This is a genomic window from Providencia sp. PROV268 (assembly GCF_028477805.1).
GTDB lineage: Bacteria > Pseudomonadota > Gammaproteobacteria > Enterobacterales > Enterobacteriaceae > Providencia > Providencia stuartii.
The window spans coordinates 288,358-344,889 of sequence record NZ_JAMPLW010000006.1 but is presented as its reverse complement, the minus strand read 5'-3'; the positions used below and the strand labels follow the sequence as shown (position 1 = coordinate 344,889).

Annotated in this window: 51 protein-coding genes and 4 pseudogenes (1 of these 55 only partly in view); 21 read left to right on the top strand and 34 right to left on the bottom strand. The window is 39.4% G+C overall.

What is annotated here, in order from left to right; translation table 11 throughout:
- Window positions 1-72: 72 nt before the first annotated feature.
- The 13 genes and pseudogenes from PR699_RS06730 to PR699_RS06665 form a co-directional block, all read right to left on the bottom strand.
- Window positions 73-375: a hypothetical protein gene (locus PR699_RS06730; protein WP_014656625.1), complete on the bottom strand. Its 303-nt coding sequence runs from the start codon at window positions 373-375 to the stop codon at window positions 73-75.
- A gap of 550 nt (window positions 376-925) precedes the next feature.
- A pseudogene (locus PR699_RS19675) lies at window positions 926-1,246 on the bottom strand (RHS repeat domain-containing protein); the annotation flags it as partial.
- 30 nt (window positions 1,247-1,276) lie between these two features.
- Window positions 1,277-1,441 carry a hypothetical protein gene (locus PR699_RS06715; RefSeq protein ID WP_225829627.1) on the bottom strand — a complete coding sequence of 55 codons (165 nt, stop codon included), beginning with the start codon at window positions 1,439-1,441 and terminating at the stop codon, window positions 1,277-1,279.
- A gap of 456 nt (window positions 1,442-1,897) precedes the next feature.
- Window positions 1,898-2,494: a hypothetical protein gene (locus tag PR699_RS06710; protein WP_014656623.1), complete on the bottom strand. Its 597-nt coding sequence runs from the start codon at window positions 2,492-2,494 to the stop codon at window positions 1,898-1,900.
- 12 nt (window positions 2,495-2,506) lie between these two features.
- Window positions 2,507-2,791 (bottom strand): type IV secretion protein Rhs, encoded by a 285-nt coding sequence (locus tag PR699_RS06705; protein WP_151207812.1) that lies wholly within the window; start codon window positions 2,789-2,791, stop codon window positions 2,507-2,509.
- A gap of 191 nt (window positions 2,792-2,982) precedes the next feature.
- On the bottom strand, window positions 2,983-3,573 hold the full coding sequence (locus PR699_RS06700; RefSeq protein WP_014656621.1) for a DUF1629 domain-containing protein: 591 nt from the start codon (window positions 3,571-3,573) through the stop codon (window positions 2,983-2,985).
- Window positions 3,574-3,585: 12 nt separating this feature from the next.
- Window positions 3,586-4,308, bottom strand: a complete 723-nt coding sequence (locus PR699_RS06695; RefSeq protein ID WP_237713175.1) for an RHS repeat-associated core domain-containing protein — start codon at window positions 4,306-4,308, stop codon at window positions 3,586-3,588.
- A gap of 234 nt (window positions 4,309-4,542) precedes the next feature.
- Window positions 4,543-4,809, bottom strand: a complete 267-nt coding sequence (locus tag PR699_RS06690; protein ID WP_014656619.1) for a hypothetical protein — start codon at window positions 4,807-4,809, stop codon at window positions 4,543-4,545.
- Window positions 4,810-5,868: 1,059 nt separating this feature from the next.
- Window positions 5,869-6,318 (bottom strand): RHS repeat-associated core domain-containing protein, encoded by a 450-nt coding sequence (locus PR699_RS06685; protein ID WP_014656617.1) that lies wholly within the window; start codon window positions 6,316-6,318, stop codon window positions 5,869-5,871.
- Window positions 6,319-6,574: 256 nt separating this feature from the next.
- Window positions 6,575-6,868, bottom strand: a complete 294-nt coding sequence (locus PR699_RS06680) for a hypothetical protein (protein ID WP_004917071.1) — start codon at window positions 6,866-6,868, stop codon at window positions 6,575-6,577.
- A complete protein-coding gene (locus PR699_RS06675; RefSeq protein WP_272572895.1) occupies window positions 6,859-11,109 on the bottom strand; it encodes an RHS repeat-associated core domain-containing protein in 4,251 nt (1,416 codons plus the stop codon). Before PR699_RS06675 ends, PR699_RS06680 begins: the two co-directional genes overlap by 10 nt.
- 5 nt (window positions 11,110-11,114) lie before the next feature.
- A complete protein-coding gene (locus PR699_RS06670) occupies window positions 11,115-11,546 on the bottom strand; it encodes a DcrB-related protein (protein WP_014656615.1) in 432 nt (143 codons plus the stop codon).
- A gap of 346 nt (window positions 11,547-11,892) precedes the next feature.
- Window positions 11,893-13,545, bottom strand: a complete 1,653-nt coding sequence (locus PR699_RS06665; RefSeq protein WP_014656614.1) for an alpha-keto acid decarboxylase family protein — start codon at window positions 13,543-13,545, stop codon at window positions 11,893-11,895.
- 290 nt (window positions 13,546-13,835) lie between these two features.
- Here PR699_RS06665 and PR699_RS06660 point away from each other — a divergent pair, with 290 nt between their 5' ends.
- Window positions 13,836-14,105 carry a DUF1471 domain-containing protein gene (locus PR699_RS06660; protein WP_004922790.1) on the top strand — a complete coding sequence of 90 codons (270 nt, stop codon included), beginning with the start codon at window positions 13,836-13,838 and terminating at the stop codon, window positions 14,103-14,105.
- Between the two features lie 162 nt (window positions 14,106-14,267).
- On the opposite strand, the gene PR699_RS06655 is transcribed toward PR699_RS06660, so the two are convergent.
- The 4 genes from PR699_RS06655 to gltS all read right to left on the bottom strand — a co-directional run bounded on the left by PR699_RS06655 (window position 14,268) and on the right by gltS (window position 18,267).
- Window positions 14,268-14,618 (bottom strand): RidA family protein, encoded by a 351-nt coding sequence (locus PR699_RS06655; protein ID WP_004922788.1) that lies wholly within the window; start codon window positions 14,616-14,618, stop codon window positions 14,268-14,270.
- A 9-nt stretch (window positions 14,619-14,627) separates the two neighbouring features.
- Window positions 14,628-15,869, bottom strand: a complete 1,242-nt coding sequence (locus PR699_RS06650) for a D-amino acid dehydrogenase (RefSeq protein WP_014656612.1) — start codon at window positions 15,867-15,869, stop codon at window positions 14,628-14,630.
- 56 nt (window positions 15,870-15,925) lie between these two features.
- Complete coding sequence (locus PR699_RS06645) at window positions 15,926-16,831, bottom strand: LysR family transcriptional regulator (RefSeq protein ID WP_004922785.1); 906 nt, start codon at window positions 16,829-16,831, stop codon at window positions 15,926-15,928.
- Window positions 16,832-17,061: 230 nt separating this feature from the next.
- Complete coding sequence (gene gltS / locus PR699_RS06640) at window positions 17,062-18,267, bottom strand: sodium/glutamate symporter (protein ID WP_000599533.1); 1,206 nt, start codon at window positions 18,265-18,267, stop codon at window positions 17,062-17,064.
- A 443-nt stretch (window positions 18,268-18,710) separates the two neighbouring features.
- Here gltS and PR699_RS06635 point away from each other — a divergent pair, with 443 nt between their 5' ends.
- Genes PR699_RS06635 through PR699_RS06625 form a run of 3 tightly spaced genes read left to right on the top strand, consistent with a single transcriptional unit; the run spans window position 18,711 to window position 20,104 of the window.
- Window positions 18,711-19,031, top strand: a complete 321-nt coding sequence (locus PR699_RS06635; RefSeq protein ID WP_000562370.1) for an antibiotic biosynthesis monooxygenase — start codon at window positions 18,711-18,713, stop codon at window positions 19,029-19,031.
- Complete coding sequence (locus PR699_RS06630; RefSeq protein WP_000460651.1) at window positions 19,024-19,410, top strand: hypothetical protein; 387 nt, start codon at window positions 19,024-19,026, stop codon at window positions 19,408-19,410. Before PR699_RS06635 ends, PR699_RS06630 begins: the two co-directional genes overlap by 8 nt.
- A gap of 7 nt (window positions 19,411-19,417) precedes the next feature.
- A complete protein-coding gene (locus PR699_RS06625) occupies window positions 19,418-20,104 on the top strand; it encodes a helix-turn-helix transcriptional regulator (RefSeq protein WP_001284954.1) in 687 nt (228 codons plus the stop codon).
- Here the strand turns inward: PR699_RS06625 and tetR(B) are convergent.
- Window positions 20,082-20,705, bottom strand: coding sequence for a tetracycline resistance transcriptional repressor TetR(B) (tetR(B), locus tag PR699_RS06620; protein ID WP_000088605.1), 624 nt, complete (start codon window positions 20,703-20,705; stop codon window positions 20,082-20,084). The genes PR699_RS06625 and tetR(B) overlap by 23 nt on opposite strands.
- A gap of 81 nt (window positions 20,706-20,786) precedes the next feature.
- Between tetR(B) and tet(B) the strand changes: the two genes are divergently transcribed.
- Window positions 20,787-21,992, top strand: coding sequence for a tetracycline efflux MFS transporter Tet(B) (gene tet(B), locus PR699_RS06615; protein WP_001089072.1), 1,206 nt, complete (start codon window positions 20,787-20,789; stop codon window positions 21,990-21,992).
- Window positions 21,993-22,104: 112 nt separating this feature from the next.
- On the opposite strand, the gene tetC is transcribed toward tet(B), so the two are convergent.
- Window positions 22,105-22,698 (bottom strand): tetracyline resistance-associated transcriptional repressor TetC, encoded by a 594-nt coding sequence (gene tetC, locus PR699_RS06610; RefSeq protein WP_000428546.1) that lies wholly within the window; start codon window positions 22,696-22,698, stop codon window positions 22,105-22,107.
- 87 nt (window positions 22,699-22,785) lie between these two features.
- On the opposite strand from tetC, the gene PR699_RS06605 reads away from it, so the two are divergent.
- The 4 genes and pseudogenes from PR699_RS06605 to PR699_RS06590 all read left to right on the top strand — a co-directional run bounded on the left by PR699_RS06605 (window position 22,786) and on the right by PR699_RS06590 (window position 26,021).
- Entirely contained in the window at window positions 22,786-23,718 is a 933-nt protein-coding gene (locus PR699_RS06605) for a helix-turn-helix domain-containing protein (protein ID WP_014656611.1), read from the top strand.
- An 83-nt stretch (window positions 23,719-23,801) separates the two neighbouring features.
- Window positions 23,802-24,206: a RidA family protein gene (locus tag PR699_RS06600; protein WP_004922750.1), complete on the top strand. Its 405-nt coding sequence runs from the start codon at window positions 23,802-23,804 to the stop codon at window positions 24,204-24,206.
- Window positions 24,207-24,641: 435 nt separating this feature from the next.
- Window positions 24,642-25,753, top strand: a pseudogene (locus tag PR699_RS06595) (lactonase family protein).
- Between the two features lie 64 nt (window positions 25,754-25,817).
- Window positions 25,818-26,021 (top strand): hypothetical protein, encoded by a 204-nt coding sequence (locus PR699_RS06590; protein ID WP_014656609.1) that lies wholly within the window; start codon window positions 25,818-25,820, stop codon window positions 26,019-26,021.
- A 37-nt stretch (window positions 26,022-26,058) separates the two neighbouring features.
- Here the strand turns inward: PR699_RS06590 and PR699_RS06585 are convergent, their stop codons facing one another.
- Window positions 26,059-27,402, bottom strand: a complete 1,344-nt coding sequence (locus PR699_RS06585) for an NCS2 family permease (protein WP_014656608.1) — start codon at window positions 27,400-27,402, stop codon at window positions 26,059-26,061.
- A gap of 24 nt (window positions 27,403-27,426) precedes the next feature.
- A complete protein-coding gene (locus PR699_RS06580) occupies window positions 27,427-29,217 on the bottom strand; it encodes an adenine deaminase (RefSeq protein WP_004922737.1) in 1,791 nt (596 codons plus the stop codon).
- 195 nt (window positions 29,218-29,412) lie between these two features.
- Here PR699_RS06580 and PR699_RS06575 point away from each other — a divergent pair, with 195 nt between their 5' ends.
- A complete protein-coding gene (locus PR699_RS06575; RefSeq protein WP_004922734.1) occupies window positions 29,413-30,327 on the top strand; it encodes a LysR family transcriptional regulator in 915 nt (304 codons plus the stop codon).
- Between the two features lie 12 nt (window positions 30,328-30,339).
- Here the strand turns inward: PR699_RS06575 and PR699_RS06570 are convergent, their stop codons facing one another.
- On the bottom strand, window positions 30,340-30,846 hold the full coding sequence (locus PR699_RS06570; RefSeq protein WP_014656607.1) for a DUF2165 family protein: 507 nt from the start codon (window positions 30,844-30,846) through the stop codon (window positions 30,340-30,342).
- A gap of 279 nt (window positions 30,847-31,125) precedes the next feature.
- Here PR699_RS06570 and PR699_RS06565 point away from each other — a divergent pair, with 279 nt between their 5' ends.
- The 4 genes and pseudogenes from PR699_RS06565 to PR699_RS06550 all read left to right on the top strand — a co-directional run.
- A complete protein-coding gene (locus tag PR699_RS06565; protein WP_014656606.1) occupies window positions 31,126-32,019 on the top strand; it encodes a hypothetical protein in 894 nt (297 codons plus the stop codon).
- Between the two features lie 199 nt (window positions 32,020-32,218).
- Entirely contained in the window at window positions 32,219-32,956 is a 738-nt protein-coding gene (locus PR699_RS06560; protein ID WP_004922730.1) for a vWA domain-containing protein, read from the top strand.
- Between the two features lie 480 nt (window positions 32,957-33,436).
- A complete protein-coding gene (locus PR699_RS06555; RefSeq protein WP_004922728.1) occupies window positions 33,437-33,616 on the top strand; it encodes a hypothetical protein in 180 nt (59 codons plus the stop codon).
- 120 nt (window positions 33,617-33,736) lie between these two features.
- Window positions 33,737-33,871 (top strand): annotated as a pseudogene (locus PR699_RS06550) (IS256 family transposase); the annotation flags it as partial.
- Window positions 33,872-33,923: 52 nt separating this feature from the next.
- On the opposite strand, the gene PR699_RS06545 reads toward PR699_RS06550, so the two are convergent.
- The 7 genes from PR699_RS06545 to PR699_RS06515 all read right to left on the bottom strand — a co-directional run bounded on the left by PR699_RS06545 (window position 33,924) and on the right by PR699_RS06515 (window position 41,763).
- A complete protein-coding gene (locus tag PR699_RS06545) occupies window positions 33,924-34,625 on the bottom strand; it encodes a tetratricopeptide repeat protein (protein WP_060560814.1) in 702 nt (233 codons plus the stop codon).
- Between the two features lie 334 nt (window positions 34,626-34,959).
- Entirely contained in the window at window positions 34,960-37,359 is a 2,400-nt protein-coding gene (locus tag PR699_RS06540) for a beta-N-acetylhexosaminidase (protein WP_014656604.1), read from the bottom strand.
- A 264-nt stretch (window positions 37,360-37,623) separates the two neighbouring features.
- Window positions 37,624-38,895, bottom strand: a complete 1,272-nt coding sequence (efeB, locus tag PR699_RS06535; RefSeq protein WP_014656603.1) for an iron uptake transporter deferrochelatase/peroxidase subunit — start codon at window positions 38,893-38,895, stop codon at window positions 37,624-37,626.
- An 11-nt stretch (window positions 38,896-38,906) separates the two neighbouring features.
- The gene (locus PR699_RS06530) at window positions 38,907-39,806 is read right to left on the bottom strand and encodes an EfeM/EfeO family lipoprotein (protein WP_272577827.1); all 900 of its coding nucleotides are present in this window, start codon (window positions 39,804-39,806) and stop codon (window positions 38,907-38,909) included.
- A complete protein-coding gene (locus PR699_RS06525; protein WP_004922715.1) occupies window positions 39,799-40,632 on the bottom strand; it encodes an FTR1 family protein in 834 nt (277 codons plus the stop codon). The genes PR699_RS06530 and PR699_RS06525 overlap by 8 nt, the downstream gene beginning before the upstream one ends.
- A gap of 11 nt (window positions 40,633-40,643) precedes the next feature.
- A complete protein-coding gene (locus tag PR699_RS06520) occupies window positions 40,644-40,979 on the bottom strand; it encodes a cupredoxin domain-containing protein (protein ID WP_014656601.1) in 336 nt (111 codons plus the stop codon).
- 226 nt (window positions 40,980-41,205) lie between these two features.
- The gene (locus tag PR699_RS06515) at window positions 41,206-41,763 is read right to left on the bottom strand and encodes an iron transporter (protein WP_014656600.1); all 558 of its coding nucleotides are present in this window, start codon (window positions 41,761-41,763) and stop codon (window positions 41,206-41,208) included.
- Window positions 41,764-42,027: 264 nt separating this feature from the next.
- On the opposite strand from PR699_RS06515, the gene PR699_RS06510 reads away from it, so the two are divergent.
- Complete coding sequence (locus tag PR699_RS06510; RefSeq protein WP_004922707.1) at window positions 42,028-42,957, top strand: hypothetical protein; 930 nt, start codon at window positions 42,028-42,030, stop codon at window positions 42,955-42,957.
- Window positions 42,958-43,059: 102 nt separating this feature from the next.
- On the opposite strand, the gene PR699_RS06505 is transcribed toward PR699_RS06510, so the two are convergent.
- Window positions 43,060-43,746 carry a hypothetical protein gene (locus PR699_RS06505; RefSeq protein ID WP_148271188.1) on the bottom strand — a complete coding sequence of 229 codons (687 nt, stop codon included), beginning with the start codon at window positions 43,744-43,746 and terminating at the stop codon, window positions 43,060-43,062.
- Window positions 43,747-44,288: 542 nt separating this feature from the next.
- Here PR699_RS06505 and rimO point away from each other — a divergent pair.
- Together rimO and PR699_RS06495 are read left to right on the top strand one after the other, a co-directional pair.
- Window positions 44,289-45,623, top strand: a complete 1,335-nt coding sequence (gene rimO / locus PR699_RS06500) for a 30S ribosomal protein S12 methylthiotransferase RimO (protein WP_004922699.1) — start codon at window positions 44,289-44,291, stop codon at window positions 45,621-45,623.
- Window positions 45,624-46,341: 718 nt separating this feature from the next.
- Window positions 46,342-46,482: pseudogene (locus PR699_RS06495) on the top strand (helix-turn-helix domain-containing protein); the annotation flags it as partial.
- Window positions 46,483-46,670: 188 nt separating this feature from the next.
- On the opposite strand, the gene dhaM reads toward PR699_RS06495, so the two are convergent.
- Together dhaM and PR699_RS06485 are read right to left on the bottom strand one after the other, a co-directional pair.
- Complete coding sequence (gene dhaM, locus PR699_RS06490) at window positions 46,671-48,104, bottom strand: dihydroxyacetone kinase phosphoryl donor subunit DhaM (protein ID WP_014656596.1); 1,434 nt, start codon at window positions 48,102-48,104, stop codon at window positions 46,671-46,673.
- Between the two features lie 701 nt (window positions 48,105-48,805).
- Window positions 48,806-49,435, bottom strand: coding sequence for a response regulator transcription factor (locus tag PR699_RS06485; RefSeq protein WP_014656595.1), 630 nt, complete (start codon window positions 49,433-49,435; stop codon window positions 48,806-48,808).
- Window positions 49,436-49,923: 488 nt separating this feature from the next.
- On the opposite strand from PR699_RS06485, the gene PR699_RS06480 reads away from it, so the two are divergent.
- Entirely contained in the window at window positions 49,924-50,919 is a 996-nt protein-coding gene (locus PR699_RS06480) for a LacI family DNA-binding transcriptional regulator (RefSeq protein WP_004922679.1), read from the top strand.
- 39 nt (window positions 50,920-50,958) lie between these two features.
- Here PR699_RS06480 and PR699_RS06475 read toward each other — a convergent pair whose 3' ends face one another.
- Entirely contained in the window at window positions 50,959-52,413 is a 1,455-nt protein-coding gene (locus PR699_RS06475) for a glycoside hydrolase family 32 protein (protein ID WP_040132356.1), read from the bottom strand.
- Window positions 52,414-52,644: 231 nt separating this feature from the next.
- Here PR699_RS06475 and PR699_RS06470 point away from each other — a divergent pair, with 231 nt between their 5' ends.
- The 3 genes from PR699_RS06470 to purT all read left to right on the top strand — a co-directional run bounded on the left by PR699_RS06470 (window position 52,645) and on the right by purT (window position 55,916).
- The gene (locus tag PR699_RS06470; protein WP_014656593.1) at window positions 52,645-53,589 is read left to right on the top strand and encodes an aminoimidazole riboside kinase; all 945 of its coding nucleotides are present in this window, start codon (window positions 52,645-52,647) and stop codon (window positions 53,587-53,589) included.
- Window positions 53,590-53,701: 112 nt separating this feature from the next.
- Window positions 53,702-54,619, top strand: coding sequence for an EamA family transporter RarD (rarD, locus tag PR699_RS06465; protein WP_004922670.1), 918 nt, complete (start codon window positions 53,702-53,704; stop codon window positions 54,617-54,619).
- A gap of 118 nt (window positions 54,620-54,737) precedes the next feature.
- Entirely contained in the window at window positions 54,738-55,916 is a 1,179-nt protein-coding gene (gene purT / locus PR699_RS06460) for a formate-dependent phosphoribosylglycinamide formyltransferase (RefSeq protein WP_004922667.1), read from the top strand.
- A gap of 45 nt (window positions 55,917-55,961) precedes the next feature.
- Here the strand turns inward: purT and PR699_RS06455 are convergent, their stop codons facing one another.
- Window positions 55,962-56,532 carry the final stretch of a GMC family oxidoreductase gene (locus PR699_RS06455; RefSeq protein ID WP_004922664.1) on the bottom strand. Its footprint extends 1,037 nt past the window's final position, so only the last 571 of its 1,608 coding nucleotides appear in the window; the start codon falls outside the window, past its right edge — the gene reads right to left on this strand; the stop codon is at window positions 55,962-55,964.

Sequence of the window (56,532 nt, the reverse complement as noted above, 5' to 3'; positions counted from 1 at the left end):
AATCAGCACGTGTATCAGTATAGTTAAGCTAGAAGATTGAAATATCTTCTAGCTTAACTACGATAAAGTTCTTTACTGGTCAAGCTTTAGTAGGGTTAGATCATTCACTATATGACGTAATTCATCATATCTAAACTCTTCATAGAAGATATTTTTAGGATAATCTATTAAATCCTTCAATGATTCACTAGTATCAACAAATCTCCATAAAATGGCACCAATTTCATCGGTTAATTTGTATGAATATATATTAAAATAATCTGACCAAGTTCCTAAATTCACATTAAAATTTTCGGCTAACTCATACTCTTCACCATTAAAGTCTAAGATATCTGCTTCTAATAGTTCATAAGTAGAACAATAATTATCAAGCAAATATCTTTGATTTAAGTGTTTTTTGTTTAAAATTTCATTGAGCCCACCGATTAAGTAGCCATCAAAAAAAATTGTATCGTCTAAGCTTCCAAAAAATAAGTCATTAATCCAAAACTTTGCTCGGCCAATAAATTTCTCCTTATTTTCAAAAAAATATTCGACTGCAAGAGTATTTTTTTTCCTATAAGTCTTGTCTTCATTTGCACGGTTTTATACCTTCCATATTTTTTGCATACTTAGGGACATTTCTTGGATCTATAGCTCTAGGTTTGCCTCTAATATCAACACCATCCGTTGAACCATTCCAATGGAATGGTCCTGAGCCATCAGCAGCACTACTTTGGAATCTATGCCAAACAGCTTTTTTACCTTCCCCAATTTTGACCTAACTCGTTTTTGAGTCATTAGGGTCTAACTGACTAAGTTTAAAGAGCTCTTCAGCGTTAGGTGGTATTATGCTTTTGGAGCTATTGAATGGCACTTGTCTACCTGGTAAATACCCGGGTTCATGATGTCCGGGATTTTTATAAATTAAAGCCTCCGTCAATCCTCAAGGATTCACCCACATTAGCGGGTTAGGTGCATACTGATACAGATTTATCCCACCCAATAACCCAATTGGGTCGGACATGATAAAACGGCCTATCTGTGGGTCATAGAATCTGAAGGTATTAAAATGTAATCCTGTTTCAGTGTCAAAATACTGTCCAGCATAGCGTAAGTTCTGCTCAAAGGACTCCATCTTGCGATCTGGGTCGGAGTAGAAACTTAATGGGCTATTGCGAACAAAGCCAAAGCGTTCATATTTCCCTGACCATACCGTATTGCCTTGTTCGTTGGTGACATCAAGTGGGGCACTGCTAATGTCGCAGTGATGCCAGTAATAGTGGTATCCACTGGATTACTTCACAATAACGGCGAGTGGGGTATAGCTGCCGTGTTCTTCGCAGTAATAGGTTTGGCATTTACCGGTATTGATATTCTGCTCTTGCAGTAACCGTAGTCCTTGCCAGACAAAATGGGTTTCGTGGCGTGTTGGTTTGCCGTGAGCCCGTGATTCAACCACTTTATGAATATGACGACTCAGTGCATTGTTATTTCAAGAAGGCTATGCCTGTAAGGCAAATATTGAAAAGCAGGGTTGCCCCTGCTGATCGTTATGAAAAATATGAAGGTAGAGCGCCTCCTGTAAGTCTAGGTAACCCCTAATAATTCTTTAACCTGATAATCAGAATGTGGGCTTAATGGTGGGTATTTGGTTAAATACATCAAAGAAGACGGGGCACCCCCAACTTATGATGAGATCGGAAAAGCGTTGGGTTATTCAAAAGGTCTGGTCGCACACCGTGTGAGGTTGTTGGCAAAGCGGGATAAAAGCGTGGTTTTTCCCACTTTGTGTTATCAGCCGAAAATCAATAAATTGATTTTCGTAATTTATTTTCAAAACCTATTAGACTTGCCGCCAAACATAATATGTTTGTTAGCAGTCTGAGATGGCAGGTAAAACTGCCTTCTATACTTGTTATTTAGCAATATAAAAATTAAATGCGGTAGCTGTTAAGTAGCGACCATCTGTACCATCATAAATTTTTGCAGCATCAGGCCAAGCAAAATACCGAGTTTCAGGTTTGTCACGATACAATTCACCCGTTTCCCTGTTAATAGCATAAACCTTTTTGGCTCCTTTTTTGAAGATTTTCCAAACTCCTTTAACGAATGCCTCTGTTTCAGGGTCTTCTGCTGGTTTATAAGAAGCTGATATTGTCCCATTTCTCAAGCATCCTGCTGCAAAATCAGCTTCCTTTGAGTGAATAAATTGAACTAATCCTTTACCGACGAAACTACCCGAAAAACCAGCGTTGTTTGGGCGTGGAAATACATAGTTATTTTTATAATCACTTATACTAGTTATATCACTATTGATGATTGTAACGTTTGAATTTATTGCACCATAACATAAGGAAATCGAATTTCTTACAGGGGGATCAAGAGTATCCCAAACATAATTGTCAATGAATTTAATTTCTTTAAAATAATCACCCAAGGCTTTTGAAAAGTTATCTTCATCTACTTTACTCATAAAAACTTCAATACCAGGCAGTTTAACTTTAGCTGTCATATAGAATCCTTTTTAGCGTTGTGTGACTGTGCCAGCAAGCATGTTGTCAACATTCAATGCTCCCGGCTGTAAAGTGTTACCTTTAGGCACGGTAATAACAACAGCGTTTGGATTTTGTTGGGTGATTCGAACGGCATTATCCCATTCATACTGCGTCATACCATTGACTTTGCCTTTGTCTACAGTCTGAATGTAAACCGTGCGACCTTTAGCATCAGTAAATGTCATGTCGGTGTAAGATCCTCCCTTACGACCTGTTTCAGCTGGGTTTAGTGGTGGTAAATAGGTTTCCCGCAACTCAACGTTAGTACCTGCTTGTCTGCCACCTTCTATATGTCTAACTATTCCTGCATTATTTTAATCAATTGATCCGGAATATCATCCATATGTGTCTGATATAATCTTATTTATCTTTATAGGATTGTGACGCAATTCATTTAGTAGTGGTTATCATCCGCTGTATCATGATTAAATTGGAAAACAAATATTTAACTAGTTTCACAGGAACTTCTATTTTTAGGGGTCAAATCAATTGATTTGCAAAATTCAATATTTTTTAACCCTGCATTAATGATAGCTATTTTTAGCTTATCACTCACAACTATTGTATTGGGAGTTTCTTCACTTCTTACAATATTGAAAGAATATGGTATTTCATCTAACAGTACTGTATATAAAAATGCATATTGGGGATTATGGGGGGCAAAATTAGTTAATGTAAATTCACTTTTTTCCATATCAAAACAATTTATCTTTGTTAACACATTGATAGCACTGTAGCTATGTAGTACGTAATTTCCAAAAAAAATGTTTGTATCAAAAAACTCAACCTCGGTTGGTGCTATTTTTTCTAGAACTTCTCGAAGTTCTGAACTAACTAATTCAATGCCTGTGGTAAATAAAATATGGTTTTTCTTTATTTTATTCAAGCTAGCTTTATTTTTTGCCTTATAATTAATCTGAAAACAGTTTCCTTTTAAACTAATTCCTTCACGGAATAGAGTGTAGTCCACAGAGGTATTATGGCAATATTCAAGTAAGTTAAATGTATTTGTAATACTAGAAATTATATAACTCATTTTATCTTCCTACTAACAGGCATTGTTAAGTTTTATTTGTTTGGTTCTTGGGCGATTACCTACATCATCTGACAGAGCTTGAATCTGCATCCTTTTTATCTCTGGGCTTGCATTATTAGCATGTATCTTATCAAGCTCATTGCTAATATAACTATCATAAGCTTTATTATGCCCCCCTCGATGTACCGTCCTTTCTGGATTTTGCTCAATCGCAGTTTTAGACGATGGTAATTGAGTAATATTTTGACTATTATTAATATCATAGCCTGAACTTATAATCGCTGGATGATTTGCCATCGATTGTGGAATGTTATGGTGTTTCTGAAAACCAGGCATGACAGGCATTTCTTTATAATCACCAGAAGCAGCTAACCCCCAAGGGTCAATCCATACCAATGGATTCGGCGCATACTGATACAGATTCATCCCACCCAGCAACCCAATCGGGTCAGGCATGATAAAACGGCCTATCTGTGGGTCGTAGAATCTAAAGGTATTAAAATGCAATCCGGTTTCATTGTCAAAATATTGTCCAGCATAGCGTAAGTTCTGCTCAAAGGACTCCATCTTGCGATCTGGGTCGGAGTAGAAACTCAATGGGCTACTGCGAACAAAGCCAAAGCGTTCATATTTCCCTGACCACACCGTATTGCCTTGTTCGTTGGTGACATCAAGTGGGGCACTGTTAATATCGCAGTGATGCCAGTAATAGTGGTATCCACTGGGTTGCTTCACGATAACGGCGAGGGGGGTATAGCTGCCGTGTTCTTCGTAGCAATAGGTTTGGTGTTTACTGGTATTGATATCCTGCTCTTGCAGTAACCGTAGTCCTTGCTAGACAAAATGGGTTTCGTGTCGTGTTGGTTTGCCGTGAGCCTGTGATCCAACCACCTTATGAATAAGGCGACCGAGTGCATCATCATGTCCATTCACAGTGCGTTATTAGGAACTAGTAATTAATACGATAGATTATAGAACTTCAACTGTACCAACTAGTTTAGGCCCTTCATAAATATTTATTATAAATCCGGAATTGAGTAAAAAACTAGGTGCATCTTCCATTAAAAAATAGGCTTCACCTAAACCTATTCTTTGGTAGGAATCGACCTGTTCATTACTTTTAATATTTAGCACTACTGACCAAGATGATATATCACCACTTTTACCTCTCATTGGTTCAGTGATTACATAATATTTTAAATTCAGGGGGAGTGATTTTTTTCCACCTTGTTGCACTGGTGTCCAGTGAATCTTGACATTTTTTTTGAAGTTTCCATTTTCCCCTCTATTTTAGCAAGTTGGTTGATGTATGTATTTACTCCATTTAGGTTTAATTTTTGCCTCATTGAGGACTGTATTTTCTATAAATCTAGCTTTTCATATTCCATCCAATCGAGGGGTTTTATAAGCAGCATCAGTTATATTATCAGGTACATTGAATTGAATGACACGGAAATCACCACCATGCCCCGTTTTTTCACCTCACATTACCGTTGTGTTACCTTGTTCGTTGGTGAGGTCGAGTGGGGCACTGTTACTATCACAATGATAAGTAAAATGATGGTATTACCAATATTATAATGATTTATAAAAACTGACTCTTTCATCATTTAAGGGGAAAAAACCTTCTTCTAGTTCATAGGTTTTTGTAACCCAATAATATTCTTCATCTTTCATAGCATCAAAATCAATCTCATTATAAAATAAATTGATTCGTTCAGGATCAAATTCTTTATCAACTGAATAGTTAGTTACGACTTGATTTAAAAACACATTATAAAAAGATACAAATAGTTTAATATTACTATTACAAAATAATATTTTTACATTTTCATTTGGGGAGTATGCATAAAATATTTTCCCGTCAATTTCTTTAAAACAAAAATAACCACTTAAGTCCTCACCAAATATAATGTAATTTTTATTTGAATGTGTTAAAAAATAAGTTGGTTTGTAAAATTTAAAGTTATAATTTGTATTAAGAAGGAAGTAAATCTACTTTATCCTCTAAATCTTTTATTTTTTTTTGATAATGAATGATATTTTTAATATCAATCAACTTAGATTCTAATGTTTCTGTAAGATATGGCATATTTCACCTAACATGTTTTTTTGATATTATTTAGATTATGTTGTAAATCTTTTCTGCCTGAAGAACTGTAATTAAAGCTATAAGTATTTTTTGGTGAATATTTATTCACAAGCGGATTTCAACTAGTGCAAGGGTGCCTTTCCGAAAAAACCTCGTTAATGGTAATCCCTGGCTTATTCGCATACTTAGCTATTAATTTCTCTTCAGAGTGTAAAAAAACCAGGATCATTTTTTACTACATCTATATAATTTTTTCCGTCTTTCGTGTAGCTTATAGCCGCATAGTTTGTTCCTTTGGCATTAAAATTACCGTCTAAAATACGCTGGTCTATTACACTTTGGCTTAACCCTTCACCATAAGGTATTTGTTCTACAGCTAGTCCCAAAGGATCAATCAGTTTCATTGGGTTTACTGCATACTGATACAGATTCATCCCACCCAATAACCCAATTGGGTCAGGCATGATAAATCGGCCTATCTGTGGGTCGTAGAATCTGAACGTATTAAAATGTAATCCGGTTTCATTGTCAAAATATTGTCCAGCATAGCGTAGATTTTGCTCGAAGGACTCCATCTTGCGATCTGGGTCGGAGTAGAAACTTAATGGACTACTGCGAACAAAACCAAAACGTTCATATTTCCCTGACCACACCGTATTGCCTTGTTCGTTGGTGACGTCGAGTGGGATATAATAGCTGGCGTGTTCTTCGTAGCAATAGGGTTTCAGGTTTATCTCGATACAGTTTACCTGCTCCCCGATTTTTATGCATAGCAGGTTTCTTAGTGAACAGTCACTTTTGGGTAGAAAGATCTGCTCACAGAATCCACTTTTAGTTCACTGTTTTTCTTATCCCGAACTCAGGTTAGCTAAGCAATGGTCACTGTAACTCAGGTAACGTAATCATATATTATTTTAAAAAAACGGTGGCTACTTTTTTGGGTCCTTCGTATATATCAAAAGTACTATGTTGTTCCATGCGTTCTTTCGGTGCGTTATCCATTAAGAAATCAACACTAGCCTCACTTATAAATTCATTATTTTCTGATTTTGTGGAATGTATATCAAAAACTACACTCCAAGCATTATTTTGCCAAGTAGTATCTTCGGGGAATCTTGATACAGCATAATATCGACCTACATCTGGAGGTCTTGTTCGACCGCCATCTTTTTTTTGTACCCATTTTATTTTTACTAAATGCATCTTTGGTTTCCTTTCGCTGTAACATTTTTACTCCAAGTTATTTTCACATTAGAATTATTAAGATCATCTAATGTGGCAAATCTAGCTGGACCAATACTATCTAAATGAGGGTCAAAATGCCATTTTTTAGCAATTTCATCTGGTACATTTATTTGTACAACTTTAAATGTATCACCTCCATGCCCCATTTTGTTACCCCAAATAACAGCATTGTCATATGTTGTAGCAAACCATTTACCTTCTAATGCATTCGGTGGTGAAGTCCAAGTGCCAGTTTTCATCAAGCTCTCATATTCGCTAATATTCATGCCTCGGTATAAGGTCATTAATCCGAAAGGATCCACCCATGACATCGGATTAGGCGCATAAGCATACAGATTCATCCCACCCAGCAACCCAATTGGGTCGGGCATGATAAAACGGCCTATCTGTGGGTCGTAGAATCTGAACGTATTAAAATGCAATCCGGTTTCATTGTCAAAATATTGTCCAGCATAGCGTAAGTTCTGCTCAAAGGACTCCATCTTGCGTTCGGGGTCAGAGTAGAAACTCAATGGGCTACTGCGAACAAAGCCAAAGCGCTCATATTTCCCTGACCACACCGTATTGCCTTGTTCGTTGGTGACGTCGAGTGGGGCGCTGTTAATGTCGCAGTGGTGCCAGTAATAACGGTAGCCGGCGGGTTGCTTCACGATGACGGCGAGTGGGGTATAGCTGCCGTGCTCTTCGTAGCAATAGGTCTGACATTTACCCGTATTGATATCCTGCTCTTGCAGCAACCGTAGCCCTTGCCACACAAAATGGGTTTCATGTCGTTTCAGTGTGCCGTAAGCCCGTGACTCAACCACTTTATGAATGCGACGACCCAGTGCATCGTAGTGATATTGGGCTTTCATGTCGCTGGTTTGGGCGATAACTAAACGGTTATCCCCATCATACTGATAAGTTTGTTTGGCTTGGTTAGGGTGCCCGCGTGAAATCACGTTACCATAGGCATCATGGCGATATTGCCAGCCTTGAAATTGAAGTAGCCTATCCCCTTGTGGGCTTAGGGCAGGCATTGATGGCGTTTGAGCCTCGATTTCTGATTGAGGACGCTCTAACAGATTATCCGCACGGTCATAGAACAGCATGGCATCCATGTTTTCGCCACTGGAGACTTTTTTCAGTCGCTGCTCAGAGTCATACAGGTATTCCACCCAACCCCGATAATGGTCTTCCATCGCGCCAAGGTTATCTTGTTCGTCATAGAACCATTTTCGTGATGAGGCAATGCCGTTGAGTGGATGCGGTTTATTGCGTGAGCTGAAGGTACTTATCGTCCGTCCCAGCTTATCGTACTGTCGATATTGGGTTAGAGCACCTTGGGTACGGCTGATTTCACGGTGCAGGTCATCGCGTTCAAATTCGGTGATTAAGTGCGGGGTGCCGTCGACAAGGTGATTGATGGCAGTGGCATGCCCTGAACCGTAATAGAGCCAGTTTAGGCTATCACCTTGAGGTAACGTCAGACGGCTCAGGTTATTGAGTTCATCGTAAGCAAATTCGACGATATCATCGCCCGTTTGTTCACGGGTAATACGCCCAAGTGCGTCGTAGGTAAAGTGAACTTGGTTCGCTTGCAAGCCCATTTCAAGACCGAGTTGATTCGGTTGCCTCGACGCCACCAACAGGCGGTTTAGGCTATCCCACTGGTATTGATAGCTATCAGTTAATGTTTCCCGTTGAACAAGGTTACCCGCGGGGTCATACTGTAACAACACCGTGCGAGCTGGGGAAGGGAACACGCGGTCGCCTAAACGAGTTTCCTCGGCTAAACGTCCGAAACTGTTATAGCGATATTGAAGCAGCGTATCATCCGGTCGGATTTCCTCGATGAGTCGGCCTTCGGCATCACGGTTGAGTAGGTAACGTCCGCCATTGGCGTTTTCAATTGAAATTAATACGCCTTCAGCATTGTAATGGTAATGAATATGTCGAGCGAGTTTATCGATTTCCGTTGTGACGCGACCGAAGGCGTTGTATTGCCACTGACGCGGGGTATTGTCATTGCGTTGGTGATGGGTGAGGAGCCCCGCGGCATTCCAGGCCAATTGAACGGTAGAATTATCCGGCAACACAATGCGCGTGATGTGTCCTGCATTATCGTAGTGGTACTCTGTGGCTTCATGTAAGGCGTTAGTGTGAGAAACCAAACGACCTTCATCATCATAATGCCAGTAGTGCTGCTTGCCAGAGCAGTCGGTATGACGCAGTAATTGTCCGCGTTTTGTCCAGAGGAACTCGCTGCGCCCCTGTTTGGCATCAATGCGGACGGTGGGGCGCAGTGTAGTTTTAAAGTCATAGCGGTATTCGGTCGTTTGCTCCAGTGGAGAGATTTCTTTGATTAACCGTCCAAAACGGTCATACTCTAAACGTGATTCAGAGCCATCAGGCCAAAAGACAGCAATAAGGCGGTCACGTTCATTTTGGTATTGCCAGCGGGTTTGGTTGCCATTACCATCGGTTAAACTGAGTAATCGTCCTAACTCATCCCATTCACTGGTTTGCGTATGTCCTTCGGCGTTGCGACAACCGCAAGGTAGCCCAAACTCATCCCACAAGAGTTCGGTTTTGATGCTTGTTCGGTCAGTGTACTGAATGATTTGATAGTTATCATTGAGTTGCCAAAATGAGGTAGAGCCATCATGCCAATAAGCGGTGCGTGTGAGATGGATATCATCGTATTCCAGTCGGTAGCTTTCCCCTTCGCTGGTTGTGTTTTCAATCACACGCCACAGGTTATCGTCGGAGAGTTCCCAACGGTACTCGCTGCGTAAACCATATTTATCCGTATGCCACGCCATGATGCCAGCATCTGTCCAACCAAATTGGCGGTAAGGGTGGTCTGTGTGCTGTTCGACACGTACCAGTTGGGCGTGTTCGTTATAAAAATAAGCACATTGACGGCGACGAGCTTGATTGGCGTTTACCTGATACACGGCTGTGAGACGTGATACCGTTTTTTCTTCAAACGGAAAGGATTGGTATTCACAAACGATATTCAGGTCACCGCAACCGGTAATGTGAATGAGTTGATGCTGTTCGTTGTAGTGGAAACGTTGCTCATTACCGACATTATCTATGACGTGGCTTAAGCGGCTGCGACCTTCGGTATCAAAAGGGGGGTAATGATAACGCAGTTCACCTGCATCCTGAAACGTCCAACTGTCATCGTCATTGTGGATCATCCAGCCTTGGGCAGCCTCACAAAAGCTACGATACCCTAGTGGGATGTCTGGAAACGGAAGGATGTCACCCGACAGGTTTTGCCAAACAAAGCCGTCTTCGGTTTTAATCAATTGGGTTTCCCAAAAGAAACTCCAGCCTCGACCCAATACACCCTCATAACAATAACTGCTTAAATAGTTGCGTTGCCAGTGAAGCGGTAATTCAGACTCATAGATAAAATCCAGCTCATCCTCGCCGTTTAATACTTTCTGCCCACCAATCACCTCCACAGGGCGAGTGAGTATGCCGATTGCGGGGATTGCCATGCTCATCGCTGTAAGTACCGTTCCATAACGACAGAAGAAACGGCTAATTTTGGCGCTGCCTGGTAATTTGCTCCACAGCTTTGCCACCGCGCTGGGGCCTTTCGCCACTCCTCCACCAAAGCTTAAAAATCCCGCAAATAACATGGTTAAATCAGAGGCCGTAGTGACCCAAGACGGAATTTCAGGCTCTATATCTTCAGTGGCTTGTGTCCCCCCACCAATCCGGACATTGGGGGAGCCTTCCATCACCGTGGCATCACAGGTGGTTTTATCACCGACCCGAGAAGCAGGGAATCCATTGATATACACCGAGTCAGAGCCTTGTGCCATTTGACGCAGACTATTTTCCTTATCGCACTTGACGTCACTGCGAGTGGAAATGGCGGCGGCCTTACCGTTAATTCGTACATTGTGAGAGCCGGTTTTGATTTCCCCGCAGGGGCTTAAGGATTTAGATCCCGTTTCAACACATTTATCCCGTGCCCATTCCGCTAGCTTAGCTGTGCCATACCCAATTGCTACTGAAGCTCCAATAGCAAAAAAGCCGATACCAACATAACTTGTTCCAATGCCAATCCCCATCAAGGCACCAGAGATGACTGCGCCTCCTATGGCAATAGCTGCCCCTAATACCGTACCGATGAGCATTCCCCACATCGATTTTGAATGACCGATGATATCACCGACTCTGGCGGCTTCTGGCATGGTGGTTACCCTCTTGGTTGAAAGCTAAGCAGGAGGGTGTTCATCCACGCCCATTGCTTATCGTTAAAGGCGTTGGGGGATGACATTGTAAAAATCAGGGTTTGGGTATCACTGAAAGGGTAAACAGCCTGAATTTGATAGACTTGCTGTTTTTTGTTGGGACGATAGCGTGAGCTGATGAGATAGCCGTGAATGCCGTCGAGTCCCAGTACAGAGGGCTTTTCTTCAAGGAGTTGCCAATCTTTCAGGGAGCGTTGTAACAGCTGCTTTTGACGAGCGACATAGTCATCAAAGGTTTCATCAGCGGGTTTGTCATCCCGAGAAATGTTAACCGCATTCCCTGTGGGGGAAATCAGGATATTGACGGTTTGTTCTTTATATCCATCGGGGAGGGTAACACTGCCTTCAGAAAAAACACAACGTGACTCAGTAATCATTCGTATCTCGCTTAAGTATGAATATTATTCTTTTTTAAATTATATAACCATTAAATTTCTCTTAATAATCGGTTATACCATATTAAGCCTACATACCTAAATGAAAATTTGAGTTATTCCAAGATAAATGTTAATCATAATTTTTTAAATTTCGATTTGAAATAACAATTAAATGAAATAACTAATTGATAATTAATGCTTTTTATCATGCTTCTAGCTTGGCGTTTTTTAAGAGGAGAACATTGCACAAAAATAAGGCAAAAAGAAAATGACTAATGCAAAAACTGGCAAGGTTTTGATTGTTTAATAACCAGCTGCCAGTTCTTATCATAATAGTTATTTCATATTAAGAAGAGTATAACGAATCTAATGCTCCCCGTAATTTATGTGCAAGCTCAGGTGCAACGTATTTATCAGTGACCACTTCAATGTAGGATGCAAAAGGGGATGACTCTGCATGATTGATGGCGATATCAAGTTCATTACAACGTGTTACCTTTTGGCAATTCCAATCATGACAACCTAATGCAGCGGGTAATTTTTCATAATCCCATTTAGCGATATCATTGTAATAAGCTTCCGGATCTTTGCATATTAAGCGCTCAAATAGATACCCATCATTATTGATAATGAAAATAATCGGTTTTAATTGAAAACGTGCAAACTGGCAAATTTCTTGTGCTGTTAACTGATGAGCCCCTTCCCCTGTAATTAAGATCACTCTGCGCTTAGGTGCTGCCAAAGCCGCTCCGAAAGCGGCGGCAGTAGACCATCCAATAGACCCCCACAAGGTTTGGTTACAGAATTGAACCCCTTTAGGAAGTTGTGCAAAGACTAAACCCATTAATGGGGTTCCTGTGTCAGTAAAAATAATATCATTTTCTTTAAACATCTTTTCGAATCGAGAATATAGATATTCAGCCGATATTGATTGATAGCCGGTGAACAATGATTCATCTAAGCATTGAACTTTAGGGTGGTTTTGATGAAATGAGGGAATTCGCTCTTTCAATTTAGCGAGTACATCCTTCATATACACCTGAGAGTATACTGTAGAACCAATTTTGACATAATCAGGCATGATATTGATATGATATTCTGAAGGGATAGCGGCAGTAAAACAGCCCGTATTCATATCCGTCATCATTGCACCGATGCTAATAATACAATCGCTGCTTTCTATATATTCACTAACAGGGGTATTTATTAAATGTCCATAATAGATGCCCATATAATTAGATGCTGTTTCATTGAGTACCCCTTTATCCATAATCATGGTAGCATAAGGTAAGTTTGATTTATTTATTAGGGTTTGAAGCTCATCGGTTAATCCTAAACGAGAAGCTAAAATTCCCGGAAGTAGGCTAATTTTTTGGCTAGTTAATAGTTTATTTAAAATTACATTAATAACTTTGGTTAGGTTTTGATTATTATTTTGGGGAATATCAGTGCATACTGAATACCGTTTATTTGTATGAATAGGCATTTCAGCATAATCGGATGGAATACCGATATAGACAGGTTGGCGCTTAAATAAAGCGTATGTGATCAGCCGTTCTACTTCTTCAATACAATTTTCAGGGGTAAGAATTGCTTGCGCACAACTAATAGGTTGAAACATTTTATAGAACAGAGTGAAATCCCCATCTCCTAAAGAGTGATGAAGAATTTTTTTACTTTCCTGTGCACCGCTAGATGGCATACCTACCAAATGAAAAATAGGTAAATATTCAGCGTAAGAGCCCGCAATAGCATTGATAGCACTGAGTTCACCAACACCGAATGTTGTTGATAATGCAGCTATACCTTTTATTCGCGCATATCCATCTGCAGCATATGCTGCATTTAATTCATTACAGCAGCCAACCCAACGCATTTTATTATTTTCACAAATGGCATCATTAATTGGAAATGAATAATCCCCAGCAACACCAAAAATATCGCTAACACCTATATCGTATAATCGAGTTAATAAATATTGTACCACTGTTTTTTTCATCATTTTCTCCATTATGCTTTTAAGACAGTCGGTAATGAATAATGAAATATCATTTGTAGATGAGTTTAAATGGAACTGCTCTATGTGATCGCTGTTATATAAATAAAATAATATAATAAAGCTTAAAAATGAGAATGTAGGGTAATCTTTTGTTTATTAAGAGCTAACAATATTTTCAATCTAGAAAGGAATAAACGAATTAGATAATGTAGTCATTGACAGAACAAATATAAGTCATTAACGTTTTTTATTGTTTATAAACAAAAAATTATTGTTAAGGTGGCTTTATTATGAAAAAACTAAAAATACTTGTATTATCTTTTGCATTATTAAGTCCATTAGCGTTTGGGGCGACAGAAATTAATTATACAAAATCTCTGTATTTGAAATTTGCAGGCACGGTCAATGTTGTTATGAATGATGGTGTATCTGCTGATTATGTAAAGGCAATCTCTCAAAAAGCGGATGAGAAAGGTGCTGAATATTTTGTTATTACTTCGGTTGAGTCTGAAGGAAGTGGAAACGATGTTTCGGTAACGGCCAGCTTATATAAAAAATAATCATTAAACTAAGTTGTATCATTCACCCTTTATTAAAGGGAACGATGCAACTTAGTTATTTTTTAGGTAGGGATTAACCTGTTGAGAGTGATATGCAAAGGTCAAACGCCCATGGAATATAAAGCGCTTTTTTAGGCCAAAGTATCGTTATTGAAATCGGCACTAACGTTGCGCAGCGGTTACCATGATTTCCACAAGCACTTGCTCTCTAGCCATATTTGCTTCAACGGCAGCACGTGCAGGGCTATTCTCTGTTGGCATCCATGATTCCCAAACAGCATTAAAAGCAGCAAAATCACGTTCCATATTTTTGATCCAAACTTGGGCTGAAAGAATACGTGTTTTGTCACTGTTACTTGCAGCTAATAGAGTATCTATTTTTGCAAGTACATCTTGTGTCTGAGCTGTGATATCACCATTTAAATCATTAGGAACTTGTCCTGATAAATAAACTAAACCTGCATATTCAACGCTATCAGCTAAACGTGGCTTTGGATTATTACGTTTGATCATATTGTGGTATTACCTCGTTAATCCAGTTAAAGAGATGGGAGATGTTTCCCCTGAAACTAATTGGCTGAGAATTTGAGCGCTGCCAGCGGCTAAGGTAAACCCTAAGCTACCATGACCAATATTTAACCAAAGATTGTTATATCCAGTTTTGCCTAATATTGGTGGCCCTTTTGGTGTTGATGGACGTAATCCACACCATGTTTCGGCATCTTCAATATTTGTTACATCAGGGAATGTGTTTTTAATAATATTTTTTAAGGCGGAAATTCGGTTATCACGCAAGCCTAATTTGTCATAACCGATATCCACCATTGCGGCGATGCGAAGTTGCTGATTAAGTTTTGCATAAACAATTTTATTTCCATAATCAGTTACATTGATTTTAGGCACCACATGTTCTTTTTCTGGATAAGGAATAGAAAGGCTATAGCCTTTTAAGCCAAGCATTGGTACATGAATACCTAATGTTTTTAGCAGTTTCCTGCTTCCATTCCCGGCACATACAATGACATCATCGGCAGAAATTGTTCCTTGCGGAGTAATAACACCTGTAATTTGCTTATCATCTTTAATAAATGAAACAACAGAATGTTGTAAGCATAGTGTAAAATCTGCTTGAGTTGATAAATATTGGAGTAAGTTTTTACAGAATAAATAACAGTCCGCACTTTCATCATCAGGAGCATAAATTGCGCCCACTAACTGTGATTGAATATTCTTTAATGATGGCTCTAAGGCAGTAATTTCAGTCGGATTTAAAACCTTTTGAAATTGACTGTCGATGGTTTCGCAAGCTTTATTAAAGCTTTTTTGGTCACGGTGAATAATTAGTTTACCCGATTTTTCCCAAGCAAAGTCACCGATATCACCATTATTACGCCAGATATTCATGATCTCTTGGCTGAGTAAAGAGAGGCGTAGTTGGTGAGCACCATTAATTTTATTTGTTTTGCGATTACAAGCTAAGGTGAATTGAGTTAACCAAGCCCATTGTTGCAGGGAAAATTGTATTTTTAAATTCAATGGTGAATCATCTTTCCCCATCCAACTTAAACCTTGTAATGGTACTCCTGCATCTGCTAACGGCGAAACATAGCGATAGCTAAGTTGTCCGCCATTGGCGAAACTTGTTTGCATGCCGACATCAGATTCTGATTCTAATAAAGTGACGGCATGACCCGCTTTGATTAAAGCATATGCAGTACTAAGGCCAATGACACCTGCACCAATAACCACCACATGTTTTTTCATAATTATCCGCAACCAATAATAACTGAGGAGTTATTATTTAACGGCGAATAAGTTAACTAAACAATTGAGTTTTCATTGCCAGAGTATAACTTTTGGTTAACTACTTTATTTCTTTTTTCGAGGGTTAGTGACAAAGTATTTACATAGTTTTGAGCCGCTTTAGTCAATGGTCTATCCGCACGATGGAAAACTGAAACAGCTAAATGCAGATCCTCTTTGAGTGGATAGATCATCGATTTTGGTAATGTGTGCTCAGCAGAGAAAATATCAGTAATACTGCAACCTAATCCTGCTCGAACAAATTCAGCCGCCATGTGGTAGGTATGCACACTAATATTTGAAACCGAGAACTCATGGTATTGCTGTAATAATTGCGCTAATGAGTCTGAACCTGGATGTATCCAACGATCTTGGTCAATATCAGCTAATGAAACAGGACCTTCATGTTTTTGCGTATCAACATAAACAAGGGGGATTTCAGCGATGGGTAATACCGTAATTCCGCCTTCAATAGCCAAATTGAAACCAATACCAATATCAAGGTCTTGTTGGGTTAATAATTGCATGATATCGACGGTATGATGGGTGCCAATCGTTAATTTTATATTGGGGTGTTTTTTAATAAACAGAGCGGTGACTTCAGGTACTAAGTTTAAACCTAGGCTTGGTAAACAGCCAATCGCTAATTTTCCCTGAGGGTTTTTGGATAAATTTTGCGCTAATATTCTTAAGCGGTCTAAATTTCGATAAACTTCTTTTGCTTCATCAAAAAGTAGTAAAGCCTCATCGGTTGGTAATAATTTCCCTCTAATTCGTTGGAATAATACTAACCCTAATTGTTGCTCAGCATGTTTGAGTGCTTTACTCGCCGCGGGTTGAGAAATATGTAAAACTTCAGCCGCACGCGTTAAGGAACCACAAGTCATTACAGCATAAAAGATATCGAGATGTCTTAATTTCATTCCATGTAGCCTACTGATTATTTATTTCTACGGACTATTCTAACGAATAAAGTATAAATAATCAGATATACTCGTCATAATTCAAGTTTTGGTTTAGTTGTCACGAGAATTAATTCGTAAACGTGCAAGCTAAATAGATTGACTAGGGGAATATACGGGGTAAGAAAGCGGCTCGGCATACTGCCCTATAATAAATTGTTAGGAGAAGTACGCCGAGTAGTGTGTAGCTATTAGGTAAAGTATGTACCAATTTCAATAAATATTTTAATTAAGATACTGTTTGAAATATCAACAATAAAGGCACCGACCATAGGAACGACAAGGAAAGCTTTATGTGATGGTCCAAATGCTTTTGTGACTGTTTGCATATTCGCAATTGCTGTTGGTGTTGCTCCCATACCAAAGCCACAGTGACCCGCGCTGATCACGACAGCATCATAATCTTTGCCCATCATTTTGAAGGTGACAAAGCAGGCAAATAGCACCATGACAACAGTTTGTACAGCAATGATAATTAATACTGGCCCTGCCATGCTTGCCAATTGACCAAATTTTAATGACATTAACGCCATTGCCAAGAAAAGCGATAAAGCAACGCTACCTAATACATCGACGGTCGGCTCAAACACTTCGTGTTTAAATACATGAGTCAGTGTATTACGGATAATAATACCGACAAATAAACACCAGACAAAAGTAGGCAGTTGCAGAAAAGTATCTTTAAACAATGCACTGATATAGCCACCAACAACAATACAGATAATCAGCATTGAAATGGTTTCAATAACGTTATTTGCATTGATTTTTCTTTTGACGCTTGGTTGCTCAAAAGCTTCAACGATAGTGTCGCGCTCTTGCTCGGTTGTTTTAGGAATAGAGACCTTTTTCAAAAGATGACGGGCAACAGGGCCGCCAACTAAACCACCCAACACTAATCCAAGTGTTGCACAAGCCATCGCTAATTCAACGGCGCCTGTTACACCATATTTATCAGCGAGAATAGGGCCCCATGCTCCGGCATTACCATGACCACCTGTTAGAGTAATTGAACCTGCAATTAAGCCAATAAATGGACTTTCATTCATCATGACAGCCATACTCATGCCGACAGTATTTTGAATGGCGATTAGGATCGTTACTGCAATAGTTAATAGAACTAACGGCTTTCCTCCTTTAATCAGTCGAGAAAAGTCAGAACTTAGCCCGATAGAGGAAAAGAATGTGAGCATTAATAAACTTTGCAATGAAGCATCAAAAGTAAACGAATAACCTGATGTTTTATCAATAATTAACAGAACAATTGCAACAATAAAGCCACCAACGACGGCTTCTGGTATGTGGTTTTTTTGTAGGAACGGGGTAAATTTTACGACAAACATTCCTATGAGTAGCGCGATACATGCGACTAATAATGTATAACTGGCATCTAGGATCATTTTTTTACCTCTATTAGTTTACCAGAATTTTCACTATAACAATTTAACAATAGTGAAAAATGAAGTTACTTTGGTTAACTAATCTTTAACAATGAGTTTTATTAGGGTATCCATAACTTTTAGTTAATAGGGTCATAATTTTAGTGTGATCTTAATCATGAAATATTAAAAAGATTAAAATAACAACAATGGTATTTAATGATGGGTAAACCTAAATACCATGCGGGATCCGCACTATTTTCGGTGATAGCAAAAAATAAAAAAGCATAAATAATAAACAAAATTATAAGAGAAGGAGAACATGATAAGCGCAGGCCGAGCAATTTAAAGAAGTGTGATATACAACATAAAACAGCAGCATGACCTTTCTATATTTCGTTGCTTATCGAAGTGTTAATTTTCGGGTGGATTACTCTGTTTGTTGATTAATAACGGAGAAAAATATGATTGCTGTAATATTTGAGGTGCAAATACAACCCGACCAACAAACTCGCTATTTGACTTTAGCTGAGGAGTTAAGACCACTATTAAGTCATGTAGCTGGTTTTATTTCAATTGAACGTTTTCAAAGTCTAGCTACAGAAGGAAAAATGTTATCGCTATCTTGGTGGGAAAACGAATACGCAGTTCTGCAATGGAAAAATCATGTTTTACATGCGAAAGCTCAACAAGAAGGGCGAGAGTCAATATTTGATTTTTACAAAATTAGTATTGCTCATATTACTCGCGAATATTCATTTAAAAAGGACAAGGATAATGTTTGATGTTCACGTTGTTTTAGACAATCAAATAGGACAATTAGCATTACTAGGAAAAACATTAGGTAATAAAGGTATTGGATTGGAAGGGGGAGGGATATTTACGGTTGGTGATGAATGCCATGCTCATTTTCTTGTTGAACAAGGAAAGGAAGCTAAAATAGCGCTAGAGCAAGCTGGACTGTTAGTACTTGCGATCCGGACACCATTAATTCGTAAGTTAAAACAGGAAAAACCGGGGGAACTTGGCGAAATAGCACGAGTATTGGCGGAGAATAACATTAATATTTTAGTGCAATACAGTGACCATGCTAACCAACTGATATTAATAACGGACAATGATAGTATGGCTGCATCTGTTACGCTCCCTTGGGCAATAAAGTGAACTTGCGATGGCTAATTTAATACGAAAAGAGGTTACCTTTGAGTCCTCAATAGCCGCGATAGGGGCGGCTATGTCTGACATTTCACGAGTTAAAATACTCAGTGCTTTGATGGATGGGCGAGCTTGGACGGCCACTGAGCTAAGTTCTGTGGCGAATATATCAGCTTCAACGGCGAGCAGTCATTTATCTAAATTATTAGATTGCCAGCTAATCACAGTAGTAGCTCAAGGCAAGCATCGTTATTTTCGGCTAGCAGGAAAAGATATTGCTGAATTGATGGAAAGTATGATGGGGATCTCCTTAAACCATGGCGTACATGCCAAAGTTTCCACGCCAGTGCATTTACGAAAAGCACGTACTTGCTATGATCATTTAGCTGGCGAAGTTGCCGTTAAGATCTATGATTCCCTTTGTCAACAGCAATGGATCACTGAAAATGGTTCAATGATCACATTAAGTGGTATTCAATATTTTCATGAAATGGGAATTGACGTTCCTTCCAAACATTCACGTAAAATCTGTTGTGCGTGTTTAGATTGGAGTGAACGCCGTTTCCATTTAGGTGGGTACGTTGGAGCCGCATTATTTTCGCTTTATGAATCTAAAGGGTGGTTAACTCGACATCTTGGTTACCGTGAAGTTACCATCACGGAAAAAGGTTATGCTGCTTTTAAGACCCACTTTCACATTTAAGTTGTTTTTCTAATCCGCATATGATCAATTCAAGGCCGAATAAGAAGGCTGGCTCTGCACCTTGGTGATCAAATAATTCGATAGCTTGTCGTAATAATGGCGGCATACTATCAGTAGTAGGTGTTTCCCTTTCTTCTTTAGCGACTTGATGCTCTTGATCTTCCAATACGCAACCTAAAGTAAAATGCCCCACAGCGCTGAGTGCATATAATGCATTCTCTAGTGAAAAACCTTGTTGGCATAAAAAGGCTAATTGATTTTCGAGAGTTTCATACTGTTTTTCTGTAGGCCGTGTACCTAAATGTACTTTTGCTCCATCGCGATGACTTAGTAAAGCACATCTAAAACTTTTAGCGTTATTACGTAAAAAATCTTGCCAGCTTTCCCCTTCTAAAGGGCAAAAGTGAGTATGGTGCCTATCTAACATCTCAATGGCTAAGGCGTCGAGCAAAGCCCGCTTATTTTTTACATGCCAATACAATGTAGGCTGCTCCACACCTAGCTTTTGGGCGAGTTTACGGGTTGTTAAACCTTCGATTCCGACCTCATTAAGCAGCTCTAATGCGCTGTTAATCACTTTACTTTTATCTAATCTAGACATCATTAATTCCTAATTTTTGTTGACACTCTATCATCGATAGAGTTATTTTACCACTCCCTATCAGTGATAGAGAAAAGTGAAATGAATAGTTCGACAAAGATCGCATTGGTAATTACGTTACTCGATGCCATGGGGATTGGCCTTATCATGCCAGTCTTGCCAACGTTATTACGTGAATTTATTGCTTCGGAAGATATCGCTAACCACTTTGGCGTATTGCTTGCACTTTATGCGTTAATGCAGGTTATCTTTGCTCCTTGGCTTGGAAAAATGTCTGACCGATTTGGTCGGCGCCCAGTGCTGTTGTTGTCATTAATAGGCGCATCGCTGGATTACTTATTGCTGGCTTTTTCAAGTGCGCTTTGGATGCTGTATTTAGGCCGTTTGCTTTCAGGGATCACAGGAGCTACTGGGGCTGTCGCGGCATCGGTCATTGCCGATACCACCTCAGCTTCTCAACGCGTGAAGTGGTTCGGTTGGTTAGGGGCAAGTTTTGGGCTTGGTTTAATAGCGGGGCCTATTATTGGTGGTTTTGCAGGAGAGATTTCACCGCATAGTCCCTTTTTTATCGCTGCGTTGCTAAATATTGTCACTTTCCTTGTGGTTATGTTTTGGTTCCGTGAAACCAAAAATACGCGTGATAATACAGATACCGAAGTAGGGGTTGAGACGCAATCGAATTCGGTATACATCACTTTATTTAAAACGATGCCCATTTTGTTGATTATTTATTTTTCAGCGCAATTGATAGGCCAAATTCCCGCAACGGTGTGGGTGCTATTTACCGAAAATCGTTTTGGATGGAATAGCATGATGGTTGGCTTTTCATTAGCGGGTCTTGGTCTTTTACACTCAGTATTCCAAGCCTTTGTGGCAGGAAGAATAGCCACTAAATGGGGCGAAAAAACGGCAGTACTGCTCGGATTTATTGCAGATAGTAGTGCATTTGCCTTTTTAGCGTTTATATCTGAAGGTTGGTTAGTTTTCCCTGTTTTAATTTTATTGGCTGGTGGTGGGATCGCTTTACCTGCATTACAGGGAGTGATGTCTATCCAAACAAAGAGTCATCAGCAAGGTGCTTTACAGGGATTATTGGTGAGCCTTACCAATGCAACCGGTGTTATTGGCCCATTACTGTTTGCTGTTATTTATAATCATTCACTACCAATTTGGGATGGCTGGATTTGGATTATTGGTTTAGCGTTTTACTGTATTATTATCCTGCTATCGATGACCTTCATGTTAACCCCTCAAGCTCAGGGGAGTAAACAGGAGACAAGTGCTTAGTTATTTCGTCACCAAATGATGTTATTCCGCGAAATATAATGACCCTCTTGATAACCCAAGAGGGCATTTTTTACGATAAAGAAGATTTAGCTTCAAATAAAACCTATCTATTTTATTTATCTTTCAAGCTCAATAAAAAGCCGCGGTAAATAGCAATAAATTGGCCTTTTTTATCGGCAAGCTCTTTTAGGTTTTTCGCATGTATTGCGATATGCATAAACCAGCCATTGAGTAAGTTTTTAAGCACATCATCATCATAAGCTTTAAGTTGGTTCTCTTGGATCAATTTGCTGACAATGGCGTTTACCTTACCAGTAATGTATTCAAGGCTAATTTTTTCAAGTTCATTCCAACCAATGATAGGCATCACTTCTTGGATAGGGATAAGGTTTTTATTATTATCAATAATATAATCAAGATAATGTTCAAATATACTTTCTAAGGCAGACCAACCATTTGTTAAATCAGTTTTTGTTGTGATGTAGGCATCAATCATAATTAATTGCTGCTTATAACAGGCGCTGAGTAATTGTTTTTTATTTTTAAAGTGATGATAAAAGGCACCTTTGGTCACCAACGCTTTTCCCGAGATCTCATCTATTGAAACAGCTTGATAGCCTTTTTCAACAAACAATATTCGTGCTGAGTTAACCAGTGATTGATAGGTACTCTTAAAATTTTCTTGTTGATGATTTTTATTTTCCATGATAGATCTAAAATAACATACCGTCAGTATGTTTATGGTATCATGATGATGTGGTCGTGACAATCTTAAGAACATTTAGGTTATTTTATGTATATTGAACAGCATTCTCGCTATCAAAATAAAGCTAATAACATCCAATTAAGATATGATGATAAGCAGTTTCATACAACGGTTATCAAAGATGTTCTATTATGGATTGAACATAATTTAGATCAGTCTTTACTGCTTGATGATGTGGCGAATAAAGCGGGTTATACCAAGTGGTATTTTCAGCGGCTGTTCAAAAAAGTAACAGGGGTCACACTGGCTAGCTATATTCGTGCTCGTCGTTTGACGAAAGCGGTTGTTGAGTTGAGGTTGACGAAAAAAACTATCCTTGAGATCGCATTAAAATATCAATTTGATTCTCAACAATCTTTTACACGTCGATTTAAGTACATTTTTAAGGTTACACCAAGTTATTATCGGCGTAATAAATTATGGGAATTGGAGGCAATGCAGCCACCTATCAATTTCGATATTGATTATTTAGCAATTCCTCAAATTGTTGAGTGTGAACAGTATACTTTGCATATTAAAGAGTATCAGTATCTATCTTCATTAGATGAGGTTGGATTATTGCATGAAAATATTAGGGGAAGTTTTTGGGATGATTTTTTTAAGGCGACAAATTTAAAAATAAAAGAATGCTATGTGTTGATCAATTATCAGAAAACAGAGAAAAGATCACACATGGTGCAAGTGAAATACCAGATTGGCTTAAAAGCAATAGATCCAATTGTTGATCACAACCAGTTTAAAGAAATTTATTTACCTAGTGGAAAGTACGCAAAGTTTTCATTTAAAGGCTCTTTGGCTGAATACCGTGATTTTAGCTTAAATCTTTATCTTTATTCTTTGCCTTCTCTAGGGTTACTTCGTCGTGAAGGGGTGGATATTGAAAAATATATTAATAATAAAGAAAATGTAGAATTACCAATAAAAGAAATTGAAATAGAATATTTTGTGCCAATTTACTAACACTGAAAACTAGTTTGTTCAAGCTTTGTTTAAATATGAAAAGGTATTTTATTCAAAATACGATTATTTTAAAATGAGATAATATGTCAAAAAAATCAATTAATCCTTCATCTGTTTTTAATTCATTGCAGTATGGATTTAGTCAAGCTATTGAAACTACAGGTACTCGGCAGCTTTTTCTCTCTGGGCAAGTTGGTGTTGATGCGAATCAACAAACCGTGGCTGGTGGTATTTATGAGCAAACCATTCAAGCAATTAAAAATATCGAGTATGTCCTTAAAGAAGCCCACGGAACGCTGAATGATGTTGTTATGCTGCGGATTTATATTAAGCAAGGTTGTGATAGTGATGAAGAGCAAAATGCGATATCTCAGGCACTAAAAGAAAAGTTTACCTCGGCGCCACCAGCATCATCTTGGGTGATCGTTACGGGGTTATCATTGCCAGAGTGGCTGATTGAAATTGAAGCCCATGCAGTGCTTAATTAAATGAGATTAACCGATAATATTAATTATCGGTTTTCGCCAACTCAATAAAATCTAGGTGAAATACAGACTGTTATTGATGATTAAATAATGATGATTTTTGTTCAATAGCGCGACGCTTATCTCAAAAATAAAAATACATACTAAAGTTAAATTACCTATCCAGATTGATTTTAAAATTCAATTTTATCAACAAAGCCAGTTGTTAATGTGTAACACCAGCTAAGTGGAAATGGATAACGCTAGTTAGTAGATTATTTCCACGAGAAAATGGAAATAATGTGGCTGCACAGTCATAGATGATTTTTCTATTCTACCAATGTAGTGGTTAAGTTTAATACTCATATTCGGTCATATACCAAGATATGAGCGTGTATTGTTATTTAACTAGGAAAATTTATCATGGCAAATAAGTTATCTATCTGGGCGGCGTCATTTATGTTTGCGAGTACTTCTTTGGTAGCCGCTCCTCAATTTGCGTGGGTTGGAACTTATAGCCCTAATGGTGAAGGAATATATCGTTTTGATATCGATAATCAAACGGGGCAATTAAGCCGTAAAGTTTTAGCCGCTCCACTTACAAATGCTGCACAATTGGTTTTATCAAAAAATGGTAAAGTGCTGTATGCAGGGAGTGAAACAGAAAAGGGAACGGTTCATGCATGGCAGGTTAAGGATAATGGGGAGTTACAGGCGATAAATAATGTTTCATCTGGAGTGGCCCTGTTTATTTATCGATAACCCCAGATGGGCGCTACTTATTGGTTGCGAATTACCATAGTGGTGCTGTGTCGGTGCTTCCTATTCGAGATGATGGCGGTCTATTACCTGCAAGTGAAGTTATTCAACATGATGGTCCTGCTGGAGCCGCCTATCCTGAAGCGGCAGTTGAGGGGAGCTTTGCAATCAGTGATCATAACGGGCCTCATGCTCACATGATAGCAACCGACCCTTCAGGGGAATATGTGTTTACCACAGATCTCGGTCTTGACCGCATCTATCAATATCGCTTTGATGGAAAGAATGGAAAATTAATTGCAAATGATCCCCCATACATTATGGCATCATCAAAAGGTGCTGGCCCTCGCCATTTTGTTTTTTCTAAATTAGGAGACAGAGTTTGGTTGGTTAATGAAGAAGCATCAACATTAACTGAATATCAATTTGATAAACAAAAAGGTACTTTAAAAGAGAAGGCGACAGTTTCGACGTTACCTGAAAATTATAAAGGCACAAATTTTATTTCGGGTATTGTAGAGAGCCAAGATGGTAAACATCTCTATGTTGGAAATCGTTTACACAATAGTGTTGCACATTTTAGTATTAATGAAGAGGGTTCACTCAGCAAAGTATCACAAACATGGACACGAGGGGATTACCCAAGAACATTAACATTGTCTCCAGACGGTCAATATTTATATGTTATGAACCAACGTAGTGACAATATTACCCGTTTTAAGGTTGAACCGAATACAGGGGAATTGGTGTTTGTTGATGACTATGTACCGATTGGCGCCCCTTCACAAATGGTCGTCAGTGAGACAAAATAACTTACAGGTTTTATTGGTGGTGCTAATAAGTGCGATCAATGCGAGTTGAGAAAAGGAAATTGCAATGTCCGGTGAAAAATTAGGGAATGAACGTATTCGAAGTGCAACAGGGAATAATAAGCGTCTGTCACGGCTCGAAATCAATGAAATTAAGCGTGCGGTTGAAATTGAAAATTCAATCAGTAAGCGTCAAGGTAAACAGCCTAAACAACCTCAAATTGTGCGTTTTCACTGTGGCTGTAATTGCTTTTCAATTAAGGTTGATTAATGGGAAAGCACCCAACAGTTGTTGGGTGCTTATATGATCAGTGTTTGACCAGCGTAGAAAAATAGTAGACGAGTGGTACAGCTAATACCCATAAGCTGATAGGGATCTCTCTCCATTTCCCTGCAACAGCTTTAATCAGAATATAGAACAGTAGGCCACCTGCAATACCCGTACCGAAACTATTGGCGATCAATGTGATCATCACCATCATTAAAACAGGTAAACCATCCGTAAAGTTTGCAAGGTCAACTTTACGTAGTCCACTGAACATATTTAGTCCAATCAAAATTAATGCAGGCGCGGTGGCTTGCGCTGGGATCATTAAAGCAATTGGTGTAAACAGTAGCATTAATAGGAACATAAAGGCCGCTGCAAGAGCCGTAAGTCCCGTTTTACCGCCGGCTTCCGCAGCCGCTGAAGACTCAATTAAAGCGGTTGCCGCAGGAATGCCTACCCATGGGCCGAGTGCGGCTGCAATTGAGTCAACGATAAATGGGCGGTTAATGTTCGGCATATTGCCTTCTTTATCAAGTAACCCCGCTTCACCACCGACAGCCAGTGTCGTGCCCATCGTCGAGAAAAATTCAGCGGCAAAAAATACAAATAAAAAGGGTAAGAAGGCGATGTTTAAGGCGCCAATTAAGTCAACCTCTCCGAATACAGGGCCTACTGAATGAGGAATACCAATAAAGCTATCGGGTAATTTTGTGACCCCAAAAGGAATACCTATAACGGTGGCAAATAAAATTGCCCATAAAATAGCTCCGGGTATACGTCGTGCTTGCAAGGCGATGGCGACAAAGAAACCAGCCAAAGCCACTAATGCCCCCGGTGATAAAAAATCACCTAACATCAAGGCGTTGGTTTTAGGGTTAGCAAGTACTAAACCTGCATTTCGAAAACCGAGAACGGCAACAAATAAACCGATAGAGGCGGTTAGCCCAAGTTTGAACGATTGAGGAACCGAACGAGTGACAACTTCGCGTAAACCAAATTTAGTGAGCAGGAAGAATAAAATGCCTGACCAACAAGCTATGCCCAAACCAATTTGCCAGTTAATCCCTTCGCTACCTGCAAGTGTGATACCTACCAGTACAGAGCCGCCAATACCTGGTCCAACGACGAAAGGAAGGTTGGCATAGAAAGCCATTAGCAGACTCGCCAGCACAAAAACAATGATCGTGCCTGTTGTTGCGGCACCTTTATCCATTCCCCCTGCGGCGAGCAGCCCGGGGATCACAACTAACAAATAAGCGGCAGCAAGAAAACCTGTTACCCCTGCTAAGAACTCTGTTCTGACGGTGCTCCCTCGAGCGCGCAATGCAAAACGTTTTTCTAGCCAACTCCCTGATGTTGGCGCATTAATCATATTGTCAGCCATAAATTGGCTCTCCTATCATTATTATTAATTATTGTGATTGTGCGAGTGTTTACTGGTTTGAATCACGGGATCAACAATTTGTCGCGTTGTACCGTCAGTCAACCCTAGGTCAGTCAAATGAGGGCCTGCATTACAGGCAAGACAGGTGCCTTCAATAGCTTTAAAAACACGATAAGGCGGCTCCCAATCGGCTATTTCACTGCTAAGCTCTCGTAATTGACGAAACTGTTCGGCAAGCTGTTTTGCAGGCAGATCGGATAGCATGCCAGCAATTGGCATCGCAACGTGAGCGAGGACTTTACCGTTTTGAACTAAAGCCATACCACCGCCACTTTCGATAAGCAAATTAGCCGCGTGTGCCATATCTTCTGCATCACGACCTAGTACAACTAAATTGTGAGAATCATGTGAGTAGCTGGTTGCGATAGCACCGCGTAATTCACCCCAGCCTTCTAATAGTGCAATTTGTGGCTTGGCATCATGGCGTCCATGGCGATGTTGTACGCGGATCAAGCTAAAGCCATTCGGTATTTGAACTTTGCCATCGGTAATTTGCACATCAATTTCACCCCATTGTGTGAAGCGAGCTCCTCGAATATGGCGTAATCGAGCACTGCCATTAATAATATTATCAATTTGCAATGTGCAATCAGCGGCTGTGATAGGTGACAGACACATGGTATCTCTAGGTGGTAAAACGGTTTGATCTGTGGCTAGTGATTTAAATAGTTTTCCATCTTCGGAAATTTGCTGACCTGCAACATACACGCGGTGTGCTTGTAATTTTTTGAGTGAATCAAAGACCACCAAATCAGCGCGACGCCCTGCGGCAATTAACCCCAGATCGTGACGTTGTAAGCGAATGGCTGCATTTAAGGTTGCAAAACGGAGTACATCTGTCGCTTGCATACCATGCTCAATTAATAGATTCAGTAGGGCAATGATCCCCCCTTTTTCGATTAAAATATCAGGTGGAACATCATCGGTGCATACGGTGATTTGTGATGAGAGATGAGGTAGCTTTTGCAACTCAGCGACGATGTCTGGCAATAGATAAGGGTGAGAGCCACGAATTTCGAGTGTTAAACCAGCTCGCAATTTCTCTAAAGCATCTTCTGCTGAGGTAAGCTCATGATCAGATGTCACGCCAGCAGCGAGGTAGGCTTGTAAATCGGCTCCTTTTAACCCTCTAGCATGGCCTTCAATGAGTTTCCCCGACGTAAGCCCCGCGTTTAAAATCTCCTCCATTCGTTCACTACCATGAAGAACGCCGAACATATCCATCACTTCTGCAACACCATGGACCTCTGGCCAACTTAACATGGTTGACATTTCTTTTCCGGCAAAGTCGGCTCCTGACATTTCAAGGCCTGGTGTTGAGGGAACAGAGGAGGGGGCAGCTACCATGACATGCAGCGGTAAATTGCGGCTTGCTTCAATCGCATAACGGACACCTTCCAAGCCTAATACATTAGCCAATTCATGGGGATCCCAAAATACCGCGGTGGTTCCTTGTGTTAGCACTATTTCGGCGTAACGTACGGGAGGAAGATGGGAGCTTTCTAAGTGAACATGTGTGTCAATCAGCCCTGGTGAAATAAAATACCCGTTAAGGTCATGGATTTCCTTGGCATCACTTCGGCTTCCTGTTGGGTGGACACTCGCAATGAGTGAATCGACGATACCAATATCGGCGGCACGGATCTCGCCAGTGACCATGTCGACAATATTGGCTTGTGTGAGAAGCAGGTCAAAAGGGATTTCACCTTTTGCCGCTTGCACTGCTCTGCGTCTGCTGTAGTTGGTTTCGCTCATAAAATACCATCAATAAATGATCCTTTGCTGCTACTTTATGAGTTACGCAAACGTTTGCCAAGATGATAAAACTTATCAGATCATAAGAAAGGGTTATAATGGTGAATAAGAGCATTAAGGCTAGGTTAGGCTTTGTATGGTTAATTAGAGGGTTATAACAACGCCTTATCATAAAATAGAGTGTGAATAGAGAACATGAGTGAACCATGGCAGCGCCTGCCTGCATTGACGTTAAAACAGATACAATATTTTGTGACTTTGGCACATTTAAGGCATTTTACTGATACAGCGAGCCGACTAGCCATTAGTCAACCTGCGTTGAGTAGTGCATTACGTCAAATTGAAAGTGTGATTGGAGGAAAACTAGTTAATCGAACCGCTTCCTCTGTAACGCTAACAGAGCTTGGTGCTGCTATTTTACCGCATGCTGAACGTATACTGAGTGTTTCACACCGTGCTTTTAGTGATATTCAACAGATAATTGACGAAGGCGGAGACGGCACGTTGCGTATTGGCTTGGTGCCTTCCGTGAGTTCACTACTTTTTCCTGATGTGCCGACACAACTTAATTTGCACTTTCCTCGGCTGAATGTGGAGTTTTACGATAAAACCAATGATTCATTAGTTTCTCAATTAATGAATAATGAGATTGATTTTGGGGTTGGTGTATTAGACAGCTCAGTCCCTAGAGAGTTACAACTGTTTACGTTACAAGATGACCCTTTTGTCGCAGTCGTACATCGAGAAGATGTATTAGCGGGAGGCTTCCATTTGCCTTGGAAAATGCTTAATAATCGCGATATTGCGGTGTTTTCTAAAGGCAACATCCAACGTTTAGTGTTAGCCACATTGGAAAGCCACCGCTTAAAGCCCAATATTCGTTATCAAGTTGATTACATTGAAACGCTATATGGCTTAGTCCGTTCTAAATTGGCGATTGCTATTCTTCCTCACCTTTATACCGTACATTTACGCGACCCTGACTTAATGGTTTTGCAGTTACAGCAACCGGCATTGACTCGCACGGTGTCTTTGATGCGAACCAGCCAAATCTTAACACCAATGGTAGAATCCGCATTTACAGTGCTGCTTAAGACACTGAAAGCATAAGCTGCTTTTTAATTACTCATGCGGTTTTTCATCATCGCTGTCACGAGCCGTGACATACATGAGTACCAACAAAATGGTAATAAAGAAACGGAATGCATTGGGTATACCGTTCCATTGTTTTGACATCCACATTGCAAACCATTCACCCCCAATAGACATAAATACGACTTGCCATAATAAGAATGCCAGTGTTAATCCGATAATTGCCCATTTTTTGCTTTGATTAAAAGCCACAGCATTTTTGTTGATATTTTTAAATAAGATGAAAGCTCCCCACCAACAAATGAGAGCCGCAATAATTTCAATACTAATAATAGTGATATAGACAAGATGGTGAAAGGGAGGTGAATTGATAGCCCGATACTTCACATTTGCATTAGGGAATATTGCATCCATTGTTAGGACATGCTGTACAAATAAAAAATTTGTGTTGTAATCGGTTAAATTATTAAAGGCAGTAAATGAAATGAATAAGGCTATAGCACAAACACAGAGTGATTTTGATAAACGAATTATCATTTGTTTCCCTTAAGTTATTTTTCATCGTTTCATCCGTTGATAATTCGACAAGATAGCATCATTGACAAATTGCAGCTATTAACCATAGTAAATATCAGACAATATTCATCATATTGGCGACTTATTCTAAATAAGATAAATATTGAATATAAGTGCTATAAATATTATGAAGAAGGTAGGCGGTTTAGCTTAGTTTAAAATATGTTTCTATTTTTAATATGCTAATATTTTTCTATTAGAAAATGATAATACACACACCAATAGTGAGAAAAATAGATAATGAAAACAATATGTAAAAGTGGATTGCTAGCTATTGCGATGTTTGCTGTATCTGCTTGTGATGATTTTGATCCAATGAGCCATAAAGGTGAGTTTTATTATAGTAATCCAACAAACGATAATATTTCATTTAAGGTCGATAATAACGATTATAATGTGCTACCAGGGCAAAGAGGCATTATTCAACTTGCATCGGGTAAACATACGTTAGAAAACAGCCAAGGTGAATTATTTTCGTTTATGGTTTTTGACAACAATAACGGGGGGATTATTAACCCAAATAACCTTGTTTATTATACCCTTTCAGAGGCTTATGTTGTTGAAGGTAAAGCTGATCGTTTCAAACCGACCACTTATAACGTAACTATCAACGGCCATGATGTCAATATGGCAGTAAGAAGCGCAAATGCGTTTGTCATTGATGCTAATTTATTTAAGTGTAGCTATTTATTGGGAGAGCCTTTCCCTGAATCAATCACGACACATGATCAAAAATTAGACGGTAATATTAAGTCAAAGTGTTTTGATAAGGCTGAATTAATTGAATATATTGCCAATGAATATGGTGAAGATTTACAGCCTAATATGCCGGGAGATGCCCTGCATGACTCCATCAATATGGCCTTTAGTTATGAGCTACCAACAGCAGACTTTACGGATCAATCGGTTCAGTCAATAGCCGAAGAATTGGTGAATTTACTAAAACAACTGAAAGAAACCAATGATACTGCTATCCATGAAAAATTAAATCAACAATTTCACCAGCTCAGTATCGAATTAGTGAAAGCTCATGCTAATAACTCGGCATCTAATTCAGTTTCAGATAACGAGCAATACAATAATTTTGTTCATCAGGTTGGTGAATTGAGAGGTTATGGTATTTGGGAAAAATAATAATAAATTTTAAATAATCAAAAAAGATTGTATTTATAAAATCCCCCCAATCGTTGGGTAATCAATTATTGGGGGATTTTGTCTCCTTTTCTTTTTAAGAATCTGCCTGCAAACTAACCAGAGAATTCTTATGTGAAATGATTGTGATAAACGGATGATAGCTATTATCAAATAAGATCATCTGCATAGGAATAATAATATGAAGGCAATATTAAAGCCATTTCTTGGTATTACGTTTGCTTCTATCTTTTTGATGTTTTCTTCAATAGCAAACGGCAAATCGATCGTTGTAGAAAAAACACAGCCTGAAGTCTTAGACCTTGTATTTATACTGGATAAAAGTGGTTCAATGTCAGGTTTTGAATCTGATACGATTGGCGGCTTTAATCGTGTGTTAACAGAAAATCGTAATAAAAAAGGGGATGTCTTTATTACGACAGTGCTGTTCAATGATAAAACAACCCTCTTACACAATAGAGAGCCTATTGATAAAGTACCAAATTTAACTTTAGAAGATTATCAGGTTGGCAGTAATACTGCACTATTAGATGCGGTTGGTGACACCATTAGCAAAATGCAAGAAAACCGGAAGATAACAAAAAATAATAACGTTTTATTCGTTATCATTACTGATGGTGAAGAAAATAGTAGCCACAAATATAGTCAATCGAAAATTAAATCTATGATCAAATCGGCAGAAATGGAGGATAAATGGGACTTTATCTTCCTTGGCGCCAATATTGATGCGATCACTGCTGCCGATAGTATTGGTATTAGTCGCTCTAAAGCAACTGGATATGTGCAAGATAAAACTGGTTACGACAAAGCATATAAAGCGATTAATAATGCCGTTGAGTCAAAGAAAAATGCTGCACCAATATCAGAGGAATGGAAAAAAGAGGTTGAAACTGACGCGATGGAGCGCACAAATAAGTAGTGTAATGGAAGAGTAGATTTACTGATAAACTAATCCCTCAATATTGAACTGCACCCCAAAAGTGAGACGCCTTTAGTCTAATTTGAAGGGTGCTTTTCTATGTTAAAACATACTCTAGAGTTTAAACTTGAAATTATTCAGGCCTACCTAAATGGTGAGAGGGGTTAAAATACTCGATAAAAGATTTAAACGTAATCATGATACGACTTGGTGATGGATTGAAAATTATCAACAGCACGGGGTGTATGGGCTAAACGTTAAAACATGAAAACAGGTTTATTTTCCTGAATTCAAATTTCATACGGTTCACATGATCCTAAATGGGACATTTTTACATGAGGGCTCTGACAGCTTGATATCAATGGCTGATCATATAAAGAATACGGTAGATAGGAAGTAAAAATAAACCGAAAGGGTGCCCAAACCAAATGAAGAAGTCTTCCCTGTTTTTGAGACAGCGATGGTAAAATTTCAGCTGAAATGCTGGGCAAGAACACTGTAATTTATGTTGAGAAACAACTTGGTGTTAAAATAGGTGAATATACAACATTTTGTAAAAATACTGTTGGTGCTTGTGCTGAGGCATCAGCAGCAGACTCGTTGATCCGCCAAGGGGTTAAGCCAGAAAATATCCGATTTACCCAAGCGGTCAGGCCATGAGAGGTTTGGGAAAAAGATACAATCCCGCTAAAAGCAATAAAAGAAACATGTGACAATTGCCTAGTTACATGGCCAACAGGCATAGATAAATGAGTGCATTAGCAAATGACTGGAAACCAAGACTCTGCACAGAAAGTGATTTATTTAGCGATTGAATCGGCCTCTAAAAAATGGAGTATGCCAATTCAAAACTGGAAACAGGCAATGAGTCGTTTTATTATTGAGTTCGGTGACCGCCTAAACGGCCACATTTAATAAAAGGCAAATACACCGAATTATTTACAGTGTCGGCAATGGCTCTCCCTATTTATTGTTCACTGATATCTTTTAGTTCTAGAACTCTTTTACACCCATCTTGATTACCGTTATCGCACGACTTGCTATACCAAATTTTAGCAGTTGATTTGCTCTGTCTAACTCCTAATCCTTTATCATACATTTGTGCTAGATTGAATTGAGCCAATTCATTGTCTTGTTCTGCACCTTTCTGGTACCACTGTAGCGCCTGCTGGTAATCCTGTTCAACACCATTTCCATACTGGTACAACACGCCAAGATTATTCTGAGCTGCACTATTATTCTGTTCGGCAGATTTCAAATACCACCGTAACGCTTGCTGGTAATCCTGCTCAACTCCTTCTCCAAGATAGAACATCACCCCCAAGTTGCTTTGAGCGCTAGAATTTCCTTGTTGGGCCGATTTCAGGTACCATAGCCGCGCTTGCTGATCATCTTGCTCCCCACCCCAACCATGACTAAACATCACACCAAGCTTATATTGAGCATCTGCATTGTTCTGTTTTGCTGCTTTCTCATACCACTGTCTAGCCTTCTGATAATCCTGTATAACTCCTTCTCCATATTGATACATAGTACCTAATCTGTATTGAGCAGTTGCATTTCCCTGTTCGATTTTTATACATAAATCATGATCTGGTACTTCACAACTTGCGGCACTAACGACTACTGGAAGCATCCCCAAAAAAAGGAGAAAAATCGTTTTTTTCATCTAATCCTTATTCCCTAATCAGCACGTGAGGTAGGTATCGCTATGTTATATAAACCTATTAAAATCTAACGAATTTTAGTTCAGAGCATAAAAGCAATAATTCAATATGGGATTAATAAGTGTTATTGCTTATCTGGCTTTATCATCGAGAAAATAGCGAATGAAAAACATACCTGAAAAAGTGGCGATATCATTAAAGTAAGTTTAACTTAAGGTAAAAGAATAGCATAAACAAACAGTGACTGATTTTCCAACTATTAAAACTCTTTATACCGATTATATTCCCCCCAAAAGTCGAATACTTGAGTTTAACTAAAGGGGGGATTGACTGTAACTATTGACCTGTTGTCGGGATGTGGCGGAGTAGTTTTTCTAGTGGTTCGACAATTGCAATGACAACTTCATCTTGCAAACCTGAGCTTTTTTCTAACTGCTGCAAAATAGCTGCTTTACGGCTCTCGGCTAACGGCTCACCTGTCGTATAATGCTTAATCAGTTCTAAACCAATCACCGTCAATTGTTCCACATTCTCGGTAACAGGCGTTAACCTAACTAAGTTAGCATTCTGTTTAATAAGACGCTGGACTTGTGGAATATTATCTTGCCAACGTTTTAATCTCTGCTCTAACCATTGTGCTGCCGCTGTATCATTCGGTTTAGCGATTAATGCGTCAATATGCTGGCGGAAGGCTCTTGCTTGCATACTTTCGGCCGGTAAAGCATCGACAAATCGGTTAAGAGGTTCATATTGATGATATTGGTTTTCTCTCCACTTAAGATGATGGCGAGTATAGTAATGTGCAGGCTCTACAGATTCAGAGAGGATCATCAAAGGCTCAATTTCAACGCCATTTGCTAAACGTGTAAATTCACGGGCCGTTTGTGCATGCTGCTGTAAACCCACCGAAATGGTTGACCAAGCATCTGTTGCGTTTAGGCGACGATACATGTCATTCTCATTATTGACATCTTTTGCAGACCATAGGCGCTCGGATACGGCAAAAGCACGTGGCCATAGCTTAGTATCAATGATGGGAGCGCGAATATTTTCAGCCCATAACGCAATTTCCCCGCCGAGAATATTGGTCATTTTATTATTGTCGGGCGTGGTTGGCGCAATTCCTTCGGGAATGGCTGTTAAGTGGGTTCCTGTCGTTGGATAGCGAGCATTACCTATTATGGTATAACCGCTTAATTTATCATCCGTTAAAGTAACAACAGGACGAGTTTCTCCCATCCAAGTGTCCACTGAAAAACTGACTTGTTTAGGCGAAAACCACTCAATCTTATTAATTTCTCGACGTGATTTACCTGCAAAATCAATAAATCCACGCCATCCATTTGACCCCTTTATTAATGTAAAACTACCTTTGACGGGGCTACCTTTTAACCTTTCGATTTCAAATTGCCAACTTTGCGATTGTTCACCCTGTTTAACATTTGTCTCTACAGTAAGTGGCTGAGGTAGTATCTCATTTCGATAATGGTATGCCGCACTTTGAGATTGATCGAGATAGAAACCGGTTGAAAGTAAACCTTTAAATCCTTCTTGAGCGCTATCGCCTAAAGAATCTTGTCCTTGCCACGACTGAATAACAATATTTTTTGATAGTGAAGGGTGTTGAATTTCATCCCAGCCGACCATTTTACGGTTATGTTTTGTGAGGATTTGTTCAAGCCGTTGATTGAAATAAGCCTGTAGTGCATGGGTATCTTTCAGGTTGTTTTTTTGCATAAACTCCTGAATAGATGGATTGTTTTTCCATTGGGTTGGGTCAACCTCATCTCCGCCAATATGGATATATTCATCTGGGAAGATAGTGGTCAACTCGTTAATTAAGCTATCTGTAAATTGGTACACATTTTCTTGGGTTGGATTAAGTAGAGGCTGATGCACTCCCCAGTGACGTTCCATTTGGTAAGGGCCAGCTGCGCTCATAAGCTCAGGGTAGGCAACAGCAATAGCTGAGGCATGACCAGGGAAATCAATTTCAGGCACCACCCGAATTCCTCTTTCTTTGGCATAGGCGACAACTTGGCGCATTTGATCTTGAGTATAGTATTGGCCATCACTGGCTAGCTGTTGTAATTTAGGGTAGCTAAGTGACTCAAAACGCCAACCTTGGTCATCGGTTAGGTGCCAATGAAAAACGTTTAACTTAGCGGCTGCCATACCATCAATTTGGCGCAAGATATCATTGATTGGTAAAAAATGTCGTGAAGAATCAAGCATCACACCGCGCCAAGCAAAACGCGGACTGTCTTTAATTGTAAGCAGTGGGATAAACGTATTTTCCCCATCTGTTTGTATCAATTGTAATAATGTTTCCATCGCTCGCATTGCACCAAATCGGGTTGCCGCTTTGATCGTGGCGCCATGGTTATCTGTTGTGATTTGATAACTTTCGTCCATTTGTAGAGATGGCAATTCAGGTACTTTTTTCTCGATAAAAATTTTTATCGGGGCTTGAGTGTTGTTTGCTTGGTGTGGTGTTAATTGCCAGCCTGTTTGGGTCTCTATTCTTTCACGCCAACGACGGGTTGCATCACCTAAATCATCGCCTTCTACATAAATATCTAGCGTATTATTTAATACCCATTTTCCATCGGCATTTTTTACTTCAACTTGCTGTGGCCAAGGCATGAGCGGTAATTCAGATAATGATTGTGCTCCGCTTGGTAATGAGTAAATAAGTGAGGATATGACGATAGCAGACGTAAGTTTGTTAATCATAGAGATCCCTTATTATTCGTAATAGTGAATGCCATTTTGAGCATAAATCAATCTATGAAGTCCAACACGGTTATCGTATTAAATGATACGGGTCACATTATTTTTTATTGCGAATTAAGTGTGGGGGATGTTGATTTATTTAATTTATTGATTTTGTGATTGTTTTTAAATGTGGCTATTAGAAGGGAAAAGAGGGGGTGATGATGTTTAGTAGAATATTCAAGTGCGGGAAGGCAATGCGCGATCCCGCAAAAATTAAATCGATTAAGCTTTTTTGGCGGCTTCAAACATACCTTGAGCTAGGTAGTCTTGGGCTGTTTGTACACCTGGCAATACAAAATAGTAGCCACCCCCAAAAGGTTTAATATAGCGTTCAAGTGGCTCACCATTAAGCCGTTTTTGAGTATCAATAAAACCTGTTTTAAGATTTTTTTGGTATGAAACGAAGATAAGCCCCATATCAAGTAACCCATTAGGGGTTAAACCAAGTGAGTAGCTGTAGCTACGGCGCCTTAGTTTTGCGGTATAACGCTCAGGGTTACGAGGTTCGGCACGGCGCATGTGGGAGTCGAATAATACGCGGTCCCCATGAGGATCTTTGTCAAATTGAGGGTCATCATGTTCTTGCTTCATACCGATAGGTGCCCCTGTATCTTTATGGCGACCGAAATCATTTTCTTGGTCTTCAAGCGGGGTTCTATCCCAAAATTCAAGATTAAAACGGATGAGTCGTACTGCTTGATAGGTGCCGCCAGTACACCAACTAGGCTCTTTTCCTCCTTCGGTAACCCAAATAAGTTCATTCATTAATTGGTTATCATTGGCAGGAGCATTGCCTGTGCCATCTTTAAACCCAAATAAATTGATTGGCGTTGATTGGCTGTCAATATCACGAGAAGGTAAGAAACCATCTATTTTCCACAGTGGGAACATAAAAGGGGATGTATGCCTTAAAATATCGCGTAATGCATAAATGACGCTTTCTTGACTATTCGCACAAATTTGTAATGTGATATCACCGCCACACCACTTTTGCTCTAGCCTATCATTTGGAAAACTGGTCATTTCAACAAGATAGCGAGGTTTGATTTTATCTAACCCAAATCGTGTATCAAATAAGCTCTGACCCAGAGAAACCGTGACAGTTAAAGCATCTGGCTGAATGTGAGTTCCTAAAATCCCTGATTCAGCCGGCGGCATACGGTCATTAGGGGTTTTAGGTGCTGTTTGTACCTGCGTTAGATACGCAATTCTTTTTGTCAGTATTTCGAATAGCTTCTGTAGTTTATCGAGTGATTCAACGGTGACATTAAATGCAATAAATGAGGCATTTTTCTGTTCAGGCGTTAAAACACCCGCTTGGTGTAAGCCTTCAAAAGGGATCGTCTTATCATAGGACGACAAACAGGCATTTTGGCGCGTGTTAGCCGCAAATGTAGGAGCCGCTGCAATAAAACTACCAACAGCTAATGTTTTTAATGCATTGCGCCGAGATAAGCTGACAGTTGTAGAATCGTTTTGTAATTTAGCCTTCATGGCTTGTTACCTCAATATTTATAATATACATCAACACTGAGCTGATATCTGAGCTGTGCGAGGTCTTCAGCTTGCTGCGTTAATACGGAATAAAGTGCCATCATGTCTTTTTTGCTCAACTGGTTATAAGGCAGGTAAATCCCCGAGGGCAATTGATAAGGCTTCATGATCTCATTGGCCTTTTGATAATTATTTTGGATACGTTGGAGCACGTTGGGAGCGATAAAAGGGGTCAGCACTTTAATAACGTGTTGTGAGCCTTGCAGGTTTGCTGCTATATCGCTCAAATCAGATTGGCTATAGATATTCTCTTTGCCAGCCAATTTAGTTTCAAGGATCATCTCAATAAAATCGGCTGACGCTTGCACTAATTTAGGTATCTCAACACGTTCAGTCGCTACGCGTTTTTGAAGATCCCGGGCTTTTAGCAGTAGCTCATCGGTTGCAGCGAGTGCCGCTTTACTGTCTTTACGGTCAAATAATTGATATTCAATAAGATGGAAACCAGTGAAACGGTAATCTTTTTCTTTATCAGGAAAGTAGTCAGCCCTAGCATTAATGGTTCTGTCAGTATTACCAAACAATATAATAATTGGGCGAACAGATTCGTAATATTGATGTGCCTGAATATAGGCTTGTTCAGCGGTTTTGAGGTCGCCTTTTTTTAAACTTTTGTTCAAGGTTTCCAGTTGAGAAACCATTTTGCCTAATTGTTCCGTTGTATAACTTAAATAATTTGTAATGGCGGAATGATATTTCTCAGGGGTGGGAATATCACCTTTAGCGATAATTATGTCATCCCCTGTTTGTACAGGGGATCTTAATGCTTTTGCTGATACAGTAGTGGGTATTGCTATGACTAAAACCATACCGCATAGAAACATAGACTTTAGTGTTTTAGCATTACGCATGTTTTTTACTCCGAGAAAACAGCGCGATAACGACTATCCAATAAATGACAAATGTAATTACACTTAGCCAAATTGGCTGTGAGCGGTAAGCGAAGAACGAAGAGATAAAATTACCTACAATATTTGAATCATCTAATAGTGCTGTCGTATCCCATGCTGGGTAAATTAAAAACTCAGGAATAGCATAATCATATTCAATTAATAAGTTTGCGCTCTCTTCAACCCCTTTGAGTAGTAGCGATAAAGCAAGAAAGAGTAAGACCACGCCGGTGATTTTAAAGAACAGCTTCCATGAAATAAAACGGTTAGTAAGCAAGAAGGCATATAATGTTAGGCCTGCAATTAATACGCCACCTGCGACTTCTAAAGCAAATCCTGAAGCATTTTCTGCATTTAATGACATGATAAAGCTAGATAGGAAAACAACGATCTCACTACCTTCTCGAGCGATAGCAATAGCGATGATGAGTGCTGCTCCCCACCAATTATGGCGCTCTGCATTTCGGCTAATACCGGATTCAATTTCGGATTTTAAGGAACGACCATGCTTATTCATCCAATAGACCATTTGGACGATTAATATACACGCAAGGAATTCCATAAAGATCATAAACAGGGATTGCCCTGTATCATCAAGAATATTAAATACGCCATAAATGAGTAATGCTAACAAAATGGAAATGAGAAGACCGAGGGCAACCCCAGTCCATAAAAAACGCATTCCATTTCGTGCATCTGGGTGGTGTTTGATCCACGCATAGATAATGCCGATAACGAGTAGCGCTTCAAAGCTTTCACGCCATACAACAAACAGAACTTGCCCCATAAATTATCCTACTACTTCGCTATGATCTCACCTTTTGGGTGAGACAGGTGAAAATCATCAAAAAAGGTGTAACTTCCTGGTTTTAGAGGTGCAATGACGACAACAGAGCTAGCCCCCGGAGCGAGCACTTTTTCTTTGCGTAATTGGGTGCTTTCAAACTCTGCAGGTTCAGTGCCTGTATTGGTGATTTTGATCCGAATAATAGTTTTTGCAGGAACCTCAAGGACTCGTGGGATCAAGTCACCATTTTTCATTTCGAGTTCGACGGTAAATTTTTCTGCTGCGAAAACCGTATTCGGTATTAGCACTGAAAAAAGAAGCAGAGTAAGGCTTAGTAGTGTTCTCATCTTCATTTAGCTCAACAAAAGTGACCTTTAATAAAAGTAAAAGGGCTATTCGCAGCAATTAAGCAGCGGCTAGCCCTTAAACCCTATACACTCGCGATATTCAAGTTTAAATAACAGCGATATTAGTGATGCTGATGCGCACAGTTCATAAAGGTTTGTATGATCCTTGTGATACATTCATTTCACTTAGCTGCATCCCGAATGATTTAGAGTATTGATTCGTAGGTTAGTAGCTGCCTTTACGGCCGACGCCCGCATAGTCAAACTCCCATGAAACTTCGAAAGGTTTGAACCAAGGAGCAACGCCTGTTTCTTTATCGATATGACGACCAAAGGCAACTTGTTTGTTGTAGGATGGTGGATAAATTTTGTAGGTTACCTTGTATTTACCATTACCATCTAACTTGATGTTTTCGCCATAGTGAGGCCCATCACTTGCGACCATTGGCATGAAAGTACCCGTTTGGGTTTGGGGTTTGTCACCAAGTTTAGTTACTGTGTATTCGATGCTGAGATATGGGATCCAATCACCTTCAGCAAAACCATTCGGATTATCTTCAACCGCATGAATATCTGCTTCTAAATGGATATCTGCTTTATCGGCCGGAAGGTGGGACATTGCATGTTGTCCTTCTTCGGTATCCATTGTGATAGGCTGTAGATAAACACCTTGGATTTCCATTCCATTTTTAATGACGGGCTGGCCTAAAGGGTATTCTTGAGCAAAAGCAGCCACAGAGAATAGAGCTAAACCCGAAACAGCAGCTTGATAAGCGAGTTTCATCATTTTGTCCTTACCATTATTTTATTATAGGAAGCGCAATGATAATCATTATTATTACTGCTATTCAAGTTAAAGTTTAAGCTGAAAATTTCATTTAACGCCAAATACATGAAAAGTTTTAAAAAAATAATTACAGTAAGAAAGTTATTATTCTTTAAAAAATATCTTGTTATATCGAATATAATCAGCTTATTGATTTTATGTCACGATGAATTGAACAGAGTTTGTTTATTATCACCCCACGAATATATAAAGGTGTAAAGTATGCAAAAACGTTATCTTGATTGTACGGCTTCTGAAATACTGCATATGAATAAAAAGGCATTATTAGAAGCGATTAAAGGAAGTGAAGGGCGCCTAGTGGTTTCTGAGACTATTGGCACTATTCAACCTGTTTTAATGAATGTGACAAATGCTGAACTTGCAGCGAGTCAAGGTGCTGACATTTTACTATTAAACATTTTTGATGTGGATAATCCCGTTGTTCAAGGGCTTCCTGATAATACACCTCAAACAGAGATCATCCGCACGTTAAAACGCCTTACTGGCCGAGCTATCGGCGTGAATCTAGAGCCTGTTCCCGCAGGTTTTAATAATCCTCATCAAGATGCGCAGTGGAAAATATCTGAAGGGCGATTAGCTACGGTAAAAAATGCCATCAAATTAAAAGAGATGGGAGTGGATATTATTGTATTAACGGGAAATCCAGGCAATGGCGTCACCAATCATGAAATTAATTTAAGCCTAAAAGAGCTTAAAGCGGCTGTGGGTGAAAATATTATCTTGGTCACGGGCAAAATGCATGCTGCGGGGGTGTTAAATGAATCTGCTGAGCAGTTAATTACCGAGACAGATATTCGTAGTTTTATTGATAGCGGTGCAGATGTGATTTTATTACCAGCCCCTGGAACGGTGCCGGGGATCTCAGCCGAATTTGTGCAAAAAATGGTGGCTTATTGTCATTCACAAGGGGTATTAACGATGACGGCAATTGGGACATCGCAAGAAGGGGCGGATATACAAACCATTCGCCAAATTGCGCTGATGTGCAAAATGGCAGGAACAGATCTGCATCATATCGGCGATTCGGGCTATAACGGTATTGCATTACCAGAGAATATTTTAAATTATGGTATTGTGATCCGAGGTGTTCGGCATACTTATTCACGTATTGCTCGTTCAATAAATCGTTAGTGTTTTTTAAGCCGAGAGTTGATAGGGAATAGCTTTCGGCTTTGTGGTTTATATTCGTTTCATTAGGTAGACCAAATGAGGAAAGTGCGACAGCTAAGGTGATTATTTATTAACGTTATCGGTATCGGTATCTGTATTGGTATAGCTAATATTGTTTACAGTTTCTGGATAAAGCCAACTCATAAATAAAGTCAATCCAATAAATATCGGGATAACTGAAGCTAATAACAAACCTAAAGCCCATGAAAATGGTAGGTTTATGGACAAAAATGTCCATAATATAAAGGAAAGACCTAAAATTATGATTGAGATAATAATGGCCTCTATATTTTCTACCCTTCTCTTTGATGGTGCAAATTCAAAGGTTTTTGGGTTTACATCGAGTTTAGTAAATACACTTTGATTGATTTTTATATCAGGAGTTCTCGCAAGTCCTTTAAGGACCGCCTTGAGCATCCACTTCCTTTTTTCTATTGGAGAGAAAAGTGAATAGTTAAGCCAGTTTTCGAGGGGTAATTTATATTCTTTACGCTCATTTGAGGCATTTTTATATTGAAAAACAAGATAGTCAGGCCGATTTCTACCGCTTGTTTTAATATGCACAATATACTCAGAGCAAATAGTTTCCCAGAGTATTTCAATGTTCCCGTTTGGATATAGGGTATTAATAATACGAAATCCGTCGTTATCTACAGAAAAATAACCAACAGTTTTACTTAATCGTTTTAGTAGAGCATAAAATGAAACTAATAGTATGGCCTCAATAGTAATAAAAAGTAACTTTCCCAAGATAACTTCCCATAAAATGAGAGAAGTAAATGCATATAGCAATGCAAAAAATAGCCATAAAAAATAAATAACTGCTTGATTACCATGGCCAATTACGGGTTCTATAGGGCGTTTTAGTTCATTTGGTAATGGGTAAATTATCGTTATCGAAGATAACATAAGGGTTATTGTTGTTACTGATACTATTGTTGTTACTGATACTATTGTCGTTACTCATGCTATCCATACTGAAAGTATTGCTGTTGTAGATATGGTTATTTCTACGTCTGTTGCTTTTCTTATTCTTGCTCTTATTTTTCTTCATATTTTAACGAACAGTATTTAGCATCAACCCTTTTTAATGGAATCGAAGAGGGTAACATAAGTCAAATTTGATAGCTAATAAATAACGATGTATTAATAATGTCTATTTTATAGCGGTAAAATCCTTAAGAGGTAAATGACTTAATCTAATCAATGTTCATAGCTAAAAATTTGTACAATTTTTACTATACTTCAGGTAAAATCCAGCCCATTTTTTAAAACAATAAAAGAAGTGAGTTATGTCGCAAAATACTAATCCGGTGCCAAAAATTGGTTTTGTTTCACTTGGCTGCCCAAAAAATCTTGTCGATTCAGAACGTATCTTGACTGAACTACGCACAGATGGCTATCAAGTTGTACCAAGTTATGATGATGCTGATTTGGTCATTGTGAATACTTGTGGCTTTATTGATAGTGCCGTTCAAGAGTCTCTTGAAGCGATTGGTGAAGCATTAAATGAAAATGGCAAAGTGATTGTGACAGGGTGTCTTGGGGCTAAAGAAAACCAAATCCGCGAAGTACACCCAAAAGTACTCGAAATTACAGGCCCTCATAGTTATGAGCAAGTACTCAATCATGTTCATCATTATGTGCCAAAACCAGAACATGATCCTTTTTTGAGCTTAGTTCCTGAGCAAGGTGTTAAATTAACGCCAAAACATTATGCCTATTTGAAGATATCGGAAGGTTGTAATCACCGTTGTACATTCTGCATTATTCCATCCATGCGTGGTGACTTAGATAGTCGCGCCATTGGGGATGTACTAAATGAAGCAAAACGCTTAGTTGAATCAGGTGTTAAAGAGCTACTGGTGATCTCACAAGATACTTCCGCTTATGGTGTTGATGTCAAACATCGTACAGGCTTTTGGGAAGGTAAACCCGTTAAAACCAGTATGGTTGGCTTATGTGAGCAATTAGCGTCACTTGGTGTGTGGGTTCGCTTACATTATGTCTACCCATACCCACATGTTGATGAGGTAATCCCATTGATGGCGGAAGGGAAAGTTCTTCCTTATTTGGATATTCCATTGCAGCATGCTAGCCCAAAAATTCTAAAACTCATGAAACGCCCAGGTGCGGTCGAAAGAACACTTGAGCGTATTAAACGCTGGCGTGAAATTTGCCCTGAATTAACTTTACGCTCTACTTTTATTGTGGGCTTCCCAGGGGAAACGGAAGAAGATTTCCAAATGTTACTCGACTTCTTACAAGAAGCGCGCCTTGATCGCGTTGGCTGCTTTAAATATAGTCCAGTTGAAGGCGCGAAAGCGAACGAACTAGCCGATCAGGTTCCTGAAGAAGTTAAAGAGGAGCGCTATCATCGTTTTATGCAGTTGCAACAACAAATTTCAACAGAAAGGTTGCAAGAAAAAATTGGGCGCAAATTGCCTGTTATCATTGATGAAGTCGATGATGAAGGTGCAATTGGTCGTAGTATGGCGGATGCCCCAGAAATTGATGGTATGGTTTATTTAAATGGTGAATTTGACGTGAAGCCAGGTGACATTGTTAATGTGCTGATTGAGCATGCTGATGAGTATGATCTCTGGGGTTCAATTGTCTCTGAATAACCACCAAGTGAAAAGATAATAGACAAAAGCCTGCTCAATAATTGAACGAGCAGGCTTTTTTTAGCCGCATTATTAGTATCTAATTTCGATATAATCAATGTTATTGTCCTAGATCAAAGGATAAAAAACTATTCATGTATTATTTGATTTGTGATATTAAAATTTCATGAAAAATTGACATAATTTGAGAATGACTTACGGATGTATAAGGATGGCTATGTCTATTGATTTATCATCTCCAGTAATTTCTCCCAAATCAAAAGAAGTGGCAAAGGCGATTTCTTCAGAGTTGTTAATTCATTTTGCCAGTCTTGCTATCGAAAACGGATTGGCTCCTATCAATGATATGACTATCGATGCTTCACTCATTGAGCCTAATGGAAAAACGTTGTGGTTAAGTGAGATGCTGACAGCACCATTGGCTATTACCAACGTATTATCAAATTGTACAACTCAGGAAGCGTTATTTAGCTTATTTACTCATCCTGTTAAGTTACAGGGAACCTTTTATTATCTCGCCCCTATTTATTGTGAAAATAGAGCATTAATTGCCATCGTTGCGTTTGCTTCTCAAACGGTTGACAGCACTATTCTACTTGCCTTAGCAAACGCTGTTGGTCGTGAAATCAGTGAGAAAATAAAGCGTCACTTATGTTTGCAAGAGTTGGTTTTTGAAAAACATCAACCTACAGAGCGCCGAGAGCTGAGTATTCAGGAAGTCGAAAAAGCGGCAATTATCGAAGCGGCAAGGCTTTGTGGTGGAAAGGTCCAAGAGATGCATCAAGTCTTGAATATGGGGAGAACAACGCTTTGGCGAAAACTAAAGCAATACGACATTAATATTAAGGAATATAAGTAACTAACTCAAAGCGGCCTCATTATGCATGAAAAACAATGAGCAAAAAATGGTTGTAATTGATGGTTATCATCAAGAGATATAAAAGCCTTTCGAGTCGTTACACAAACCGCCGTATATTTTTACGGCGGCCTATGTTGAATCTATCAGAAATTGTCAGTGGTGGTAGTTGAAGCTCACCGTTTCACCATTTATGACGCCACTATTAATGAGCGAGTCTCAATAGATAATTGTAATTTTGTTTGTTCAGCTATTTGGTGAATGTTGTCGCCAAGATCCGTTAATATCGGTAACCCCATTTTTGCCGCAATAATACAGGTATGGGAATAAGGGGAACCATTTGCCAGAGCAACACCCACTACGTTTGTGTTTCTGTAGCGAAGTAGTTCAGAGGGGCCTAAGTTACCACTTAAAATAATCGTAGGCTCGGTGAAAGCACATGATGGCTGTGCGACAGATGATATTGACATAAGTAACTGATTTTTTAAGTCTTCAATATCAATAAATCGAGCTTGTAAATACTCATCGTCTAGTTGCTGATACTGTTTTGACATATTGTTGAATATGTTGGAAATCGCGTCATAGGCAGTATTGCATTCATTTTCGATGCTTTGTGTGATTGATTCTACAAGTTCATCATCTTCTAATAATAAGCGATGTCCTCGAAAAATATTGGCAATCTCTTCACCATATTGTTCGTTCAGTGTATTAGCGAGAGAATCTAAGTGCGTTTTTAACTGTTCAATTGCTTTGGTGGCCCTACGGGTTTCGTTTTCACTTGTTTGATAAGACGAAATGCAAAGTTCAGTGTTTGGAGCGTGGTGATGAGCTAACCCTGCTACGGTTGGTACATAGGCCGTTTTCCCTACAAAGGTTTTGCTGTCCGTTGTTGCGATGTTATCTCCAAAATTGTGTTGGGCAAGCTGATTAAAAGCATTGATGGCATTTTGGCTATCTACTCCTTCTGCAACCAATGTAATTTTGTCACCTTGACGCACCTGTAATAACGCAATTTGGTTCATGCTTTTCGCATCCGCGCGTTTTTCACCATGACGTAATTCTAGTGTGGCTGTAAAACCAGAAAGCAACGTCGCTAATTTTGCCGCCGGGCGGATATGTAGGCCCGAAGGATTTTTGACCACCCATTGGGTTGTTAATGCCTGCTCTGAAAAATGAGTATGCTTGTCTTTTTCATTCTCAGTGGTAGTGACGGTGTCATTTAGCTGTTGCTGTTTTGCCTGTAAAGCTTGTTGAGCTTCATTTAATATTTCATCAATTGAAGCTCCACCCGATGCGGCGGCCGTAATCGCTATGGCGCCTTCCACTAAAGGGGCGCTACATAAATGAACCTTTTCTGCCAAATCTGGATCGATGAGATCAAGTGCCGTTTCTGCACTGAGTAGTGCACTGCCTAAGTCCATTAATAAAATGATATGCTCGGCATCGGATAAACTTTCGATTGCCTCCATCACTTTCACCGCATCTGTGCCGATAGGGTGAGTTTCATCATCAACACCTGCCGCGGTGATGATGTGACACTTTTGTTTGTTTTGCATTTGCGCTGCAAGTTGATGCAACCCATCAGCGAGCAATTTACTATGAGAAACAATAATGAGACCAATCATATCCTTCTCCTTTACCAAAGTGTGGCGTTCAATCGTATCGTTTGATAATAGGGAATTTTACGGCAAAAAGAGAGCGCCTCGGCTGTTATTGAGCAATAAAAGTGCAAAATATTAGCGGAAGCGCAAATAAACCAGCCAATGCTCGTGGATGTTTGCTGTGTGGCAAGGATCGAGACTTAAAAACGTTTGCTCCCTTTTCCTGAAATTTTCATGGTGTCAGCTTACTGATACAAAAATTAAAGAAAAATGAAGTAACGGCATTATTATTGACTAATCATTGATACTTGGATGTCAGTTTTGAACCGTTTTTTTTAGATTAAGAGCATTTTTAGAGAATAGGATTTAACGGAGAGTAACTTAAATTTAAAAGAAAAGTTGAGTGCACCTAGGCGGTTATTTATATGAAAGAGGGCGATAAGTGAAATAACTTAAAACTAATATGCGAAATTATTTCACGGTGAAAATAATAATTCACTTAAGTAACATTAACGATATCGGCGAAGGAGGCTGACACACTGCAAGTTTACATGTGGCAGCCCAGAACATTAACTAATCTAGCCATGAAAATGGCCTATAGCAATTAAAACTGTAAAAACCTTAATATTCAAAATAAAAATATATTAATGGTTAAATTTTTTAATTAATTAAAGCTAAATAGCTAAATTAATATTATCGACAATGTGCATTGATAATCAATGATGTCATAAATTTCTAGAGTAAGTATTTATATATTCATACTCTTGTATTAATTGCGGTAACGATTTTATGCCGAGTTTTGTATAAATATTTGAGCGATGAACTTCAACCGTTCTTGGCGAAAGTGCTAATTTTTCAGCAGTTTCCTTACTCGTATTACCTTCTAGGATCATATCCATGATCTCTTTTTCTCGATTGGAAAGACGATCAAATTTATCTGCTAATTTATTGTATTTCTTGAGCTCAGAATGCTCATTAGCAAACAATTCCATAGCATGGCTGACAGCATGCGCGATATCCGAATCTTTAAATGGAAATGAAAAGAAATCAAATGCGCCGGATTTGAAACTTTCACGGCAAAGCTCTACAGATGGCTTTTCTGATAGGATAATAAAAGGGATGATACCTAATGAACCATTGATATTATTCAATCTGCCAATATGATTATTTTCACTGTTTAGGAATATTAATACACACTCTTTTGCTCCTTCTTCTTGAGGGTACGTATAATTACTTGTAAATAAATCTTCATCATTATAGAACTTAAAATTGAAACCAAAAGATTCCATCATTAGTTTCAGTTTATTCTTAATGACATTATCATTTTCTATGATTACGTGAATGGTGTTATTCATCACCATACTCCTGTTACACTGATTTGATATTCATATAAAATTTGAAAAATACGTTGAGCCAGATTGCTACGTAAGCTAATGGTAATATTTTCTTGCTAATTTTTTAGATTTATTATTAATGTATTTACGGACCTTTAACGACCTTAATTTATATTATATTTCGCGACTAGGTAAATTTAATATAAAAGTAGGGTTAATGGTTAACGTTTGTGTCATTAAGTAAAAAATAATAAATATCTTACTATATGGTAAGTAGAAACACGTATACTTTGTTTATCTCACTATATATTTTAGATATGTTATAAAATTTTTTTATGTAATGGAATGATAATATCGTAAAATAGTAGTCATAAAAAGCTCTAATACTAGATTTAGTATAGTTTCATTTGTAATAATCACAAATATATTTAATCACTCCTGTAGGTGATTTTTATCCTTATCATGTTAGAATTTTCATTCGTTATTATATGGCTGAGTGAAAACACGTAATGGCTTCTTTAAAAGATGTGGCTCGACTTGCTAATGTTTCATTGATGACAGTCTCAAGAGCCATCAATAACCCTGAGCTTCTGAAACCTGATACCCTAAAACAGGTGCAGCAAGCCATTCAAACACTTAACTATGTTCCTGATTTTTCCGCTCGAAAAATTCGTGGGAAGGGGTCGAAAATATCCACGGTTGGTGTACTTGCGCTTGATACGGCTACAACACCTTACTCAGTTGAAATTATTCTTTCAATAGAACAGACCGCAAGGCAGTTTGGTTGGAGTAGTTTTGTGGTCAATATCACATCAAATGATGATAATGAGCGTGCTGTACGACAATTATTGTCGCAGCGGCCGGATGGTATCATTTATACAACAATGGGGCTAAGAGAAGTATCTATACCAGAAGGGCTACATACTTATCCTCTTGTATTGGCAAACTGTATTGACCCACAGCAGAATTTTCCTGCCTATATCCCTGATGATTACCACGGGCAGTATCATGCAATGTGCAAACTGATTGAAAAAGGTTATCGACGCCCTTTGTGTTTGTATATTCCAAAAGAAACATTAGCGGGACAGACCCGTAGAGAAGCGGTTGAATCTTCATGGAAGTCGGCTGGATTACCACAAGAGGCATTAAAACAATATCACTTAGCGCCTGGCGATGAACATTATCTGGATGTGATCGACCTTATTAATAGGCATTGTGAAAGTGGTAAACCTGATTTTGATGTTGTGGTATGTGGTAATGATCGTATCGCTTTTTTAGCGTATCAGGTTTTGCTGAGCAAAGGGCTGCGTATACCTAAAGATGTTGCCGTATTGGGGTATGACAATATGATTGCGGTTGGGGAGCTGTTTTATCCACCATTGAGTACGGTTGTGCTGCCTCACTATCAGTTAGGGCAGGAGGCAGCATTACATATTATTGAACAACGAAAAATTGAAGGTACACAGTATGTTTCTTGTGACCTTCTGGAGCGCTCATCAATTTAATGAAAGGATCACGGTTTATTCGCGATCCTTAAAAAGTGGTTATTCGACCGCTTTATGCAGTGGCCATAATGTCGCCTTTATTAATTTGGCTTTCTGGTTTATGGCAAATAAAGTTAAAGCTCGCTCCCCTTCTTGCGGATAAATTCGGCTGGTAAAACACATTTCCCCCTCATTGATAAAAACTTCAATGCTAGATTTATCAATAAAAGCACGTATTTTGAGATACTGGGTTTGTGGTAACGGCGCACAGCGGTAATCACTAATAACATATTCTGGATAGTGGCGGGTGAGCATTAAGGTTTGTGTCTGCCCATCAATGAAGAATTGAGCACCATTGCCAATCCAAAAACCGAATTTTTCAGCCGGGCTATTCTGTAAATCCCAAATTAATTCAATTTCACAGGCTTTGGCATCATCATACATTTTAATCACACTATTTTTTTCTAACACACAAGGTGTGATCTCAATAGCTTCTTGCCGTAACGATGCCAGTTCTTTAATTGGGTTTACCTGTATTTTACCTTGGTTGTTCAAGGTTAGCTCTCTTGGGATGGTAAAGCAGCCTGACCAACCGTGAGGTTTTGATGGCATATGGCTTTCCCACATATCCATCCAAGCAATCGCTATACGCCGTCCATCTTTAGATAAGAAAGTTTGCGGCGCATAAAAGTCATGACCAAAATCGATTTCGGTAAAATGGTGAGTTATTTCATAAGGCTGTTGCGGTGACCAATGACCCACAAGATAGCCATTTTGGAAACGGTTTCGATACTGATGACCCGATGGTTTTTTGCCTTGAGGGGAAAATAATGTGACAAACTGTTCGCCTAAAGGGAAAAAATCAGGGCATTCCCACATATAAACATTTTTATCTTCTGTTTTAGCCAAAACTTGGTATTCACTAGGCCAATTAAGTAGATCCTCTGTGCTAAAGAGGAGAATTTGCCCCTGATTTAAATGGTCTCTTGCACCAACGACCATCCACCAACGGGAATCTTGATACCAAACTTTTGGGTCACGGAAGTGCATATAACCTTCAGGTGGAGGAATAAGGACACCTTTTTTCTCAAAATGTATGCCATCTTCACTCACTGCAAGGCACTGCGCTTGATAGATCTCGCTGTCATCCCCTTCATCGGATAACCAAATATGACCGGTGTAAAATAAGTATAGTTTTCCATGATGACTGACCGCAGAGCCTGAAAAACAACCGTCGCGATCATAGTCATTACCCGGTGCGAGGGCAATAGGTTGATGTGACCAGTGGAGCATATCTTGACTCGTAGCATGCCCCCAATGCATTGGACCCCAATCTGAACTGTAGGGATGATGTTGGTAAAAAGCATGGTATAGACCATTATGATAAACAAGCCCATTTGGATCATTTAACCAACCCGCATAAGAGGCAAGATGATATTCAGGATAAAATTGCTTGTTTAGAGATTGTCTCGCTGTTTCAAGCGCTATCGATGCTTGTTCAATACGTTGTTTCATCATAGCTCCTTTACGTGTACCGATTGTTTATCAGTGCTTATTGTTAAAAAGATTAGGTAATGCACATTGATCCATAAATAGGATGAGGCGATATAACACGTGCGTTAATATTGTCTTTTATTTATACTCTAAGCTTTAAATGTTAACGTTAACAATCTGGGTTTTCCAGTACTAATTTGTGTTAATGTAATAATTGTATGTCGAGTCATTCAATCTTCGAATGGGGTGAATATGAAAGTTTGGTCTTTAGGTGATGCGGTCGTTGATTTAATTCCTCTGCACAGTATGCAATATGAAGCCTGTGCTGGTGGGGCTCCTGTGAATGTCGCTGCTGGTGTTGCAAAATTAGGGATACCAAGTGGTTTTATTGGGCGCGTAGGCGAAGATGCTTTTGGTCATTTTATGCAAAAGACGTTATTTGATATCGGTGTTGATACTAGCGCGATGGAATTTGATGAGCGGTATCGCACGAGTACGGTGTTAGTGTCTTTACATGAAAACGGTGAACGTGAGTTTTCCTTTTTAGTTTCACCTTCGGCAGATCAATTTCTCAGTAACAAAAATTTACCGCGTTTTGAAAAAGATATACTGCATTTTTGTTCGTTAGCGCTTGTTCATCCAGTTTGCCGCGCATCATTAAATGAAGCAATTGATAAAATTCAGCAAGTGGGGGGATTACTCAGTTTTGATATTAATATTCGACCTCAAATGTGGTCGGATCCTATTGAAATGCATACCAAGGTCGATGAATTTGCTTATCAGGCAGACATACTGAAACTCTCGGAAGATGAGTTATTGTGGCTTGTCGAGGAGGTGACATTGGATAGGGCAATAGAGAAACTCAAGAATTATCCTGCCCGTTTGAAAGTTGTCACTCAGGGAGCGAAGGGCTGCTTGGTATTAACCCCTACTCATCAAATCGGCATTAGCGCATATCGTGTCGAAAGTGTTGATACGACGGGGGCTGGTGATGCTTTTATGGCTGGATTGCTTGCGGCCATCGCCCAATTTGGAGTGAGTGATAATGATGACGATTTAATGAAAGTCATTACACAAGCAACAGCTTGTGGTGCATTAGCGACAACACGTAAAGGGGCAATCAGTGCAGCGCCATCCCAGCAAGAGCTAACGGCATTTATTCACCAGCAACCACCATTACATATTCGCGAACTTTGAGAAGGGCTTTACGGATGTGAATAGTGATGTTAATTAATTCAAATTGATAAATAAAAGTGTATGATATTTATAGTGAAATTTTATTTAAGAAAACATCAATTTTGGGTTAATTATGTTACTGAGATCAGGGGTAGCATTGGCTATCTTTTCTTATATTTTATGGGGGATCACACCGCTTTTTTACCGTTTGTTGCCCGGCGCTGAACCTTTAGAGCTACTTGCCCAACGTGTAATTTGGTCGATCCCCTTTTTATTAGCCATTCGCTTACTGATTAAAAATAAAACGCTTTGGCAACAAGTATGGGCAGATAAACGCTCAATTATTTTATGTTTGTTTAGTTCATCTATTATGGCGATATCATGGGGGGCATTCACTTATGCATTAACCCATGGGCAAGTACTTGCTGCCAGCCTAGGTTATTTTATTAATCCACTGTTTTCTATTTTACTTGGGGTCGTATTTTTACATGAACGGCTAGTTTTAGCCGAGAAAATGGCGGTATTGCTGATTTTTTCCGGTGTCTGTTTCCAAATCTGGCAGTATGGTGAATTGCCTCTACTTGCCCTTGTGATGGGAAGTGCTTTTGCCGTCTATGGTTTGATCCGCAAATTTATTCGTTTTGATGTTATCACTTCGCTTTTTGTTGAGGCGATGTGGCTATTGCCTGTCGCCATTGGGATCACATGGTGGCTATCCGCTAATGGCACGAGTGCTGTCGAGGCGGGGGATTGGCAAATCAAGCTGCTGTATATGCTTGCGGCTCCGGTGACAATTATTCCATTACTGTTTTTCACTGCGGCGATAAAACGCACAACATTAACCGTAATAGGGCTTGCCCAATATATTGAACCAACGATCCAATTCTTATTAGCTGTATTCTTATTTAATGAACTATTTGATTGGGTGAAAGGGGTTAGTTTCTCATTGATTTGGTTAGGATTACTGTGCTGTATTATTGCCTTGCTGCATAAGCGCTACAACGAATATCACAAACGTGTCCCTTATGTAACAGGTCGTGATAAGCGTTAGTAATGCTAAGCGAATATTGCGATAAATGAAGTGAAATACGATCTCTTATGGTTTAAGCAAACGATTGCGTATATAATCTTGTCCATGAAATCAGCTTTTTTATACAAGGTTATCCATCATGAATAAATTAGGTACAGCGCTTTGTCCTTCTGCAACAAAAGTGATGCTGCTCGGTTCAGGAGAGCTCGGGAAAGAAGTGGCGATTGAGTGCCAGCGTTTGGGCATTGAAGTTATTGCGGTTGATCGTTATGACCATGCGCCCGCCATGCATGTTGCTCACCGTAGTTATACCGTTAACATGCTAGATGGAGAGGCAATTCGCCAACTTGTTGAGAAAGAAAAACCTGATTTTATCGTGCCGGAAATTGAAGCGATTGCGACCAAGACCTTAGTGGAATTGGAGCAACAAGGGCAAAAAGTGGTGCCTTCTGCTAATGCAGTTTATTTAACCATGAATCGTGAAGGGATCCGCCGGCTTGCGGCAGAAGAATTAGGCTTACCGACCTCAGATTATCGTTTTGTTGAGACTGAAGCGGATTTTGTGACCGCAGCTAAAGAGATTGGCTTCCCTTGTATAGTCAAACCAGTAATGAGCTCTTCGGGTAAAGGCCAAAGTGTTATGCGCGGCGAACAGGATCTCAAAGCAGCATGGCACTATTCGCAAGAAGGTGGACGTACTGGTCAGGGGCGTGTGATCGTTGAAAAAATGATCCATTTTGATTTTGAAATCACGATGCTCACCATTAATGCCGTTGATGGTATTCATTTTTGTGCGCCTATTGGGCACCGCCAAGAAAAAGGGGATTATCGAGAATCATGGCAACCACAACAAATGAGTGAAAAGGCATTGGAAAATGCACAAGCGGCCGCTGCCAAAATTGTGACTGCATTAGGTGGGTATGGCTTATTTGGTGTGGAACTATTTGTATGTGGTGATGAGATCATTTTTAATGAAGTTTCGCCTCGGCCTCATGATACAGGTATGGTGACCTTAATTTCACAAAACTTATCTGAATTTGCCCTTCATGTGCGTGCTTTCTTGGGGCTACCTATCGGGGCAATCCGTCAATATGGGCCAAGTGCATCGGCGGTGATCCTTCCTGAATTGTCTAGTCGTGATGTTGTTTTTTCGGGGTTAGGGCAAGCGTTAGATTCGGATATTCAATTACGCTTATTTGGTAAACCTGAAATTGCCGGAACTCGCCGCTTAGGTGTTGCCTTGGCGATTGCGGATTCTATCGATCATGCGTTAAATAAGGCGAAGAAGGCAGCGGCAACCATAACCGTGAATGGGTAATGGCATTATTATCGCCCACTTAGGGTGAGTGGGCGATCATTGGCGTTAATGGTTATCCTGTATCACCATTGCCGCGCCACGCTCGGCAATCATGATTGTTGGAGCGTTGGTGTTACCACTTGGGATTTCTGGCATCACAGAGCAATCAATGACACGAAGTTGCTTAATGCCATGCACACGTAAGCGTAAATCGGTCACGGAAGTTGCTGTGTCTTTTCCCATACGACAACTGCCGACAGGGTGGTAGACGGTTTTACAAAAGTTACGTACAAACTCCTCTAATGCTGCCTCATCATGTTGAACCTGTGCTGGCGGCATTAATGTCTCTTTACTAACCGCTTGTAGTGCCTCCGACCCAAGTACTTTTAACCCAAATTTGACAGCACGTTTGCAGCCTTCCATATCTTCCGGTGCGGCTAAATAGTTGGCATGAATTTTTAGTGGCGCTTGTGGATCTTTGCTACGCAAGAGTAATTCACCGCGCGACTTAGGTTGTAAATAGCCCACTTTTAATGTGAAACCATGTGTCGCGGGCAGTGGCTCGCCGGGAACATCATCCCAGCTATCAAGTATGGGTAAAAAGTGAATTTGTACGTCGGGGCGACCTTGACCACAG

Excerpts from the sequence above, each read along its gene's own strand:
- PR699_RS06710 (WP_014656623.1), bottom strand. The coding sequence starts at position 2,494 with ATGACAGCTAAAGTTAAACTGCCTGGTATTGAAGTTTTTATGAGTAAA.
- PR699_RS06700 (WP_014656621.1), bottom strand. The coding sequence starts at position 3,573 with ATGAGTTATATAATTTCTAGTATTACAAATACATTTAACTTACTTGAA.
- PR699_RS06680 (WP_004917071.1), bottom strand. The coding sequence starts at position 6,868 with ATGCATTTAGTAAAAATAAAATGGGTACAAAAAAAAGATGGCGGTCGA.
- PR699_RS06675 (WP_272572895.1), bottom strand. The coding sequence starts at position 11,109 with ATGCCAGAAGCCGCCAGAGTCGGTGATATCATCGGTCATTCAAAATCG.
- PR699_RS06670 (WP_014656615.1), bottom strand. The coding sequence starts at position 11,546 with ATGATTACTGAGTCACGTTGTGTTTTTTCTGAAGGCAGTGTTACCCTC.
- PR699_RS06665 (WP_014656614.1), bottom strand. The coding sequence starts at position 13,545 with ATGAAAAAAACAGTGGTACAATATTTATTAACTCGATTATACGATATA.
- PR699_RS06660 (WP_004922790.1), top strand. The coding sequence starts at position 13,836 with ATGAAAAAACTAAAAATACTTGTATTATCTTTTGCATTATTAAGTCCA.
- PR699_RS06655 (WP_004922788.1), bottom strand. The coding sequence starts at position 14,618 with ATGATCAAACGTAATAATCCAAAGCCACGTTTAGCTGATAGCGTTGAA.
- PR699_RS06650 (WP_014656612.1), bottom strand. The coding sequence starts at position 15,869 with ATGAAAAAACATGTGGTGGTTATTGGTGCAGGTGTCATTGGCCTTAGT.
- PR699_RS06645 (WP_004922785.1), bottom strand. The coding sequence starts at position 16,831 with ATGAAATTAAGACATCTCGATATCTTTTATGCTGTAATGACTTGTGGT.
- gltS (WP_000599533.1), bottom strand. The coding sequence starts at position 18,267 with ATGATCCTAGATGCCAGTTATACATTATTAGTCGCATGTATCGCGCTA.
- PR699_RS06635 (WP_000562370.1), top strand. The coding sequence starts at position 18,711 with ATGATTGCTGTAATATTTGAGGTGCAAATACAACCCGACCAACAAACT.
- PR699_RS06630 (WP_000460651.1), top strand. The coding sequence starts at position 19,024 with ATGTTTGATGTTCACGTTGTTTTAGACAATCAAATAGGACAATTAGCA.
- PR699_RS06625 (WP_001284954.1), top strand. The coding sequence starts at position 19,418 with ATGGCTAATTTAATACGAAAAGAGGTTACCTTTGAGTCCTCAATAGCC.
- tetC (WP_000428546.1), bottom strand. The coding sequence starts at position 22,698 with ATGGAAAATAAAAATCATCAACAAGAAAATTTTAAGAGTACCTATCAA.
- PR699_RS06605 (WP_014656611.1), top strand. The coding sequence starts at position 22,786 with ATGTATATTGAACAGCATTCTCGCTATCAAAATAAAGCTAATAACATC.
- PR699_RS06600 (WP_004922750.1), top strand. The coding sequence starts at position 23,802 with ATGTCAAAAAAATCAATTAATCCTTCATCTGTTTTTAATTCATTGCAG.
- PR699_RS06590 (WP_014656609.1), top strand. The coding sequence starts at position 25,818 with ATGTCCGGTGAAAAATTAGGGAATGAACGTATTCGAAGTGCAACAGGG.
- PR699_RS06585 (WP_014656608.1), bottom strand. The coding sequence starts at position 27,402 with ATGGCTGACAATATGATTAATGCGCCAACATCAGGGAGTTGGCTAGAA.
- PR699_RS06580 (WP_004922737.1), bottom strand. The coding sequence starts at position 29,217 with ATGAGCGAAACCAACTACAGCAGACGCAGAGCAGTGCAAGCGGCAAAA.
- PR699_RS06575 (WP_004922734.1), top strand. The coding sequence starts at position 29,413 with ATGAGTGAACCATGGCAGCGCCTGCCTGCATTGACGTTAAAACAGATA.
- PR699_RS06570 (WP_014656607.1), bottom strand. The coding sequence starts at position 30,846 with ATGATAATTCGTTTATCAAAATCACTCTGTGTTTGTGCTATAGCCTTA.
- PR699_RS06565 (WP_014656606.1), top strand. The coding sequence starts at position 31,126 with ATGAAAACAATATGTAAAAGTGGATTGCTAGCTATTGCGATGTTTGCT.
- PR699_RS06560 (WP_004922730.1), top strand. The coding sequence starts at position 32,219 with ATGAAGGCAATATTAAAGCCATTTCTTGGTATTACGTTTGCTTCTATC.
- PR699_RS06555 (WP_004922728.1), top strand. The coding sequence starts at position 33,437 with ATGCTGGGCAAGAACACTGTAATTTATGTTGAGAAACAACTTGGTGTT.
- PR699_RS06545 (WP_060560814.1), bottom strand. The coding sequence starts at position 34,625 with ATGAAAAAAACGATTTTTCTCCTTTTTTTGGGGATGCTTCCAGTAGTC.
- PR699_RS06540 (WP_014656604.1), bottom strand. The coding sequence starts at position 37,359 with ATGATTAACAAACTTACGTCTGCTATCGTCATATCCTCACTTATTTAC.
- efeB (WP_014656603.1), bottom strand. The coding sequence starts at position 38,895 with ATGAAGGCTAAATTACAAAACGATTCTACAACTGTCAGCTTATCTCGG.
- PR699_RS06530 (WP_272577827.1), bottom strand. The coding sequence starts at position 39,806 with ATGCGTAATGCTAAAACACTAAAGTCTATGTTTCTATGCGGTATGGTT.
- PR699_RS06525 (WP_004922715.1), bottom strand. The coding sequence starts at position 40,632 with ATGGGGCAAGTTCTGTTTGTTGTATGGCGTGAAAGCTTTGAAGCGCTA.
- PR699_RS06520 (WP_014656601.1), bottom strand. The coding sequence starts at position 40,979 with ATGAGAACACTACTAAGCCTTACTCTGCTTCTTTTTTCAGTGCTAATA.
- PR699_RS06515 (WP_014656600.1), bottom strand. The coding sequence starts at position 41,763 with ATGAAACTCGCTTATCAAGCTGCTGTTTCGGGTTTAGCTCTATTCTCT.
- PR699_RS06510 (WP_004922707.1), top strand. The coding sequence starts at position 42,028 with ATGCAAAAACGTTATCTTGATTGTACGGCTTCTGAAATACTGCATATG.
- rimO (WP_004922699.1), top strand. The coding sequence starts at position 44,289 with ATGTCGCAAAATACTAATCCGGTGCCAAAAATTGGTTTTGTTTCACTT.
- dhaM (WP_014656596.1), bottom strand. The coding sequence starts at position 48,104 with ATGATTGGTCTCATTATTGTTTCTCATAGTAAATTGCTCGCTGATGGG.
- PR699_RS06485 (WP_014656595.1), bottom strand. The coding sequence starts at position 49,435 with ATGAATAACACCATTCACGTAATCATAGAAAATGATAATGTCATTAAG.
- PR699_RS06480 (WP_004922679.1), top strand. The coding sequence starts at position 49,924 with ATGGCTTCTTTAAAAGATGTGGCTCGACTTGCTAATGTTTCATTGATG.
- PR699_RS06475 (WP_040132356.1), bottom strand. The coding sequence starts at position 52,413 with ATGAAACAACGTATTGAACAAGCATCGATAGCGCTTGAAACAGCGAGA.
- PR699_RS06470 (WP_014656593.1), top strand. The coding sequence starts at position 52,645 with ATGAAAGTTTGGTCTTTAGGTGATGCGGTCGTTGATTTAATTCCTCTG.
- rarD (WP_004922670.1), top strand. The coding sequence starts at position 53,702 with ATGTTACTGAGATCAGGGGTAGCATTGGCTATCTTTTCTTATATTTTA.
- purT (WP_004922667.1), top strand. The coding sequence starts at position 54,738 with ATGAATAAATTAGGTACAGCGCTTTGTCCTTCTGCAACAAAAGTGATG.